The organism is Kitasatospora sp. NPDC002551 (assembly GCF_040296005.1).
Classification (GTDB): domain Bacteria; phylum Actinomycetota; class Actinomycetes; order Streptomycetales; family Streptomycetaceae; genus Kitasatospora.
The window spans coordinates 1-55848 of record NZ_JBEOWI010000044.1; the positions used below are offsets into that span (position 1 = coordinate 1).

Below are 55848 nucleotides of genomic sequence, written 5' to 3' on the forward strand. Positions count from 1 at the left end.
GACCACCCGCCTGACCGCCAGCCCCGACAAAGTCGGGCAATACCTCCGCCCGAAACCGCCTGCGGCGGCCTAAATCAGTATCGAACGCCCTCTCACGGCCACCCTCGCCACCAAGGCCGGCGTCCTCGTCATGCCGGCCGCCGAGCGCGAGGACCTCCTCGCCCGCACCCGCGCCTACCTCGCCGCCCGCCCCGAGACCGCCGAGGGCGAGTTCACCCTCCCGATGCTCACCAGCGTCCTGCGCGTCCTGCGGCGGCCGTGACGGCGGTGGAGTGGGAAGCACCAGTACGGCCATCGGCGGACATCCGGCCAACACGAAGGCTTCACGCCATATCCTCGCCGCGTCCGCCGACCCCTGGAATAGGACGTCTACGAACGGCATGCTTGTCCCCAAGCAATCGCGGCAGCCGCCCGGTTGAAGGAGTGTCATACCTTCCCTTGGGGAGAAACCATGAAGAAGCCTGGCATTCTCGCGGCGATGGCCCTGGCCCTCGCCGCCACCCTGAGCCCCGTCGCCACCGCGCAGGCGACACCGACCCAGAGCGGGCCCGCCGGCGCCGGTGCGTCGAGCACCACCGAAGTCACCGCGAGTGCCGTCGCCAGTGGCACGGCCCGCGCCGCCGCCGAAGGCTGCCCCACCTCGCTCGACTGGGGCGCGCCCACCGTCATCGCCCTGTGCGGCACCATCGTCCGTGGTTGGACGTGGCCGGACGGTCGGCACGAGCACGCGGCCGTCGGTTCCGACCGCCAGGTCTGGCACACCTTCCAGACCAGCCCGAACGGACCGTGGTCCTCCTGGACCACCTTCGGCTCCGCCAGCAACGTCCTCGACGGCGTCGGGTCCGCGGTCGTCGGCGGAGTCCGCGCGGTCTCGGTGACCGGCAGCGACGGCCTCTACTGGTGCAACACCCTCGACGTCAACGGCAGCGGTGTCTGGAGCGACTGGCACCACTGCTGACAGGCCCCCGGGTAGCCGGGCGGGAGCTGGGGCGACTCAGCGGCGCCAGTTGCGCCAGTTCCCGCCCGTGTCGCGCTCCTTGTACCAGCTCCTGCCGTCCGTGCCGCGCACCTTCAGCTGCAGGTAGTTGCCACTGTGGGCGCTGATGACGGCGCGGAGGCGACCACGCCGCCCAGCGAGACCACAGGGCTCGGGGCCCCGGGCGCCGGCGGCCGGGGGCCGCTCCCAGCCTTTCCTTGATCGTTTCCGGGATCCCGGCGGCGCGTCACCGCCTACCGGCCGGTAACGTCCATGCGGCCAGGTCGGCGTGCCCCGCCGGTCCGTCAGGACTGCCCCCGGCGGTGGGCGTCGACCTCGATCTCGATGCGCATCGCGGGGTCCGCGAGGCCGCACACCATCATGGTGGCCGCCGGGCGGACGGCGCCGAAGGCGTGGCGCAGCGCCGGCCAGCAGGGCTCGAAGTCCGCGCGCTCGGGCAGCAGGTAGCGCACCCGGACGACGTCGGCGAAGGTGCAGCCGGCCTCCTCCAGGGCCGCGGCGATGTTGCGCAGGCACTGCTCGGCCTGCTCCACCACGTCGTCGGAGATGGTCATGGTGGTGTAGTCGTAGCCGGTCGTGCCCGAGACGTGGACGTGGTCGCCGACCACCACGGCCCGGGCGTAGCCGATCCGCTCCTCGAAGGTCGAACCGCTGAGGATCGCGCGTCGCTCTGTCATGGCTGCACGCTAGGCGGCCTGCGGCGATACCGTCCAATACGTGGTCGGCCGGCTTCTGATATCCCTAGGGATATGGCCGACCACCGCCCCGACCTGCCCCTTCCGCAGCTGCACGCCTTCACCGTGCTGGCCGAGGAGCTGCACTTCGGCCGCGCCGCCGCCCGGCTCGGCGTCGCCCAGCCGCCGTTCAGCCAGCAGATCGCCCGGCTGGAGGCGAAGGTCGGGTTCGCGCTGTTCACCCGCGGGCCGGGGCGGGTCGCGCTCACCCCGGCGGGCGTCGCGCTGCTGCCGGCCGCGCGGCAGGCGCTCGCCGGTCTCGCCGACGGGCTGGCCGCCGCGCGGGCGGTCGGCGGCGGGCGGGCGGGGCGGCTGCGGATCGGGTTCTCGGCCTCCCTCGCGCTGACCGTGCTGCCGGGGCTGCTCGGGACCTTCCGGTCGCGGTATCCGGGCGTGGAGCTGGAGATCCGGGAGATGACCACCGGCCCGCAGCTCACCGCGCTGCGCGAGCGCGTCATCGACGTCGGTCTGCTGCGCGAGCCCCCGGAGGACGACCCCGGACCGCTCGGCTTCCGCACCGTCCTCACCGAGCCGTTCGTGGCCGTGCTCCCGGCGGCGCACCCGTTGGCCGCCCGGCGGAGCGTCGCCGTGGCCGCGCTGGCGGGCGAGCCGTTCGTCCTGCTCCCCCGGGCCGACGGGCCTCAGCTGTACGACCGGATCACCGGTCTGTGCGGGGCGGCGGGTTTCGAGCCGCGGATCGTGCAGCACGCGGTGGAGTGGCAGACGGTGTGCGCGCTCGTGGGCGCGGGGCTCGGGGTGTCGCTCGCCCCGGCGAGCATCCGGCGCCTGCGGCTGCGGGAGGTCGCCTTCCGCCCCGTCGAACCGCGCACGGCCCGGACCGTCGTCGCCGTCGCCTGGCGGCGGGAGGACCGCAGCCCCCTGGTGGCGCAGCTGCTGGAGCTGGCGGCCGGCCCCTGACGCCGCGCCGCCTCAGCCCTCGTCGGCGGCCGGGTCGGCGGCCGGTCGGGGAACGAGACGGGGGACGAGGCGGACGTAGCCGACCATGCCGAGCACCTCCACCAGCGTCTGCGTCACGACGACGGACGCCGCCACGGCGAGCGTGCCGGGCAGGGCGAGGGCGAGCGGCAGGACGACCAGGGAGTTGCGGGTCGCGCCGGTGAAGACGATCGCCCGGGCGGCGCCGGTGCCGAGCCGGAAGAGGCGGGCGACGGCCCGGCCGGCGAACGCCATCACGGCGAGGAACAGCACGTAGAAGGGGACGACGCCGGCGACGTCGGCGAGGCTGTCGCCGAGCTCGGGCACCTGGGAGGCGACCACGGTCAGCAGGGTGGCCGCCATCAGCGGCACCATCGTGGTGGTGGCGGCGTCGGCCGCCCGTCGCCCGGCCGGACGGCGGGCGCCCCAGGCCTGGAGCAGCCAGGCGAGGGCGAGCGGAACGGCGATCAGGGTGAGGAACGCCCGCAGGAACGGGCCGGGCTCGACGATCTCGGACAGCTCCGGGCCCATGAACAGGTAGAGGAACACCGGGAGCAGCAGCATCTGCGCCACCAGCAGCAGCGGGGTGGCGGCGAGCAGGCGGCGGTTGGAGCCGCCGGCCAGGCCGGAGAAGACGATGACGTAGTCGACGCACGGGCAGAGCAGGACCAGCAGCACCCCGATGCGGACGGCCCGGTCGTCGGGGAGGAAGGGGAACATCGCGGCCACCAGGAGGGGGACGACGGCGAAGTTCACCGTCAGCGCGGCGGCGAGGAAGCGGGTGTCGCGCAGCGAGCGCAGCAGCTCGGCGGCGGGGACCTGGAGGAAGGTGACGAACAGCAGGGCGGCGAGCACGGGGTTGATGGCGTGCTCCAGGCCGGGTCCGGCCCCCGGGGCCAGCCGGCCCAGCAGGCCGCCGAGCGCCATCGCGGCGAGGTAGACCGCCACCTGGTGCCGCTCCATCCGCTCGACCGGGCCACCGCCGTCCTGCGGTCCCTGCTGCGACACCCGACTGCTCCCCACGCTTCGACGCCGGGCCGCCGGCGATGGCGGGCCGGCGTCCATCCTCGCAGGTCAGAGGGGACTACTGGTCGTCCGGGCAGGAGGCCTTGCGGCGCTTGTCGAACTCCTTGGCGGTGAGCAGTTTGTAGTCCCAGTCCCAGCCGCCGGCCGCCCACTTGCCGGCGGGCAGGGTGAGCAGCACGTCGCCGGGGACGGTGACGCTCAGCGCGCGGTTGCGGACCACCTCGACGGTGTAGCGCTTGTCGGCGCTGATGCCGCCGGTGAGCCGGCCGTACGCCATCCAGCCGGGCGGGAGGCCGCCGAGGTCGACGGTCTCCAGGGCGTTCGTGGCGGAGCGGCCCTCGCGCGGGCGGACGTCGACCTTCTCGGAGCCGGGGAAGACCTTCACGCGGATGGTGTGCAGGCGCTCGTCGCGGCAGACGCCGGTGCGGACGACCAGCCGGCCGGCGTCCAGGCGGACGGCGATCAGCTCCTCCTGCTTGGGCTCCGGCCCTCCGCAGCCGACCACCGCCGCCGCGGCCACCGTCACGGCCGCCGCCACCACTGACCCCACCCCGCGTCGCCGCACCCCGTGCCTCCTCCGCACCCGCCCACTCCGACCCGACCCGACCCGACCCGACCGATCCTGCCCCACGGCGGTCGCGCTCCGCGCAGGAGGGACCGGTGGACGGCACGGAGGGATGGCGGAGGGGCGGTCGGAAGGAGGGGCGGGGCGGCGGGACCGGGCCGTACAAGGGGAAGCTGTACGGCCCGGCCCGCCGAGCGCCGGAGGCGGTGCGGGTCAGCTCGCCGACGCGGTGGTGCGGCCGGTGACGGAGCGCAGCAGCACGGCGAGGCCGACCAGGACGATGCCGAACCAGACCGCGCTGGTGACGCCCGTGTGATCGGCGAACAGGCCGCCGACCAGGGCGCCCAGGGCGATGCAGGTGTTGTAGGCCATGGTGTTGAGCGACATCGCCGCCTCGAAGGTCTCGGGCGCGGCGGCCAGCGTCATGGTGATCTGGCTCAGCTGGACGACGCCGAAGGCGATGCCCCACAGCAGCATGGCCGCGATCACACCGACCTCGTCGGATCCGACGGTCAGCAGCAGCACGAGGGCGCCGATCAGGAGCAGGCCGCCCTCGACGAAGCCGCCCCGCAGGCTCCTGGTGACCGCCCGGCCGCCGAGGACGTTGCCGATCGCGCCGCCGAAGCCGAACACGATGAGCACGACGGTGACGAAGCCCACCGAGGCGGAGGCCCTCTCCTCCAGGTAGGGGCGGACGAAGGTGTAGGCGCCGAAGTGGCCGAGGACGAAGAACACCACCATGACCAGCACCACCCGCAGCGAACCGTTCCTGACGGGCAGTCCGAACACCTCGCGGACCGGGACCGCGTTCGCCGACGGCAGCGACGGGACGGTGACGGCGACGGCGAGCAGCGCCAGGGCGCTGAGGCCGGCCCAGATCAGGAAGGTGGTGTGCCAGGAGCCCGCGCTCTCCAGCAGGGTGCCGAGCGGGATGCCGACGACGGTCGCGATCGAGATGCCGGACATCACGACGGCGGCGGCCCGGTTGGCGTGCCGCTCCGGGACGATGCGCATCGCCATGCTGACGCCGATCGCCCAGAAGACCCCACTGGCGAAGCCCATGACCATGCGGGTGACCAGGATCAGCGGGTAGTTCGGGGCGGCCGAGGTGATCAGGTTGCCCAGCGCCAGGACGCCCAGCAGCGCGGTCAGCAGTTTGCGCCGGTCGACCCGGCGGGTCCAGGCCACGATGAACGGCACGCCGAGGCCGGCCGCGACGCCCTGGGCGGTGACCATCAGGCCGACCGTGCCCACGGAGACGTCGAGGCTCTCGCCGAGCGGGGTGAGCAGGCCGATGGGCATCAGCTCGGTGGTGAGGAAGACGAACAGGCTGGCCGTGATGGCGGCCACGCCCGGCCAGCCTCCGGCCCCGGCTGCGCCGTTCCGCGGCGCGGCCGGCGCCCGGGTCTCTTCGTGTGTGGTCATCTCGGCTCTCCGGAGGGGTCGGGCTTCTTGCGGGGCGGGCGCTGGCCGAGCACGACCGCCAGGAGGACGACGCCGATGCCGAGGAGCTGGAGGACGGACGGCGTCTGGTCCTTGACGAGGTACCCCAGCAGCGTCGCGACGACCGGGCTGCCCAGGGCGAGGAAGGAGACCGCCGTGGCCGGCAGGCGTTCGATGCCCCGGAACCAGACCAGGTAGCTCAGGACCGCGCCCAGGCCGGCGAGGTAGGCGAAGCCGAGGACGTTGGAGCCGGTGAGGCCGTCGGGCATGTCCTCCAGCGCCAGCCAGAACGGCAGCAGCACCAGGCCGCCCGCGGTCAGCTGCCACCCGGTGAGGGTGAGCAGGCCGACGCCCTCGGGCCGGCCCCACCGTTTGGTCAGGGTGATGCCGGAGGCCATGCACAGCGCTCCGCCGAGGGCGGCGAGCACGCCGACGGCGTCCGGGGAGGCCGGGCCCCTGAAGACGAGCAGCGCCACGCCTCCCGCGCCCGTCGCGCCGGCCAGGGCGTGCAGGCCCCGGACCCGCTCGCCGAGGAACACGGCGGCCAGGACCACCACGAACACCGGCTGCGCCGACATGATCACCGCGGCGATGCCGCCCGGCAGCCGGTAGGCGGCGACGAAGAGCAGGAAGTTGAACGCGCCGATGTTCAGCACGCCCAGCACCGGCGCCCGCCACCACCAGGTGCCGACGGGCAGCCGCCGGCCGAGGGCGACCAGGAACAGGCCGCCGGGCAGCGCCCGCACGGTGGTGGCCAGCAACGGCCTTTCGGGCGGCAGCAGTTCGGTGGTCACCAGGTAGGTGCTGCCCCAGACCGTCGGTGCGAGGGCGGTCAGGGCGGCCGTGGGTGCGGTCGCTAGTCCCACGCGGTGTCCCTCACCCGCGGGTTCGGGTCGGTGGCGGCCGCGGCCGTCCCGGATCGGGGTGGAGCGGTACACATGACGGTCCTTCCGGCGGCGCGGACCCGCGAAGGCGCACGGGCGCGCCCCGGCGGTCGCGGCCAGGTCAGGGGATTCGAAGGAAGGGGCACCGGCGGATCGATCGCCCGGCGCGGTGGTCCTCAGTCTCCGGCCGCGCGCATCGATGAGTCCAACACATGCTTGTCACCCGATGCATCGCGTATCACGATGGATCGATGGATCTCCAGCAGATGCGGTACGTCATCGCGGTGGCCGAGACGAACAGCTTCACCCGGGCCGCCCAGCGCTGTCTGGTGGTGCAGTCCGCGCTCAGCCATCAGATCGCGCGGCTGGAGAAGGAGTTGGGCGCGAGGCTGTTCGAACGCACCAGCCGCCGGGTGCGGTTGACACCGGCCGGCGCGGCCTTCCTGCCCGCCGCCCGTCAGTGCCTGGACGCGGCGGAGCGGGCGGCCACCGAGGTGGCGGCGGCCGTCGGGGAGGTGCGCGGGAGCCTCAGGGTGGGGGTGATCCCGACCGTCGCCGCGGTGGACGTCCCGGCCGTGCTCCGGGAGTTCCACCGGCGCCATCCCGGGGCCCGGGTCAGCCTCGGTGTGGGGGCGAGCGACGAACTGGCCGAGCAGGTCCGGCAGGGCGAGATCGAGGTGGCCTTCCTCGGCATCCCGGTCACGGCCCGCCCCCGGGGCGTGTCGGCGCGGGAGCTGGCCCGGGAGCGGCTGGTGGCCGTGGTCTCCCCGGACCACCCGCTGGCCGGGGAGAGCCCGGTCGACCTGCGGCGGCTGGCCTCGGAGGTGTTCGTGGACCTCCCGGCGAAGACGGCCGGGCGGGCCCAGTCCGACCTCGCCTTCGCGGCCGCCGGGCTCACCCGCGAGGTCGCCTTCGAGGTGACCAACGCCGACTACCTGGCCCGGCTGGTCGGCGCGGGCCTGGGGGTGGCGCTGCTGCCGCCCTCGTACGTCGCGGGGCTGAGCGGCATGGTGACGATCGAGGTCACGGACGCGCCGTCGCGCGCCGAGTACGTGATCTGGGGCCGGGAGAGCCCGCGCCCGGCGGCCGCCGCGTTCCTGGCGCTGCTGGGTCTCCCCGAGGAGCCGAGAACGGATTGACCAACGGCGCGGCGCTTCAGCGCAGTTGCGCGCGTGATCGTTGTGACCGCCGCCTCCGGCGCCCCCGGACGGCCCGTGCCCGACCGCCCGCTCGGCCGCCGGCCCACGCGCACCCCGCTCGCCGCCTCCGCCCAGCCGCAGAGGCGGGTCCGCCTGGAGCGGCGGATCGCTCAGAAGGCGGCCGCGTCCAGGGCGTCGCCCAGCGAGGCGTAGCAGACGCAGAGCAGCAGCCAGACGCCGAGGCCGGTGGTGACGGCGGCGAGGATCCGGCCCCAGCGGCCGCGCCGCTCCCGGGGGCGGCGCAGCTGCCGCAGGCCGAGCACGACCGTCAGCACGGCGACGGCGCCCAGGGCATGGGCGAGCAACGGGCTCTGTTCGTAGCCGAGTTCGGCGAGCAGGAAGAGACCGATCAGGGAGCCGGTGGTCAGCACCGCGAGGAGCGTGCCGAGGACGGCCTCCCCCGCCAGCTCCAGCAGGAACTCGCCGATCGCGTGCAGGCAGCCGCGCGCGGGCCCGTGCGGCGGGTCGGTCACCGGCGTCGGGTCCCCCGGCTGGTGCGCGGGCCGCTGCCCGGCGAGGCCGTCGCCCCCGGCCGCCGCGTCGTGTCGCTCCACGTCCCTCCACCCCTTGTCGGGCGGAGGCTAGCACGCGGCGCGCGGCGGCCGGGGGCTTCCGTCAGGGCCGGCGGGTGGGGGGTTCGGTCGGCGGGCGGTCGTCCAGGAGGGCCTGGCCGAGGGGGGTGAGGGTGTGGCGCACGCCGGAGCCGGTGCGTTCGGTGGTGAGCAGACCGGCGGCGCGCAGCACGGTGGCGTGGTGGCTGGCGGTGGCGGCGGACGTCCCGGTGCGGCGGGCGAGTTCGGCGGTGCCGGCCGGGTCGGCCGCCGCCCGCAGGGTGCGGGCCCGGGTGGCGCCCAGCAGGGCGACCAGCGCGCCGGCCGGGTCCGCGGCGGACGCGGCCCAGACGGTCCGGTAGGTGGCGAGGTCGCGGGCCAGCGGGTAGTGCAGCACGAGCGGGTGCTCCGGTCCGCGGTTGTCGGTCAGGGCGAGCGGCTCGGGCCAGAAGAAGGTGGGCACCAGCACGATGCCGGTCCCGCGCAGCCGCACGTCCACGTCCAGCGGGCAGGGCACCGTCAGCACCGGTGACTCCCAGCGGATGTCCGGGTGCAGCGAGCCGAGCAGGCCGTCCAGTCCGCTGTCGGCCACGGCCAGCGCCCGCAGGGTCCGCTCGGTGTGCGCGGCCGCCAGCAGCTGCGACCAGTACGGGGCCACCGCGAAGGCGTGGTACTCGCGGAGCCTGCGGTCGACGACGGTGCGCCACTCCCGGGAGCCGCCGTGCAGTTCGCGCACCCAGCGGGGCGTCCCCGGCCGCAGGTACTCCAGGACCCGCAGATCCGCCGCCCACCGCCGGCGCGACAGCGACCAGGTGTGCTCCAGGCTGTCCGGCAGGCTGTCGGTGGCGGCGTGCAGAAAGGCCTCCGGCGCCCCCGCCGCCCCCGCGGCGGTCGCCAGTTCGAACAGCATCCCCTGTTCCGGGCGCAGCCGTTTGCGGGTCCTGCTGCGCCATCCCTCCAGGGCCGCTCCTCCCACGTCGCGGGCCTGTACCAGTGACAGGCTCAGGACCGTCTCGGCGAGCGGGTCGGGTGCCCGCGCGATCCGGACCCTGGTCAGGTCGTCGTGGGTGAAGTGGATACGCAGCAATCCGGTCCCTTCCGTCGGCCTCCCGGCGGGGTGCGGCGATGTCCCGGACTCGCCCCCGCCGATCCCTGCGGCCCCGGGAGGCCGCAGGGCCCACCGTAGGCGGAACGTTCGGGCGCGTCGGGCGCGTTGCCCGGCTCTGACCGCTTCGTGGCACGCCCCGGACATTGCCCCGCCCGAATTCGATGCAGCTCGAATGGTCTTGGGACGAACTCCGTCGGTTCGTGAGACTGACCGTCGGGGGTGCCCCACCGCGGCGCCCCGACCCCCCAGCCGAGGAGTGCACCGATCATGCGAATCACCCGTCGGTCCGCCGTCCGTTCCGGTGTCGTCGCGGGCACCCTGCTCGCCGGCGCGACCCTGCTCGCCGCCCCGGCGCAGGCCGCGCCGGTGCTGCACGGTTACGCCAACATCGTCCAGGGCAAGTGCCTCGACATCCAGGGCGCTTCCACCGCCGAGGGCGCGATGCTCCAGGAGTTCAGCTGCAAGAACGCCTCGAACCAGCGGTTCTGGACGGACGACGCCGCCGTCGGCGGGACGGAGATCCGGGTGCAGAGCTCGTTCCTCTGTATCGAACCGACCACGCCGAACTCCTACAGCAGCGTCATCCAGCGACAGTGCTCCGGCGCCGACACCCAGCGCTGGGAGCTGACCCCGGCCGGCGTCAACGCCGTCACCATGAAGAACAAGGCGTCCGGCCTGTGCCTGCAGGACTGGCTGTCGGGCGACGGCAGCCGGCGCCAGGTGAACATGATGCCGTGCAACGGCAGCGCCTACCAGCAGTGGTCGCTGCGCTGATTCCGGCGCCGCGTTCCCGGCACGGCCGTCAGGCGGCCGTGCCGGGGGCGGTGGTGGAGCCGGCCTGGAGGCCCAGGGTGCGTTCGGCCTTGGTCACGGCGGCGCGGTAGTAGAGGGAGGCGAGTTCGGCGTCGTCCGAGTCCTGCTGGAAGTACCCGTAGCCGAGCGCGACGTCACCGAGGCGTTCGATGCCGAGGTAGCCGACGAGCCGGGTGCCGGCGAGGGTGCCGTCGAGGCGGACGGCCGGGGCGTCCTGGCGGTCACCGAGGGCGACCGGGGTGACGGTGAAGGTCACGCTCTCGCCGGTGTCGCTGCTGAAGTCGATGCTGGGGCATTCGGTGAACGCGGAGTCGACGGTGTCGAGGTCGGCGGCCAGCTCCCCGGACTCCTCCGCGGTGAGGAACTCGGTGATCAGCGGGTAGCCGTCCGGGCCCTCGAACTGGACCTCCTGGTACGGGCTCTGGGCGCGACTGGGCAGTTCCTCGGTCACCGTGCCGTTGAGCAGGGCGCGCAGGGCGTCGCAGCCGGCCAGCGGGGTGGCGCCGGCGCTGGGGCTGGGGCTGGGGCTGGGGCTGGAACCGTCCTCGGGCTCGGGGCTCTCGGTGTCCAGCGGGATCTCGGTGAAGTCGGGGCCGAGTTCGGCCGCGGTCAGCAGGGCCGCCCTGAGCTGCTCGTCGGTGGGTGGCTGGGCGGCGGCGCCGACGGCGCTCAGGGGTACGTCCGCGCTCGCGGGCGGGGCCGCGGTCGCGGGCGGGGCCGGCGAAGCGGCGGCGAGCTGGGCACCGCCGAGGGTGAGCGCCGTGGTGACGGCCACCGCGGTGAGGGCGGAGAGAGGCCTCGGGAGGGACATGCGGGCCCCCGGTCGAGAGGTCGGGCAGGGACAGGCGTCCAGTGTCCCACCGGGGGCTCCGACCCGCCCGCCCGGCGGGCATCACCGCAGTTCAGGAGGGGTTTACCGAGGCCGGGGGCAGCTGGTCGACGGTCTCCGCGAGCCAGCGCACCCAGAAGGTCTCCAGGCCGATCCCGGCCCGCAGCACGGCGTGCTGGAGCGGGTCGCCGTCCGGCTCCGCGCCGGCCGGGAAGTCGCGCCGCTCGATCTCCTCGTAGTGCTCCAACTGCTCACGGTGCCGGGCGAGATGGCGGCGCAGCTCGGCGTCGAGCCCGGCCGTGCCGACCACGGCGGCGGCGCGCAGCCGCAGCAGCAGCGGGTCGCGGATCGGCCGGGGGGCGTCCGCGGCGGCCGTCCACCGCCGCAGTTCGGCGCGGCCGGCGGGCAGCACCTCGTACTCCTTCTTCTGCCCGCGCACCGGCCCGGCCTGCGGGAGCGCCCGGATCAGGCCGGCGGTCTCCAGGCGGCCCAGTTCGCGGTAGATCTGCTGGTGGGTGGCGGACCAGAAGAAGCCGATCGACTTGTCGAACCGCCGGGTCAGCTCCAGCCCGGAGGACGGCTTCTCCAGCAGGGCGGTGAGGATGGCGTGCGGCAGCGACATGCACCGAATCCTAAGGCGGGCCCTGGAGACGTGTGCGATGCGTCGCCGCCGCACGCGTGCGGGGTGCATACGGGTACGTGCGTGCGGGGTGCGTGCGGGTGCGTGCTCAGAGGGTGGCGGCGAGTTCGGTGCCCTGCTTGATGGCGCGCTTGGCGTCGAGTTCGGCCGCCACGTCGGCGCCGCCGATGAGGTGCGGGGTGACGCCGAGCGCGCGCAGGGCGGCATCAAGGTCGCGGCGCGGCTCCTGGCCGGTGCAGAGCACCACGGTGTCGACGGGCAGCAGCTGCGGCTCGCCGTCGAGGGTGAGGTGCAGGCCGGCGTCATCGATCCGCTCGTACGACGCGCCGGCGACCATGGTGACGCCGCGGTGCTTCAGCTCGGTGCGGTGGATCCAGCCGGTGGTCTTGCCGAGCCCGGCGCCGACCTTGCCGGCCTTGCGCTGCAGCAGGTGGACCCGGCGCGGCGGCTCGGGACGCTCCGGGCGGGCGAGGCCGCCGCGCTCGCGGTACTCCTCGTCGATGCCCCAGTGGCGGCGGTGCACGGCCGGGTCCAGGCTCGCCGCGTCGCCCGCGTCGGTGAGGTACTCGGCGACGTCGAAGCCGATGCCGCCCGCGCCGATGACCGCCACCCGCTCGCCGACGGCCGCACCGTCGCGCAGCACGTCGAGGTAGCCGAGCACGCTGGGGTGGTCGACGCCCGGCAGGTCGGCGGGGTCGGGCACGCGCGGGGTGACGCCGGTGGCGAGGACCACCTCGTCGAAGCCCTCGGCGGCGAGTTCGGCCGCCTCCACCCGGGCACCGAGGCGCAGTTCCACGCCGAGGGAGTCGAGGCGGTGGCGGTAGTAGCGCAGGGTCTCGGCGAACTCCTCCTTGCCCGGGATGCGGCGGGCGATGTCGAGCTGGCCGCCGATGGTGTCGGCCGCGTCGAACAGGGTGACCCGGTGGCCGCGTTCGGCGGCGGTGACGGCGCACGCGAGGCCGGCCGGTCCGGCGCCGACGACGCCGATCCGCCTGGCGAGCCGGGTCGGGGCGAGGACCAGCTCGGTCTCGTGGCAGGCGCGCGGGTTGACCAGGCAGGAGGTGATCTTCCCGCTGAAGGTGTGGTCGAGGCAGGCCTGGTTGCAGCCGATGCAGGTGTTGACGGCCTCGGGGCGGCCCTCGGCGGCCTTGGCGACGAAGTCGGGGTCGGCGAGCAGCGGGCGGGCCAGCGAGACGAGGTCGGCGCAGCCGTCGGCGAGCAGTTGCTCGGCCAGCTCCGGGGTGTTGATCCGGTTGCTGGTGACCAGCGGGACGGACACCGAGCCCATCAGCTTCCTGGTCACCCAGGCCCAGGCGCCGCGCGGCACCGAGGTGGCGATGGTGGGGATGCGGGCCTCGTGCCAGCCGATGCCGGTGTTGATGAGGGTGGCACCGGCCTCCTCGACGGCCCGGGCGAGGCGGATCACCTCGTCGAGGGTGGAGCCGCCGGGGACGAGGTCGAGCATGGAGAGCCGGTAGACGAGGATGAAGTCGGGGCCGACCCGCTCGCGGACCCGGCGGACGATCTCGACCGGGAAGCGCATCCGGTTCTCGTAGGAGCCGCCCCAGGCGTCCTCGCGGTGGTTGGTGGCGGCGGCGGTGAACTCGTTGATCAGGTAGCCCTCGGAGCCCATGATCTCGACGCCGTCGTAGCCGGCCCGCCGGGCGAGTTCGGCGCAGCGGGCGAAGTCGTCGATGGTCCGCTCGACCTCGTCGGCGCTCAGGGCGCGGGGCGGGAAGGGGCTGATCGGGGCCTGGACGGCACTGGGGGCGACCAGGCCGGGGTGGTAGGCGTAGCGGCCGAAGTGCAGGATCTGCAGCGCGATCCGGCCGCCGGCGGCGTGCACGGCGTCGGTGACCACGCGGTGCCGGTCGGCCTCCCGCTCCGTGGTGAGCATGGCGCCGCCGTCCCACGGGCGGCCGGCCTCGTTGGGGGCGATGCCGCCGGTGACGATGAGGCCGACGCCGCCGCGGGCGCGTTCGGCGTAGAAGGCGGCCATCCGCTCGAAGCCGTCCGGGGCCTCCTCCAGGCCGACGTGCATGGAGCCCATGATCACGCGGTTGGGGAGGGTGGTGAAGCCGAGGTCGAGCGGGCGCAGCAGGTGCGGGTAGGGCGCCTGCGGGGCTTCGGTGGCGGCGGTCGTCGTCACGGGGTCTCCTGGGACGGGCGGGGGCGGCCCCGGGGGGCTGGTGGTTACCACACGGTAGGGGACGGGGATCCGCTTATGCAACCAGTTGCATAGGTGATCCGCGGAACACGTGCGGAGGCCGCTGCGGACTTTCGCTGACGGATCATCAGTTCACGTCGTATCGTCGACGCTACGACGGACGGGGCCGGTCGGCCCGGCGAGGAGGACGGTCGTGCGGGGTGGATCGGTCGCCGTGGTCGGCGGCAGCGTCGCGGGGTGCGCGTTCGCGCGGGCGGCGGCCCGGGGCGGCGCCGAGCGGGTCACCGTGCTGGAGCGCAGCCCGGGGCACCTGGAGGACCGCGGGGTGGGCCTGTGCGTCGTGCTGGACCGCTACGACGAACTGGTGCGGGCCGGGCACCTCGACGACGGCATCCGCCACCACCCCGTCACCGCCCGGCACTGGGTGGCCCGCGGCGAGGACGGCGACCCGCGCGGGCGGGTGCTGTGGGTGCAGCCGATGGCCATGCACTCCTACCACTGGGGCGTGCTCTGGCAGGGGCTGCGCGAACGCATCCCGGACGGCGTGGAGTTCCGGCCCGGCACGGCCGTCACGGCGGTCGGCGGGGGCGGTGCCGGTGGCGGTGCCGGTGGCGGTGCCGGTGGCGGTAGCGGCTCCGGTTCGGGCGACGTCGGCGCCGGGCCCGCGTGGGTGGAGACGGCGTCCGGCGGGCGCGAGGAGTACGACCTGGTGGTCGGCGCCGACGGCCACCGCTCGGTGGTGCGCGCCGCCGTCTGCCCCGAAGCCCGGTCCGAGTACGCCGGGTACGTCGCCTGGCGCGGCAGCTTCGACGCCCGGCTGCTCGACACCCTCCCGGGCGGCGCGGCCCGCTGGCCCGAGGAGGAGGTGATCACCGTCTGCTACCCCGGCGGCCAGGTCGTCCTCTACCGCATCCCCGGGCTCACCCCCGGCTCCACCCTGGTCAACTGGGTCTTCTACGCCCCCGCGCCCGCCTGGCTGCGGCGCGCCGACGAGGACTCCGACCCGCTCGGCTTCCCGGTCGGCGCGCTCGACACCGCCCGTCACGGCGAACTGGCCGAACTCGCCGAACGCGTCCTGCCGCCGTACTGGGCGGGCGTGGTCGCCCTCACCCCGGTCGAACGGATCCTGCTCCAGCCGATCCACGACCTCGCGACCCCGCGCCGCACCGCCGGGCGCCTGCTGCTGGCCGGCGACGCGGCCACCCTCGTCCGCCCGCACACCACCAGCGGCGCGGCCAAGGCGCTGCAGGACGCCTGCGCCTTCGAGGACGCCTGGCGGGCGGCCGACGACTGGGCCGGACTGCTGCCCGGCTACGACCTCGAACGCGGCGAGGCCGGGCGCGCCCTGGTGGACCTCAGCCGCCGGCTCGGCCGGGCGCAGGTCACCGGGGCACCCGACTGGTCGGCCATCGACGGGCCGGGGATGGCCGCGTGGTGGCGCGGACAGCTGGGCACCTCGGGCGGGTTCGGCGGCCTGGCACTGGACCGGAAGCCGAACCCGCCGTCGGCCGACGGGAACTGACCCGCCGTCACCGCTCGGATCAGACGTTCACGCCGTAGTCGGTGGCGATGCCGCGCAGGCCGGAGGCGTAGCCCTGGCCGATCGCGCGGAACTTCCACTCGGCGCCGTTGCGGTACAGCTCGCCGAAGACCATCGCCGTCTCGGTGGAGGCGTCCTCGGTGAGGTCGTAGCGGGCGATCTCCTGGCCGTTGGCCTGGTTGACGATCCGGATGAAGGCGTTGCGCACCTGCCCGAAACTCTGGAACCGGGCATCCGCGTCGTAGATCGACACCGGGAAGACCACCCTGACCACGTCGGCCGGGACGGCCTCCAGGTCGACCTTGATCTGCTCGTCGTCGCCGTCGCCGCCACCGGTCAGGTTGTCGCCGCTGTGCTCGACCGAACCGTCCGGGCTGCGCAGGTTGTTGAAGAAGACGAAGTGCTGGTCCGAGACGACCTTGCCGTGCGCGGTGCAGAGCAGCGCACTCGCGTCCAGGTCGTAGTCGGCGCCGGTGGTGGTACGGACGTCCCAGCCGAGCCCGACGATGACGGCCGTCAGCCCCGGCGCTTCCTTGGTCAGCGAGACATTGCCGCCCTTGGCCAGCGAAACTCCCACGATTGCCCTCCTCGGTCGCTCTCTCTGCCGAAGAATCTACAGCACTGTAGAGATCACGGGCATCCGTTGCCCGAGGACGACAGCATCCGGGCCACGTGGTCCGGCAGCAGACAGGCCTGGCGGGCCAGCAGCTCGACGAAGGCCGCCGTCAAGGCGTCCGGCCTGGTGCGGGTGTACGCCACCAGCGGCCGCCGTACCGGCGGTTCGGGCCGGCGCACCAGCCCGTCGAACCCGGTCGGCACGATGTTCGCCGGCACCAGCGCCGGCCCCAGTCCGGCCGCCGCGAGCAGCGGCGCCGCCGCCGTCTGCTCGGTGCGCACCGCCGCCCGGGGCCGGAACCCGGCCTCCGCGCAGGCCGCGTCCAGCAGGTCCGCCAGACCGTTGCCCGGGGCGTAGTGCACCCAGTCGCGTCCGGCCAGCGCCGCCAGCGGCACCCGGCCCGCCGCCGCCGGCCCGTCCTCCTCGCCTTCCTCCGGAAGAACCAGGACGAACTCCTCCACCCCCAGCTCCCGGACCGGCCCCTCCCAGTCCGCCGGCGGCGTCCCCACCGCCACGTCCGCCTGCCCGGCCGCCATCGCCGCCCGCAGCTCCTCGGTGTGCGCGAACTCCCGCAGCCGGATCCGCACCGCCGGATGCGCGGCCCGCCAGGCCCGCAGCACCGGCGGCAGGATGCCCAGGCTCACCGAGTACACCGTCGCCAACTCCAGTTCCCCGCCCGCGAGTCCGGCCGCCTGCCGGGCCGCCGCGCGCAGCCGCTCGGCGTCCGCCAGCGCCGCCCGCGCGTGCGGCAGCACCGCCCGCCCCATCGGCGTCAGCCGCACCGCCCGCGGCAGCCGCTCCAGCAGCGGCCCGCCGACCGCCTTCTCCAGCGCCCGCACCTGGTGCGACAGCGCGGGCTGGGTGACGTGCAGCAGCTCGGCGGCGCGGGTGAAGGAGCCGGTGTCGACGACGGTCACCAGGTACTCGAACTGCCGGAGGGTAGCCATGCACACAGTTTATGGCTTTCCCAGAAAACAAGCCTTGGACGCATCACCGCTGCTCGGCGCAGCCTTTCCCCATGACGAACACCAACACCGACACCGAGCTCCCCCTCGCCTCCCGCCGCGTCGTCGTGGTCGGCGCCGGCTCGCACACCGGCCGCGCCCTCGCCCACGCCGCCTCCGCCGCCGGAGCCGAACTGATCCTCGCCGGCCCGGACCCGCGCAAGCTGGAGTGGACGGCCGGCGAACTGTCCGGCCCCGCCAAGGTCGTCCCCGTCGACCTCGCCGACGAGGCCTCCATCGCCGCCCTCGCCGCCGCCACCGGCCGCTTCGACCACCTGGTCTCCACCGCCGCCATGCCCGCCAACGGCCCGCTCGCCGAGCTCGAACTCGCCGACGTCCACCGGGCGTTCGCCGCCAAGGTCTACGGCCCGCTGCTGCTCGCCAAGCACCTCGCCCCGAACGCCGCCACCGACACCCCCGACGGCGCCTCGTTCACCTTCTTCTCCGGCGTCGCCGCCTGGCGCCCGGCCCCCGCCCGCACCGTGATGGCCACCACCAACGGCGCCCTCGCCTTCCTCGTCCAGGCCCTCGCCGTCGAGATCGCCCCGGTCCGCGTCAACGCCGTCTCCCCCGGCATCGTCGACACCGGCGCCTGGGACCGCCTGGGCGCCGACAAGGCCGCCTTCCTCCACTCCACCGCCACCCGCAACCCCGCCCGCCGCACCGGCACCACCGACGACCTGGTCCGCGCCGTCCACTTCGCCATGACCAGCCCCTTCGTCACCGGCACCACCCTCCACATCGACGGCGGCGCCCGCCTGGCCTGAGCGCCGGCCGCGGCTAATCGAGGTACGGCGACTCGAACTCGTCGACTCGGAGGCCGGACTCGCGGACCACCCGGACGGCTTCCTCCGGCGAGTGCGCGGCGCCGAGGTACATGTAGTAGTCGTAGCCGAAGTGCACGAAGAAGCCGCCGTCACCGACGAGCCTGCACCAGACGAACTCCTCGCGCAGAATCGACCTCGCCAGCTCGATCGCCTCGTCGAGCGCCAGCCGGTCCCCCTCGGCGACCCGCTGCCACCACGGGCTCTCGGGGTAGACCTCCAGCCCGTCGACCCGCAGCCCGGTCACCCCCTGCACCGCCGCGAACCGGCGGACGGCCGCGAGATACCGCCCCTCCGTCTCCAGGTACTCCGCTTCGGTGAGCACCTCCCCACCGAAGCTCCCACCGATGTCGGACATCGCCGTCCACGCCGGCACCGTCCCCGCCCGCTCCTCCGCCGAGTACTTCACCACCCGGTACTGGAACACCGGCCCGCCCCCAACCCTCCGCCAACCCGCCAACCCGCCAACCCGCCAACCTACCGACCGGTCCACCACCCCAGGACACACCTCGGCCGCGGAGAGAACCCTCCCCGCGGCCGAGGTCAGCATGCGTCCCGAACGAAATCGCCAATCGGGGTCCAGGCCAGGCGATGCCGCTCGCCGCCCACGCAGGTCATGCAGGGTGAGGGCCGCTCGGCACACACCCGGCGCCCGAGAGCTCCGACCCGCACGGGCACCACCGCCACAGCGGTTTTCGTGCAAGATCATTGCCATTGCCGCACTCTCGGACACCTTGGCGGGTTGGTCGTAGACTGACCGTGTTTCCGCCGGACCGGTCGGGAGGCCCCCATGCGTCAGCGGCACAGCTTCCACCTCGACCGGGGTGGCCGTTCCGTCACGGTGAACGTCCGCTCCGGGTGGATCACCGAGACCGAGGTGCTGGTGGACGGCAAGGAGGTGGCCTTCCACCGGGTGCACGGTCACGGGGTGTACCCGCTCGCGCTCGCCGCGGAACTGCCGGGGCCGCCGGAGGGGCCCGGGCGGCCGGTGGCGGTGCGGCTGGAGCGGACCGGCGTGGCGGAACGGCCGCTCGACTGCACGCTGGAGCTGGGCGGGGCCGTGCACCCGATGGAGGAGCGGACGGAGCGCTGAGCCCTCAGCCCAGCTCCGCCGCGATCCCCTCCACCGCCGCCCGCGCCCGCTCCGCGTCCGCCGGGACGAGGCCGATCCGGGTGCGCCGGTGCAGCACGTCCTCGGCGTCCAGCGCGCCCTCGTGGGTGAGCGCGTACGCGATCTCGGCGCGGCTGACGTCGATCCCCTCCGCGACCGGCGCGCCGTACCCGGCGCCCAGCAACTCCTCCCCCGCCGCCAGCACTTCGCGCGCCGCGCCGCCGTGCCGGGCGAGCAGCGAGGCCGCCACCTCGCCCTCCGGCACCGGGCGGCTGTCGCGGTGGCCGGGTGCGCCGACCAGCGGCAGGCGGGCCGTCCAGCAGGCGCGGGCGGGCAGGCCGCGCAGCCGGACGGCGGTGTCCACCGCGTCCTCGGCCATCCGGCGGTAGGTGGTGAGCTTGCCGCCGACCACGGTGATCACGCCGTCCGGCGACTCCAGGACGGCGTGCTGCCGGGAGAGGTCGGCGGTGGCGCCGTCGCCGGTGTCGATCAGCGGCCGCAGTCCGGCGTAGGCGCCGCGCACGTCGGCCCTGGTCAGGGCGGTCTCCAGGGCGGCGTTCACGGTGTCGAGGAGGAAGTCCAGCTCGGCCTCGGTGGGCTGCGGCTCGTCGGGGATCGGGCCGGGGGCGTCCTCGTCGGTGAGGCCGATCGCCACCCGGCCGAGCTGCTGCGGCAGCGCGAAGACGAAGCGGCTGGTGGAGCCGGGGACGGGCACGGTGAGCGCGGCGGCGGGCCGGCCGAGCGCGGCCGCGTCGACCACCAGGTGGGTGCCCCGGCTGGGGCGCAGCCGGATGGACGGGTCCACCTCGCCCGCCCACACGCCGGTGGCGTTGACGACGGCGCGGGCGCCGAGGAGAAACGATTCGCCGGTCAGGGTGTCGGTGAGCCGGGCGCCGGTCCCGGTCACCTGCTCGGCGCGCACCCGGGTCAGCACGGACACCCCGTACTGCGCCGCCGTGCGGGCCAGTGCCACCACCAGGCGGGCGTCGTCGACGAGTTGGCCGTCATGGGCGACCAGCGCGCCGGACAGCCCGGTGCCGCGCAGGCCCGGCACCAGGGCGCGGGCCCGGGCGGCACCCACCTTGCGCACCCGCGGCAGCAGGCTGCCCGGGGTGCCGGCGCTCAGCCGCAGCGCGTCGCCGGCGAGGAAGCCGGCCCGGACCAGGGCGGTCTGCGCGGGCTTCATCAAGCCGTCCAGCAGCGGCACCAGTTGGGGCAGTGGACGGACCAGGTGCGGGGCGGTGCGGGTCATCAGCACACCGCGCTCGACGGCGCTCTCGCGGGCCACGCCGATCCGCCCGGAGGCGAGGTAGCGCAGGCCGCCGTGGACGAGCTTGGAGCTCCACCGGCTCGTCCCGAAGGCGAGGTCACGGGCCTCGACCAGGGCCACGCAGAGCCCGCGCGCGGCCGCGTCCAGGGCGACGCCCACGCCGGTCACCCCGCCGCCGATCACCAGCAGGTCGACGGCCGGCCCGGCGGCGAGCGCGTCGAGGTCCAGCTCCCGGCGGCGGGCGGTGAGTCGGGTGGTCCCGGCGAAGGGCCCGGCGGTGGTGGTCATCTGCGGTCTCCGTAGCGGCTCGGGGTCGTCGGGTTCACGGCGTGGGACAGCCGTCAGGAGCGCGGGTTCACGGCGCGATACAGCCCGTCAAGGCGCGGGTTCACGGCGCGAGGTAGCCGTCGAGGGCGCGGGCGAGTTCGCGCCGCCAGGCCGGCTCGGGCAGCAGCGAGGCCACCATGCGGTGCGACTGGACGGTGGACTGGGCGATCAGCAGCACCATCGCGGCGAGCTCGACCGGCTCGCCGGCCCGGATCGAGCCGTGCCGCTGCCCCTCGGCGATGCCGGCCTCCAGCGCCTCCAGCAGCCCGCGCTGGCTCTCGCCGAGGCGCTCGACCACGTACTCGAAGAGCGTGTCGGAGTCGGCCGAGCGCAGCAGCGCGCCGAGCACCGGGTGGTCGCGCAGCCGGACGGCCACCTCGACGACGCCCTCGACGAACGCGGCCCGGTCGGCGCCGGCGAGCCGGACGGCGTCCCGGGTGGCCCCGATCTCGCGGGTGAGCAGCGCGCCGATCACCGCCCGCACGTCCGGCCAGCGCCGGTAGACGGTCGGCCGGCTCACCCCGGCACGGCGCGCGATCTCAGCCAACTGGGTTCGGCGCACGCCGAGTTGGACGATCAGCTCGGCGGCGGCGTCGAGGATCGCGTCGTCGGTTCCGCGCGGTTCGGCGGACGGTCCGGGGCCTCCGGGGCCATCGTTACTACTTGACATGATGTGTAAAACTGTAACGCATGACCCCCGAGAAGCAAGCAGCGCCGGCCGGAGCCGCCGCGCTGCCCCTCCCCCCGATGAAGTGGGACGCCTGGGGCGACCCGGCCCTCGCCAAGGAGCTGTCCGCCGACATCAAGGGCCTGCTCGCCGCCGCCCTCGGCGTCACCGGCGACGCCGCCCCCGGCCCGGACGCCTCGGAGGTCGTGCTGCGGCCCTCCGCCCTCACCCCCGAGGACCTCGCGGCGCTCGTCGCCGTCGTCGGCGAGGCCCACGTCGGCACCGCCGACGCCGACCGGCTCCCGCGGGCCGGCGGCAAGTCCACCCCCGACCTGCTGCGCCGCCGCTCGCGCGCGCCGCAGGACGCGCCCGACGCCGTGGTGCTGCCCGGCGGCGAGGAGGAGATCGCCGCGCTGCTCGCCGTCTGCGCCGAGCGCCGGATCGCGGTCGTGCCGTTCGGAGGCGGCACCAGCGTCGTCGGCGGGCTGGAGCCGCGGCGCGACGGGTTCGCCGCCGTCGTCTCCCTCGACCTGCGCCGCCTCGACGGGCTGCTCGACCTCGACGAGACCTCCGGCGAGGCGCTGCTCGGCGCCGGCCTCACCGGCCCGGCCGCGGAGGCGCTGCTCGCCGAGCGCGGCTTCGAACTCGGCCACTACCCGCAGAGCTTCCGCTTCGCCACCATCGGCGGCTTCGCGGCCACCCGTTCCTCCGGGCAGAACTCGGCCGGCCACGGGCGGTTCGACGAGATGGTGCGCGGCCTGCGCGTCGTCACCCCGGCGGGCGTGCTGGACCTCGGCCGCGCCCCCGCCTCCGCCGCCGGCCCGGACCTGCGCGAGCTGTTCCTCGGCTCGGAGGGCACCCTCGGCGTGATCACCGCCGTACGGGTGCGGGTGCACCCCGTGCCGGCCGTCAAGGCGTACGAGGCCTGGTCGTTCGCCGACTTCGTCACCGGCACCGCCGCGCTGCGCGCCGTCGAGCAGCAGGACACCGGACCGACCGTCATCCGGCTCTCCGACGAGGCCGAGACCATGGTCAACCTCGCGATGACCGACAAGATCGGCGGCGAGGCCGCGGTGACCGGCTGCCTGGCCGTCACCGTCTTCGAGGGCACCGCCGAGCAGGTAGCCGCCCGCCACCAGCTCACCCGCGCCGCCCTGCTCGCCGCCGGCGGCACCTCGCTCGGCGAGGCGCCCGCCCGGGCCTGGGAGCACGGCCGGTTCAACGCCCCCTACCTGCGCGACTCGCTGCTCGACGCGGGGGCGCTGTGCGAGACGCTGGAGACCGCCACCAACTGGCAGCAGCTGCCGGCCCTGCGGTTCGCCGTCACCGCCGCGCTGACCGAGGCGCTGCCCGGCGCCCTCGTCCTGTGCCACATCTCGCACGTCTACCCGACCGGCGCCTCCCTCTACTTCACCGTGGTCGCCGCGCTCGGCGAGGAGCCGCTGGAGCGCTGGGGCGCCGCCAAGCGCGCCGCCTGCGACGCCATCGTGCGCTCGGGCGGCACCATCACCCACCACCACGCGGTGGGCACCGACCACCGCCCCTGGATGGCGCAGGAGATCGGCGAGGTCGGGGTACGCATCCTGCGCGCCGTCAAGGCCGAGCTGGACCCGGCCGGCATCCTCAACCCGGGCAAGCTGATCCCATGAGCGGCCGGAGAACCATCGCCCGCGTCGTTCTCCTCACCAACCCCGCGGCGGCCGCCGGCCACTCCGAGCTGGCCGCCCGCCGCGCCACCGCCCGCCTGCGCGCCCACGGCATCACCGTGGACGCGCGGGCGGGGACCTCGGCCGCCGACTCGCTCGCCCTCGCGCGCTCGGCCGTCGCCTCCGACTCCTGCGACGCGCTGGTGGTCGTCGGCGGCGACGGGATGATCAACCTCGCGCTGCAGGCCGTCGCCGCCACCGCCACCCCGCTCGGCGTCGTACCGGCGGGCACCGGCAACGACCACGCCCGCGCGCACGGCCTGCCCCGCGACGACGCCGAGGCCGCCGCCGACGTCATCGCCGCCGGCCACACCCGCACCGTCGACCTCGGCCGGATCACCGGCGCGGACGGCACCACCCGGTGGTTCGGTTCCGTGCTCGCCAGCGGCTTCGACTCCCTGGTCAGCGACCGCACCAACCGGCTGCGCTGGCCGCGCGGCCGGATGCGCTACCACCTCGCGATCGCCGTCGAGTTCGCCAACCTCCGCCCGCTGCCGTTCCGGATCACCCTCGCCGACGGCACCGTGATCGGCCGCGACCTCACCCTCGCCGCGGTCGGCAACACCAGCAGCTACGGCGGCGGCATGCTCATCTGCCCCGGCGCCGACCCCGCCGACGGCCTGCTCGACGTCACCCTCGTCGACGCCATGCCCCGCCGGCGCATCGCCCGTTTCTTCCCCACCCTCCTCAAGGGCACGCACATCACCCACCCCCAGGTCACCACCCACCGCACCCCGTCCCTGCACCTCTCCTCCCCCGCCATCACCGCCTACGCCGACGGCGAGTTCATGGCCCCGCTCCCGCTCACCGTCAGCGCCGTCCCCGCCGCCCTCCACCTGCTCACCCCGGCGCCCTGAGCACGGCCGCCCGGCACGGGGGCGGCGGGGCGCAGCCGTGGTCGCGGATGCGGTGGACCACCGGGGCCGGTGCCGCGAAGCCGGCGCCGCCGCTGTTGACCGCCCCGGCCGCCGGCTGCGGCACTACCCCAGCTCCAGCCGCTCCCAGGCGAACCCGTCGCCCCAGGACGGCTCGCGGCGGGCCCAGGCGGTCATGGCGGCGATCACCGGCCCGGCGTCGCCCAGGAGCACCTGGAAGTGCCGGTCCGCCCCGCCGTCGCGGTGCTCCAGCGTGTAATCCCCGCCCTCCTCGTGCCAGACCTGCACGTAGACGTCCGGCTCGTCGGGTATCCGCTCGACCACCAGGAAGCGGTCCTTGCGCTCCCCGATCCGCCGCACCAGCCCCGCCAGCGCCTCGGCCTCCGGCCGCGGGTGGCTCTCGTCGTTCTCCGTCCGCACCGTGATCTCCAGCATGACGCCAGATCCTGGCACGGGGCACTGACAATCGGCGGCGGTGAACCAGTGGGTCTCGACGTGCCGGGCGAGGGAGTAGGGGTGCCGCGGGTCGGTGAGCATCCGGTGGACGAACTCCGCCGAGGTGCAGTCGAACCGCTGCCAGGGCTCCCACGCGTCGCCGCGGGCGAGGACCGGCCAGGCCTCCGGGTCCGGCCCCTCCAGCAGCCAGCAGAACGCGTGCTCGGCCGAGGACACCGCCCACTGGAGCAGCCGGAGCGCGGGCCCGTCGGCGGGGCCGGTGGCCGGGTCGTCGGCGGCCGGGTCGTCGGCGGGGGGTTCGAGGCGGGCGTACTCCGCTCCCGGCGTGCAGAGTTCGAGGCTGTCGTCGAAGCTGCCCGCGCCGAAGGTCTCGACCAGCAGCTTGTAGTCGCGGGGCAGGCGAAGGCCCAGCTCCCCCTCCACCGCCGCCCAGTCGACCGGCCGCCGGGGCCCGTGCCGGCCGGTGAGCGCGGCGAGGTCCTCGACCCATGACGAGCCGGCGGGTCCTGTCCGGCGCTGCGCGACGGGCGCCGTCACGACGGTGAGGGCCTCCCCGTCGCCCGTGAACCGGCCGACGCCGAGCCACCGCCGCCCCATGCTCCACCCGTACATCTCGACCGCCCGCTCCGCCAGCACCTCGGCCAGCGGCGGCCCGGGCAGCCGCCGCAGCGACGGATCCGTGAACCCGTCCAGGGCCACGGCCCTGGCGGGCCCGAACCGCGCCCTCAGCGCGGTCACCAGCGCCGCCAGATCGGTGGCGGCGAGTCCGGCCACCTGGTACCCCGGCCCGTCTTCCGGCAGCGGCCGGGCCAGGAGGTCGTCGATCACGGCGAGATGAGCGGTGTCGTCCATGGGCATGGAGTAAACCCCGGCGGTCCGACAGCCGGGTACCCGCGCCGGCCGGGGCCACCGGCCGGCGCTGCCGGGCCGTGGGGCACCGGTACGGCGGGGGCCGTCACGGCGTCAGGAACAGCTCGTCCAGGTGGTGGGTGAGGATGGCGAGCGCCGCTTCGCCGGTGCGCTGGCCGCCCAGCACGCTGGAGCCCAGGCCGTTGACCATGGCCAGCAGGCCGGCGGCGGCGACCGCGGGGTCCTTGCCGGGGTCGATCTGGCCGGCCCGCTGCGCCGCGTCCAGCTGCTTGGCGAGGAAGCCCTCCAGCACCTCGGGCTGCCGCGCGCCGTGCTTCTCCAGAACCTCGGGGTCGCCCAGCACCAGGGTGTAGTAGGCGGCGAAGGTCCGGGTGATCCGGCGGCTCTCCGCGTCGGTGGGCAGGATGCAGGACAGGATCGCGGTCACGACGCCGCGCGGCGTGGGCGGGGAGCCCGCCGACTCGGCGATCCACCGCTCCATGCGGGCCTGGAGCTGGGCGGTCAGCCGGGCCAGGGCGTCCAGCAGCAGTCCCTGCTTGGTCTCGAAGTAGTACTGCACCAGCCGCAGCGAGACGCCCGCCTCGGTGGCGACCGCCCGCATGCTGGCCGACTGCAGCCCCTGGGTGTCGGCGATCCGCAGCAGCGCCTCCGCGATCTGCCGCCGGCGTTCCTCGTGCTCGACCCGCGCGTTCATGAACCCACCTCCCTGGTACACCCGTATCATGCCGTGATACACATGTACCATGCGAATCAGCGAGTTCAGGAACGACCGGGCACGGCAGCGTTTCCTCGCTGCCTACGAGCAGACCCTGGCGGAGCTCTGGCCCGGGCCACGAACGGCGATCGACCTGCCGACCTCCTTCGGCGCCACCCGCGTCTACCGCACGGGGCAGCAGGACGGCGCGCCCGTCGTCCTGCTGCCGGGCTCCGGCGGGAACGCGCTGATGTGGCACGGCTACGTCGAACTGCTGGCCCGGCACCGCCCGGTGCTCGCCGTCGACACCGTCGGCGAGCCGGGCGCGAGCGTGCAGAGCGCGCCGATCGCCGACGGCCGGGACGGCGCCGCCTGGCTGGACGAGGTGCTGACCGGGCTGGACGCGACGGACGCCCACCTCGTGGGCTGCTCCTACGGCGGCTGGCTGGCCCTGTGCCACGAGATCCACCACCCCGGCCGGACCGCCTCCCTCACCCTGCTGGACCCGGCGGGCTTCTCCGGGTTCGGCCCGCGCTTCTACGCCTGGCTGATCGCGGGCGCGCTCGCCTCGGCCGCGCCCCGGCCGCTGCGCCCCGGCCTGGCCCGTCTGATCGGCAACAGCGCCATCCTGGAGACCCGACTGATGGGCCTGATGCGCGCGTCGACCGGATTCCGCCGCGCGCTGCCGGTTCCGCCGGTCTTCTCCGACCAGGACCTGGACCGCCTGCGGGTGCCCGCACTGTTCCTGCTCGGGGCGCGCAGCGCCATGCACGACTCGCACGCGGTCGCCGAGCGCCTCGGCCGGCTGGTGCCCGCGGCCCGGGTGGCGGTGGTGCCCGGCGCCGGCCACGCGCTGACGAGCGACCGGCCGGACGTGGTCGCCGACCACCTCCTCGAAGCCATCGGGGCGTAGCGCCGGGCCGGCCGGGGCGGGGCGCCGGGTGACGGGCCGGCCGCCACTCCCCGGCGGGAACGGGTGACGGGCCTCAGACCCCCCGCCGCGCCGACACGGCGCCGGCGTCGATCGCCGCGACCAGCGCGGCGCGGTCGGCGGCGGTCCGGTCGGCGTACAGGACGGCGAAGTCGGCGACGGCCTCGGCGAAGGTGTCCGAGGTGCCGAGGTAGCCGGCGACGGCGAGGCGGTCGCCGGAGCGGGCGTGCGCGCGGGCCAGCGCGCGTCCGCAGAGGTCGGCGTAGCCCCGCAGGTCGGTGGGGGTCATGCCGCCGACGTCGACGGAGCCCTTCATGTCGCGCAGCTGGCGGCCGTAGAAGTGCCGGCCGGCCGGTCCGGTGGTCCAGCCGAGGAAGATGTCGCTGGCGGCCTGCAGGAGGTGCTGCCCGGTGACGACGCGCCGCCCGCCGTGCGCCACCGGGGCCTCGGCGGTGGGGCGGGTGGCGGGCAGGTGCTCCTCCAGGACGGACCGCCCGGCCTCCTTGATCTGGAGGAACAGCGGGTCGCGCTCGTCGCGGCCCTCCAGCAGGAGGATGAAGCAGCGGGTGCCGACGCTGCCGACGCCGACCACCTTGCGGGCGGCGTCGACCAGCTGGAAGCGGTCGAGCAGGACGCGGCGGTCCTCGGCGAGGGTGGCCCGGTAGTCGCCGAAGATCTTGCCGACCCGGCGCAGTTCGTCGCGCGCGACCGGTTCGAGCAGCGGCGGGTCGCTGACGATCCGGCGCCGGCCGTTCTCGTCCTGCTCGGTGAGCTTGCCGAAGGCCTGCAGGCTGGTGCGGCGGCGGGCCTTGTCGAGGGTGGCCTCGACGCGCTTGCGGCGGCTCTTGCGGACCAGCGGGAGGATGTCGTCGGTGTCGATCCGCGCGTACCAGACGTCGAGTTCGCCCATGTCGGCGAGGCGGCGCATGGCGAGGGCGTAACCCTGCGCGGCGGTGAGCGCGGCCCGGCGGACCCGCTCCTCGGTGTGGCCGTTGTCGCGGGCGGCGACGGCGACGCTGGCGGCGAGCCGTTTGACGTCCCACTCGAAGGGGCCGGGGTAGGTCTCGTCGAAGTCGTTGACGTCGAAGAGCAGTGCCCGCTCCGGGGAGGCGTACACACCGAAGTTCAACAGGTGGGCGTCGCCGCAGAGTTGGACGGTGATGCCGGTCTCGGGGACGGCCGCGAGGTCGGCGGCCATGACGGCGGCGGCGCCGCGCAGGAAGGCGAACGGGGATTCGGCCATCCGGCCGTAGCGGATCGGGTTGAGGTCGGTGAGCCGGTCCTCGGCCTGGCGGGCCAGGACGGTCAGCGGGTCGGGGCGGTCGGCGGCGGGGATCCAGCGGCCGTGGGCGGAGCGCGGGATCCGGTCGCGCGCGGCCCGGCCGCGCCGCCGGCGTTCGGTCGGACTGGTCATGCGCGGCTCCTCGGCGTGGCGGGGACGTGGCATACGTGGCGTACGCGGCGCTCCGGGGGCGGGCCGGCAGTGGGCCGCCTGCCCGCGACGCTAGGGCAGCCGGTGCGGCGCGGCATGTCGGGGCGGTACGTCGGGGCGCGGGGCCCGCGGCCCGCGGCGCGGGACCGGGGGCGCGCACAGCGGCGCGGGCGGGCGTCCGGAACGCCCGCCCGCGCTGCGCCGAACGGGTGACAGCGACCCGCGCGGGCGGCCGTCACTCCACAGGTCACTCCACCGGTCACTCCACGACGAAGTCCGCCATCATCGCCATGTCCTCGTGCTCCAGGTTGTGACAGTGCACCATGTACGACCCCGGGTAGTCGGTGAACCGCACCAGCACCTCCACCGCCTCCGCCGGCCGCAGGTCCACCGTGTCCTTCCAGCCCGCGTCGTACGGCCCCGGGTCGCCGCCGTTGCGCGAGAGCACCTGGAAGGCGTTCAGGTGCACGTGGACGGGGTGGTGGACGTCACTGAAGAACCGCCAGATCTCGGTGCTGCCCAGCACCGGGTCGGCGAGCGCGCGACCGGGCTGGTAGGACCGGTTGTTGATGGTCCAGTCGCCGTCGCGGCTGCGGCGGAAGCCGAAGGAGCGGGTGGCGACGGCGGCCTCGGGGTCGAGCCGTTCGAGGGCGCAGAGCCGCTCGGGGACGGCCGCGTCGTCGCTCACCCGGCGCGAGCCGACCTCGAAGAGCATCACCTCCTCGGTCCGGCCGCCGCCGAAGCGGTTCATCAGCCGGACCTCGGTGCCGGGCGCGTAGCGGGAGAAGTCCACCACCAGGTCGAAGCGCTCGGCGGGCGCGATCTCGACCGCGTCGTGCGTGACCGGGGACTCCAGCAGGCCGCCGTCGCCGCCGATCTGGACGAGCGCGTCGCCGCCCGGCGGCTGCGGGTCGAGCTCCAGCCGGTAGAGGCGGGCGTTGGAGGCGTTGAGCAGGCGCAGCCGGTAGCGGGCGCGGTCCACCGCGGCGCGCGGCCAGGGGGCGCCGTTGACCAGGATGACGTCGCCGAGCACGCCGTTCATGTACTCGTCGGTGACGCCCGGGACGGCGAGCGCGGGGTCGGTGGCGGGGTAGGCGAAGGAGCCGTCCTCGGCGAAGGCGCGGTCGGCGAGCATCAGCGGGAGGTCGCGCTCGCCGCGCGGCAGCGGCAGGGCGTCCTCCTCGTCGTCGTGGAGGAGGTGGAAGCCGGTCAGGCCGCGCCAGACGGCGGGGCCGGTGAAGCCCATCCGGTGGTCGTGGTACCAGAGGGTGGCGGCGCGCTGGTGGCCCGGGTAGGTGTAGGCGCGGGTGCCGGTGACGGTCCGCGCGGGGTCCGCGTCGGCCATGGCGGCCATTCCCGGCATACCGGCCATGCCGCTCGTCGCGTGCGCGGCCGCGTGGGCGTCGGAGCTGCGCTCCCCGGACGCGCCGACCGGGAGCAGCAGGTCCACCGGGTAGCCGTCGCTGTCCGCCGGGGTGTGCCCCCCGTGCAGGTGGACCACCGAGGGCACCGGCAGCTCGTTGCGGTGTGTCACCACCGTCCGGCGGCCGGAGCGGACGGACAGGGTCGGCCCGGGGTAGCTGCCCCCGTACGTCCAGGCCTCGGTGCGCAGGCCGGGCAGGATCTCAAGCCGGGCGACCCGCTGGGTGAGCTCGTAGTAGTCCGCGGTGCCGTCGGAGCGGACCGGGGCGAGCACGGCCGGCACCGGGAGCGGCACCTCGAAGGCCTCCGGCAGCGGGACCTCGCTGTTCAGCAGCCGCCCCGGCCGGCCCTCCGCCAGCAGCCGGGCGGCGGCCGGGACGGCGAAGGCCCCGAACGCGCCGGCGCCGAGCACGGCCGCGCCGGCGCCGAGGAACCGGCGGCGGTTCACGAGGCCACCTCCACCGGGCCGGTGCCGGTGCCGGTGCCGGACGGCCGGGGCAGCCGCCCGGTACCGTCCTCCGCCGCCGCCGGCGACGGTGCCGGCACCGGCACCGTCAGCGCCAGCCGCCACGCGCCGACCAGGCAGAACAGATGCGCGCTGACCAGCAGCACACCCAGCGTGACGTGCACCCCGACCGACCGCTCGTAGCCGGTCCCGGTCTGCGCCCCGTCCGCGGCCAGCAGCAGCAGCGCGGCCGCGAGCGGCCACCACGGCCCGCGCTCCCCCGCCGGCCCGCCGCCCCGGCGGACCAGCACGGCCGCCGGCAGCTGGACCAGCAGCACGCCGCCCAGCGCCATCGCGACCACCGCGTGCGCCCGCAGCGCCTCGTAGTGGCCGTTCAGGAAGCCCGCGGCCAGCACCGTCGCGGCCAGCACCAGCGCGGCCGAGGCGGTCGCGGCGCCCCGCAGCAGGAGCCGCGGCAGCCGGACGGCCGGGGGCGCCGGCGGACGGTCCGAGGAACGCGCCGAGGGGAACAGCGACGGGCGGGGCGTACGGGTCACCGGGGGACTGCTCAACGGTCGGCCTTCTCTCTGCCGGGCGCGCCGCAGCGCGGTGGGCACCCCGGGTGGACGGGCATGCCGGACGCGCTCGGCGCGGAGGGTGTGGGCGGGACGGGCGCTGCGGGCACACGGCACCGGGGCGGGCGCGGCCGCGAGCGGCTGATCACCCCTCACTATCCGGGCGCCGCCCGCGCTTTCCCGCCGACGTCCCCGCTGTCCCGCCTGTTCAGCGCGGCTTTGTCACCCGAACGGGCGGTGCGCCACCCCCGCGCGCACCGCCCGTTCACGCCCCCCGAGGACCCCTGGAGGAGCCCCCGGAGACTCCGGCCGCCTCCGCTACTGCTTGCCGCCCATCGCGGCGACCGGCCGCGACCGGAGCAGCGCCCGGGCCGGCAGCGCCGTCGCGAGCAGGCAGAGCGCCACCGCACCGGCCGCCAGCGGCAGCGCCGTCCCGGCCGGGACGTGCGGCGCCGCGCCCGCGATGCCCCGGGTGATCGGCACCAGGGTGAGCCAGGCGATCACCCCGCCGACGCCCAGCCCGGCCGCGGCCACCAGCAGCGCCTCCCAGCGCATCATGTGGCGCACCTGACGCCGGGTGGTGCCGGCCAGCCGCAGCAGCGCCACCTCGCGGCGCCGGTCCAGCACCGTCATCACCAGGGTGTTGGCGGCCGTGACGGCGGCGAACCCGCCCAGCACGCCGGCCATCACCGAGTTCGCCCAGGAGCCCATCTCCTGGGACTTGTCGGCCTGCGCCGCGAAACCCGCCCGGTCGGTCACCGTCAGACCGGGGACGGCCAGGCCGGACAGCGCCCGGGCGACCGCGGCCCGGTCGGCGCCGGGCGCGTCCGCGACCAGCACCTGGCTGTCGTAGGCGGCGGTGACGTGCTCCGCGACCGCCGCCCGGGGCAGCAGCACCTGGCCGAAGCCGAGGCCGCGCTCGTAGGTGGCGACCACCAGCGGCTTCACCTCCGTGCCGTCGCCGAGCCAGAACGGGACGCGCTCGCCGACCTTCGCGCCCAGCGTGGAGGCCAGGTCGGTGGAGAGCGCCACGGTGTCCGCGGCGCGGCCCAGCTCGGCCGGCGAGCCGCTGCGCACCCCGAGGTCGAGCACCTTGGGCAGCCCGGCCGGGTCGCCGGTGACGCCCAGCGCGGTGGCCGAGAGCAGCTGCTCGCCGTCCCGGTAGACGATGCCGGTGCGCAGCACGCCGACGGCCGCGTCCACGCCGGACACCCGGGCCGCCTGCTCGACGACGCCGGTGGTGCCGGGCGCGGCGGCGGGCAGGCCGGGGCCGGTGGAGCCGATCACGTGGTCGGCGGTGATGCCGGTGCGCACCTGCTCGCCGGTCTCGTGCCGGATGGTGCTCTGCATGAACAGCAGGGTGCCGCAGAAGGCGGTGACCATCGCGATCGGCGTGATCGCGGAGGCCAGCCGGCGGGAGTTGGCGCGGGTGTTGTCCGCGGCCAGCGAGCCGGGCGCACCGCCCGCCCGCAGCGGCAGACCGAGCACCCAGGCGGCGAGCCGCGCCACCCACGGGCCGAGCAGGGCGACCGCGACGAGGAAGGACATCACCACGCCGAGCGCGGTGTTGGCGGCGTCGGCACCGTCCAGCTCGGCGGCGACCGCGGCGAGCACCACCCCGCCGGCCGTGAAGACCACGCCCAGCAGGGTGCGGACGACACCGAGCCGGGCCGGTTCGACGGCGGCCGCGCCGAGCGCCTGGACGGCGCGCATCCGCGAGGGGCGGCGAGCGGCGAAGAAACCGGCCGTGAGCGCGGCGAGCGTGCACGCCGCGACCGAGACGATCATCGGCAGCGGTCCGACCGACAGCTCGACGTCCGCCGGGACGACGCCGCGCTCCACCATCCCGTCGAACCACCAGCGGGCCAGGCCCACACCGGGCAGGATGCCGAGCGCGGCGGCGAGCGGCGCGACCAGCATCGCCTCGGTGGCGATGGTGCGGCGGATCTGGCGCGGGGTGGCGCCGACGGCGCGCAGCAGGGCGAACTCGCGGGCGCGCTGGCCGACGGCCAGGGCCACGGTGGAGATCACCACGAACACGGCGGTCATGGTGGCGGTGCCGCCGAAGGAGCCGCCGATCGCGATCAGCATCACCTTGGCCTCGTTGAGCAGGGGCTGCTCGACGGCGCCGCGTCCGCTGCCGCTCAGCACCTCGGCGGCGCCGCCGACGGCCTGCTTCACCTGCGCGGTCAGGGCCTTGCGGTCCACGCCCTCGCGGGGCTGGACGGCGATGGCGTCGATCCGGCCGGGGTGGCCGGAGAGGCGGTCGGCCTGCTGGTCGGCGAACCAGGCGGTGGGACCGGTGGCCTGGGCGGCGGCGAGACCGGAGATCCGGTAGCCGCCGCTGCCGCCGGGGGCGGTCAGCGCCACGGTCGCGCCCGGCGCGAGGTGGGCGGCGCGCGCCGTGTCGGCGTCGAGCACGACCTCGCCCGCGCCGGGGGCGCGGCCCTCGACCAGCTTGTCCTGCGGGCCGGCGATGCCGAGCGCCGCGAAGCCCCGGCCGGTAAGCGGGGCCGACAGGGCCTGGGGCGCGCTCGGCGCGGCGGGCTGTACGGGGAAGGCGGTGTCCGGGCGGGCGGCGGCCACGCCCGGCTGTCCGGCGATCGCGGCCACCAGGCCCGCGTCCACCCGGGCCCGCTCGGAGAGCGGCTGCTCGTGGGTGTCGTCGTCGCCGTTCTTCTTGTACCGGATGGTGACGTTCGGGTCGGCGGCCACCACGACCGGGGCCTCGGCGTACCGGACGGACGGCACCGAGGCGGTGATGCCGGTCTGCAGCAGCGTGCCGCAGGCCATGATCACGGCGGCGCCGAACAGCAGCGCGACGAAGGTGCCGACGAAGGACGCGGGCCTGAACCGCACCGAGGCGCGGGCGAGTCCGTTGCTCATGCCGCCGCCCCCAGCGGGCGCGCCGTCAGGGTGACCATCCGCTCGGCGATCGCCTGCGGGTCCGGGTGGTACAGCTCGTCGGCGAGCGAGCCGTCGGCCAGGAAGACCACCCGGTCGGCGAACGAGGCGGCCACCGGGTCGTGGGTCACCATGACGACGGTGGCGCCCATGGTGTCCACGGCGCGCCGCAGCAGGCCGAGCACCTCGTGCGCGGTGGTGGTGTCCAGCGCGCCGGTCGGCTCGTCCGCGAACAGCACGTCCGGGGCGGTGATCAGCGCACGGGCGATCGCCACCCGCTGCTGCTGACCGCCCGACAGCTCCCCGGGGCGCCTGCGGCCGTGGTCGCCGAGGCCGACCTGGGCGAGCAGTTCCCGGGCGCGGGCCCGGTCCTGGCGCTCCCCGGCGAGGCGCTGCGGGAGCAGCACGTTCTGCAGCACCGTCAGCGAGGGCAGCAGGTTGAAGGACTGGAAGACGAAGCCGATCCGGGTGCGGCGCATCCTGGTGAGCCGGTCCTCGCTCAGCCGGGTGATCTCCTCGCCGCCCAGGAAGACCTCGCCGGCGGTCGGGCGGTCCAGGCCGGCCGCGCACTGCAGGAAGGTGCTCTTGCCGGAGCCGGAGGGTCCCATGACGGCGGTGAAGGTGCCGTGCCCGAGCGCCAGGTCGACGCCGCGCAGGGCGTGCACGGTCTCGCCGCCGCGCCCGTAGCTGCGCCGGACGCCGCGCAGCTCGATCGCGGCGTGGGCGGCGGGGCGCCCGGTCGGCTCGGGCTGGGGGCGGGAACGGCGGGGTGCCATGGTGGGGCCTTCCTTCGTGGATCGTCGCCGGTGATCGACGTGTTCCAGGCTAGGAAGGCGGGGTGCGGCGGACCATGGAGTCCGCTGGCGGACCGGGGGTGGGGTTAACCCCCCTACCCTTCGCCCGGCGCCCGGCCGGTGTCAGATCCGCTCGCCCTCCAGTCGCTCGTAGGCGGCTGCGGACAAGGCCCACTCCTCGCCCCAAACAGCTCCTGGGGCCAGGACGGCGGGAGCGCTCGTCCACGGTTGCCCGGCGGGTGGTTCCAGCTCCTACCGTCGCCGTCGCCGTCGGTTCCGGGCATGGGGGTCGACTCTCCAACACCTGGCCGACGGCCGCCGAGGTCCGGACCGCCGTCCCGCCGCCTTCCCGATCACCCGGCCACTCGACGACCCGACGACCCGCATGTCCGCACGCCCTGCCGAGGGCAGGGCGTCGGCGCGCGGGCCGCCCTGGCCTCGGACGGGCTGTCCCACCCCTGTCCCGCGTTGCTTGTTGCCGTGAGCCGGTGCGGCGGGTGATTCGGTGGATTCTCGGGAAGTTCTGGGTGCGCGCCGGGCTCGGTCATAGCATCTGAGTATCTGTACGGATGCGGAGCGCACACGCTCTGCCTAGCGTCCTGCGGGGAGTGGGGGCTGGGCATTCATCTTCGGGGAGGGGAACCCACGTGGCTGACAACGCCACTGCGAAGGTCGTGGTGAAATCGGCGGATCTGCAGGCGTCCGCAGGTATCGCGAAAGGACTGGGGGAGGGACTGGGCGCGCCGGTCCAGAACGCGGTGACCACCAGCGAGACCGTCGCCGGCCAGCTCACCGGCTGGTCGATCGCCGGTGGCCTGGCACAGCTGGGGAGCGGCTGGTCCAAGCCGCTCGCCGACCTGCGTCAGCGCCTCGCGGACACCGCGGCCAACCTGAACGCCAACGCCGCCGCCCACGAGCACAACGAGCGCGCGATCGCCGGTACGTTGGCTGCCACGCCGCAGGGGGCCAAGTGACCATCTACCAGCTTCTGGTGAAGTTCGATCCCCATGGGCTGCACGATGCGGCGAAGGCCTGGACGGCACTGGGGCATGCGGCGGAGAGCGCCGGTCAGCGGCACCGCGGCCAGGTCAACGGTCCGCTGGCCGGCAACTGGGAGGGCGACGACGCCAAAGCCGCGATCTCGTACATGGTGAAGACGGAACAGCAGCTGAACATCGCCAAGATGGAAGCAAGCACCGCCGCCCTGGTGCTCAACACCGTCGCCGACCGGATGTACCAGGCGCGGACCAACCTCGTCAACGCCGTGAACCGGGCCGTGGACGCCGGCCTGAACGTGTCCGCCGATGGGGTCGTCAGCCTCCCGCCCGAGGGGGAGGGCGAGCACAACGACCCGGACGCGCAGAGGGCACGCCAGCAGCTCGGTCGGGACATGAAGGCCTTCCAGGGCCGGATCGACGCCGCGCTGAAGGACGCCCAGACGGCCAGTGATCAAGGGAATACGGCCCTGGGGCGGCTTAGCTCAGGGGCCCTGGACCCGGCCAAGGTGAACGGCGCGCTCGCCGGGGCGAAGAACGCGGCCGCCACCGCGATGCAGGACCTCGGACTGGTCGATCCCTACGTTCCGGACGGCAAGGACCCGGAGCAGTCCGCGGCGTGGTGGAAGGGACTGACCTCCGAGCAGCAGGACGCCTACCTGGCCCTGCACCCCGACCGGATCGGGAAGCTGGACGGGCTGCCCGCGACCGTTCGGGACGAGGCGAACCGCCTGGTCCTCGACGAGAAGCTGGACGCCTACCGCTCCGGAAAGCCCGGCGACTTCGGTATCGACGAGGGCGAGTACAACGCGCGGATCAGGGCGATGGAGGAGATCAGGAGGAAGCTGGTCGCATCCGACGGGAACCCCGAGAAGCACCAGATGTTTCTCCTGGGTATCGATCCCGACGCGCACAACGGCCGGGCCATCGTCTCGACGGGAAACCCCGACAAGGCGCAGCACACGGCGATCTTCGTGCCGGGCACCGGGACCGTGCTCACCGGTGTGCCGGGGCAGATGGACCACATTCGGCGTCTGCAGAAGGCCGCTGAGCTCGGAGCCGACGGGGACGTGGCCGTCGTGTCGTGGTTGGGGTACGAGACGCCGAACTGGTTGAACGGCAGCGTGGCGCAGACCGACCGGGGGGACGCGGGGGCGCCGCTCCTGCGGAACTTCACCAAGGGCTTGCGGGTGGCCGAGGGTGACAACGGCGTCTGTTCGCATCTGACCTTGATGGGGCACAGCTACGGGACCTATGTCGTGGGCGCGGCCGCTCGGGACGGCGGGGTGAACGCCGACGACATCATCGCGCTGGGCAGCCCCGGCATGGGGGTCGACCGGGCATCGGAGCTCAACATCGACCCGAAGCACGTCTGGGTCGGCACGGCCAAGGACGACTTCATCCAGACGTTCACCGGCACCGTCTTCGGCGAGGGCCCCCAGTACGGGATCTTCGGGGCCCAGCACATCAAGGTCGACACCACCGGACACGGCGGCTACTGGAACATGGGGCCCGGCGGGGCGAGCGAGACCCTCCTCAACCAGGGACGGATCATCGCGGGCCGCCCGCCGACGCTCGCCCCCACCGTCCCGCACTGATCCCACAGCCAGTCCAGTTGACCGCCGACTCAGGAGCACCATGACTGCCAGCGCATCCCGCACCTCCACGCGGATCACCGCCTTCGCGCTCCTGCTGGCGGTGCTCGGCGGGTGCTCGTCCGCCCAAGCCGACAGGAGTGACCCACTACCCGTGAAGTCCAAGGCCGACGCCCAGACCTGGGCCCAGCAGATCACCGAGCACATGGCCCGGACCGCCGGGATCGAGCCCGACCCGGCGACCATCGACGCGCTCTTCACTCCGTGTACGGGGAAGAACGGTGAGACCGCAGACGACGACCGGTACATCCTGATGTACAGCGTGAAGAGTCACGTACCGCGCGCCCAGCACCCGGAAGCGGTCCGGAAGATCCGCGACATGCTGACCGGCGAGGGCCTGACAGAGGAGGGCTATCGCGAAACAGTGGACGGCAAGCCGGACGCCCTCGTCGACGCCTTCCACCCCAGCAGCCGCTACACCGCGACCGCGTCCACCGCGGGCACCGGGGACCTCATGTACCTGAGCGTCATCACGCCCTGCCTGCTTCCCCCGTCCGACGGCCCCACCCCGTCGAAGCTCTAGTCTCCGGCCGGTGTCAGATCCGCTCGCCCTCCAGTCGCTCGTAGGCGGCGCGCAGGTCGGTGACGATCGGGTGGGCCGGGTCGAGCGGGGTGCCGTCGATCGCGGCGAGCGGGCGGACGCCGGCGCCCGCGTTGAGGGCGACGGCGGCGACGAAGCGGCCGAGGGCGTCCACGGTGACGGGCTCGCGGCGCTGCGGGCCGGGGTGGGCGTCGGCGAGCAGGGCGGCGGTGACGCCGGGCAGCGCGGCGGCGTCCGGCCAGACCAGCGCGCGGCCGTCGTACAGGGCGAGGTTCCAGGTGGCGCCCTCGGTGACGCGGCCGGCCTCGTCGAGCAGCAGGGCGTCGTCGTAGCCGTCGAGTTGGGCGAGCCGGCGCCGGTGCAGCAGGCCGAACAGGCCGACGTGCTTCACCTGCGGCAGCTCGCGCCGGTACGCGGTGGTGCGCACCCGCAGCGGCCCGGGTGCGGCGGCCGGCGCCGGGCGGGTGGTGACCAGCAGGTGGGGCACGGCGGGGGCGGAGGGGCGCTCCAGGCCGAGCGCCGGGTCGAACACGGTGACCCGGACGATCACCGGCGCGCCGTCGGCCGGGAGGGCGCGGCGGATCCGGTCGCGGACCTCCGCCCGGTCCAGCTCGGCACCGAACACCGTGCGGCAGTCGCGGACCAGGCGGTCCAGGTGCAGCGCGAGGCCGCGGGTGCGGCCGGCCTCGGCGCGCAGGGTGGTGAAGTGCCCGTAGTTGAGCAGGCCGAGGGCGGCCAGCCGGGCGGGGTCGGCGGGGGCGCCGTCGATCTCGATCTCTGCCATGGCATCGAGTCTCCCAGGGCGGCGCGGCTGCCTTCGTGCGCGGCTGCTCTCGTGCGCGGGCGCTGCGGGGGTGGCCGCAGCGCCGGCCGCGCGGTGGGGCGTCGCGCTACCCGAGGAGCGCCGCCCTCGGCAGCACCCCGGCGGCCCGGCCGTCGACCAGCACCAGCACACCCGGGTGCGCCTGCCCGAGCGCCGCGCGGGCCTCCGCCGCCGACTGCCCGACGCCCACCGCCGGAAGCGCCGGGCCGAGCAGGGCGCCGAGCGAGTCGTCCGGCTTGGCGGTGCCGTCGGCGAGCGCCGCGGCCAGCACGTCCCGGGACACCGAGCCGACCACCTCGATCGCGCTCACCCCGTACGGGCGCGCCGGGCGGGCCAGGACCACCGGGGCGACACCGCCCGGCGCACCGCGCAGCGCCCGCTCCGCCGCGCCCACCGTCGCGTCGGCGTCGACCGTGACCAGCGGCCCGGCGGCGTCGAGCAGCCGACGCAGGCCGCCCTGCCGCTGCGCCGGGACGTCCTCCTCCAGGAAGCCCCACTGGCGCATCCACGCGTCGCTGTGCACCTTGGAGAGGTAGGAGCGGCCGGAGTCCGGCAGCAGCACCACGACCAGGTCCTCCGGTCCCAGCCGGCGGGCGACCCGCAGCGCCGCCGCCACCGCCGTGCCGGACGACGGCCCGGCCAGGATGCCCTCCTCGCGGGCGAGCCGGCGCGCCGTCAGCAGCGACTCGCGGTCCGGGATGCGCTCGAAGGCGTCCGCGACGTCCCGCCGGTAGGACTGCGGCCAGCGGTCCTCGGCGGTGTCCGGGTGAACGAAGTGGCCGATGCTCTCGACGAAGTACGGGCTGCCGTCCCCGCCGCCGTAGACCGAGCTCTCGGGGTCGGCGCCGATGACCGTCACCGCGCCGCCGGAGACCGCCTTCAGGTGGCCGCCGGTCCCGGTGATGGTGCCTCCGGTGCCGACCCCCGCGACGAAGTGGGTCACCCGGCCACCGGTCTGCTCCCAGATCTCCGGGCCGGTGGTCCGCACATGGGCGTCCGGGTTGGCCCGGTTGTCGTACTGGTCGGCGAGCCAGGCGCCGGGGATCTCCTCGGCGAGCCGCCGGACGACGTTGAACAGGTGCGCCGGATCCTCCAGCGGCACGGCGGTCGGCGCGAGCACCACCTCGGCGCCGTACGCGCGCAGGATGTCCGACTTCTCCGGCGCCGCCCGGTCGGCCACCCCCGCGATCACCCGGTACCCGCGCTGCCGGCCGACGATGGCCAGGCCGATGCCGGTGTTGCCCGAGGTCGCCTCCACGATCGTCCCGCCGGGCGCCAGCAGACCGTCCCGTTCGGCGGCCAGCACCATGGAGAGGGCGGCGCGGTCCTTCACGCTGCCGCCGATGCTGAGGAACTCGGCCTTGGCGTAGACCGGCGCGGCGAGACCGGCGCCGAGCCGGGCGAGGCGGAACAGCGGCGTGCCGCCGATCGCGTCGAGTACGGATTCGTGCACTGCGGGCATGACGGGCTCCTCAACTCGGTGTCCTGGTGTCCCGCACGGGGTGTCGGTCCGTGCGTCCGGCGGAGCCTGCCCAGGGCGGGGCGCCGGTAGGCCGTTGTCCTGTGCCTCGTCCGGTGGCGGGTTGCGGACGGCGGGTAGTGGATGGCGGCTTGCGGCTTGCGGACGGCGCGGCCTCAGGGCGTCGACGCGCCGTCCGACGGCCGGGGCGTGACGGAGTACGGCCGGGGCTCCTCCGCCGGCCGGGGCACACCTGGAACGGACGGGGCCCGGTAGGGCGTGACGACCGTCCGCCCGGCGGCGCGGGCCGCCTGCTCCAGGTCCCCGAGCCGCAGGGCGAGGCCCTCCGGCTCCCCGGCGTCCGCCCAGCGCCAGGCCTCCGCCCACCACTGCGGGCCGCGTACCAGCGGGCGGCCGGCGAGCGCGAGGTGCAGGGCGAGCGTCGAGCGGGCGTAGCCGTGCACCCAGCCGTCGGCCTGCCGGTAGGCGGTGGTCTCGTCCAGGCGCAGCCAGCGGCCCGCACTGCCGGCGGCCAGCAACGGCGTCCAGACGGCCCGGGCGGGATCGGGGGACGGCCGGTCGGCGACCAGCAGCACCAGGCGGCCGTCCTCCTCCCGGACGCGGTAGGGCGGGAGTTGGGGCATCCGGGTGAGGCCGAGGGCGTGCTTCCAGGAGACCACCCACAGGCCGCGGCGCAGGTGGTAGCGGACGGCGTGCTGCCAGGTCCAGTCCGCCTCCAGCCGGTAGCCGGGCAGGCCCTCGGCGGTGGCGGCCCGGTAGACCCGGTCGAGGGCGTCCGCCGCGAGGCCGCGGCCGCGTGCCGAGGGGTGGAGGTAGAGCGAGGAGACGGCCAACTGACCCGGTCCCCTGGTCCAGTTGTCGACGGCGAGGGTGCCGGCCGGTGCGGCGCGGGCGGCGTCCAGGAGCCAGTACCGGCGGCGGTGCCGCTCGCCGCCCGGCCAGGCGCGGCCGCTCTCGCCGAGCCGTTCGCGCAGCCGGCGCTCCTCGGCCGGGCCGATCGCCTCCGGGTCGACGCACTCCCCCAACTCCCCTTCGGCGCAGGCCGCGAGCTCCCAGCGGGCGAAGCAACGCTCCTCGCCCGCACCCACCGCCCGCATCCCGGGGGCGGCCGCCAGCCGCTCCCGCGCCCGCTCGACCGCCGCATCCCAGGACCTCACCACGCGGTCCACGATAGCGAGCAACCGGCACTGATGGTAATTCAATGGACACCGAACGTGAGATCGGATACGAATTCCCTTGTTCGGAACGCCCACTGACGAGGAGGAGGCCACCTCCGTGCACACCGACCGCATCCACTCCGCCGTGATCCGGACGCGCGGACCGCCCCGGGCGCCCGCCCGGTGGGTAGGGGAAACCCGACCAGAGGACTCGACCTGACCGTCATGACCTCGCCGACCTGCGCCGCTGCAATGAAGTGGTGCTCATTCACCGCATCCGTCCCCCGCTTCCCTCGGTTCCCGGCCCCGTCTCCCGGCCCGGCCGTCCGCCCCGCTCCGCCCGTGTCCGGCCCGACCGCGTCCAAGCCGACCGCGTCCGCCGCGCCCCCCGTCCACCGGGTTCCTCCGGTCCGCCCCGCCCACCCGGCGGGCGGAGGGCGCTGTGGTGCGGCGGGTGGCTGGTCGCGGCCGGGTGGGCGGGGGCGTTCCCGCTCGCCTCCGGGCTGGGACCGCACCGGAGTTGGGGGCTGCTCGCGGCCGCGGGGTACCTGGCGGCGGCGGTCGCCGTGCTCGCGCTGCCCGCACGCCGGGCGCGCGCGGGGTCGGTGGCGGTCGCGCTGGCCGGTGCGGTGCTCGCGCCGCTGCTCGTCCTGGCCGTGGCCGGGCAGGGGCAGAGCGAGGTCGCCGTGATCGAACGGTCGGGCGAGCTGCTGCTCCGGCACGGGACGCCGTACCTGGCCGAGCCGCGGACGGTCGCCGAGTACACCCCCTACCTGCCCGGGATGGCACTGTTCGGGCTGCCGCGCGCCCTGTTCGGCGCGGACGGGTGGCCGGCCCGGCTGCTCGGCGACGCCCGTCTCTGGTGCGCCGCCGTGTTCCTCGGCTGCCTGGCCGCCGCCGTCCGCCCGCCCGGGCGCGGCGCCGGTCCGTCAGCGCCCGTACACGCGGCGCCCGTTCCCGCGAGACCCCTTGCCGGGGCGCCCGTTCCCGGGGCGCCCGTTCTCGGAATGGCCGCGCTCGTCGCCTCGCCGCTGGTCGCGCTGCCGCTCTGCGTCAGCGGGGTCGATCTGCCGCTGACCGGCCTCTGCGTGCTCGCGCTCGCCCTGGCCAGCCGGGCCCGCCCGTACGCCGCCGGGTCCGCCCTCGCGCTGGCGTGCGCGCTCAAGTGGACGGCCTGGCCCGCCGTTGCGGTGGTCGTCGCCCTGCTCGCCGCCACCGCCGGACGCCGCGCGGCCCTGCGGGCGGCGGCCGGCACCGTCGCCGGCACGTCCGTCCTGGTCCTGCCCGCCGCGCTGCGCGCACCCGGGCCGCTGGTGGAGCAGGTGTTCGCCTTCCCCACCGGCCGCGGCGCCCTGCCCACCCCGGCGAGCAGCCCGCTGCCCGGCCGGCTGCTCGCCGACCTCGGCCCCGGCGGCTGGTTCACGGCGCTCGCCCTGCTGCTCCTCGCCGGACTCGCCGTCGGGGTGTCGCTCGTACGGCGCCCGCCCCGGGACGCCGCCACCGCCGCCGACCGGCTCGCGCTCGGCCTCGCCCTGGCGTTCCTGCTCGCCCCCGCCGCCCGCTTCGGCTACCTCGCCCTGCCCGCCGTCCTGGCCGTCCTCCCCCGGCTGCGGCATCCGCGGCCCGCCCCGCGCCCGGCCCCGCACCCCGTCCCGTCCGCCGTCCCGCCCTCCACCCCGCCCTCCACCCCGTCCGCCGTCCCGTCCTCCACCCCGTCCGTCGCCCCTCGCCCCCGTACACCCCAGGTGGTCCCCGTCCCATGACCGGCACACTCATCGTCACCAACGACTTCCCGCCCCGGCAGGGCGGCATCGAGACCTTCGTCCACGCCATGGCCACCCGACTGCCCGCCGACGAGGTCGTCGTCTACACCTCGGCCGAACCAGAGGCCACCCGCCACGACGCAGCCCTCCCCTTCCCCGTGATCCGCGACCGGTCCCGGATGCTGCTGCCCACTCCCCGGGTGACCCGCCGGGCCGCCGAGATCGCCCGGGCGCACGGCTGCGACCGGGTCTGGTTCGGCGCCGCCGCCCCGCTCGCCGCGATGACCCCCGGGCTGCGGCGACAGGCCCCCGGCATCCGGAGGACCGTCGCCACCACCCACGGCCACGAGATCTGGTGGGCCCGCACCCCCGTCGCCCGGCGCCTGCTGCGGCGGATCGGCGACAGCGTCGACGTCGTCACCTACCTCGGCGCCCACACCCGCGACCGGATCGCCCCCGCGCTCGGCCCCTCGGCCCGCCTCGAACGGCTGGTCCCCGGCGTCGACACCGAACTGTTCCGCCCCCGGCCCCGGGGGGCCGACCCGCGGGCACCGGTGATCCTCTGCGTGGCGCGGCTCGTCCCGCGCAAGGGCCAGGACACCCTGATACGGGCGCTCCCACTGATCCGGCGCGCCGTGCCGGGCGCGGTCCTCGTGCTGGTCGGCCAGGGGCCCGACGAACGGCGTCTGCGCGACCTCGCCCGCCGGTTCACCGCACCCGGCGCGGTCGTCTTCGCCGGCGGCCGCGCGCACGCCGACACCCCGGCCGCCTACGCCTCGGCCGACGTCTTCGCGATGCCCTGCCGCACCCGCCGGGCCGGACTGGAGGCGGAGGGCCTCGGCATCGTCTTCCTGGAGGCGGCCGCCGCCGGCCTGCCCGTCGTCGCGGGCCGCTCCGGCGGCGCCCCGGACGCCGTCCTCGACGGTGTCAACGGCGCGGTCGTCGACGGCCGCGACCCGTCCGCCGTCGCCACCGCGATCACCCGCGTCCTCCGCGCCCCCGCCGCCGACCGCACCCGGATGGCCACCGCCGGCCGCGACTGGGTCCGCACCGAGTGGTCCTGGGACACCACCGCCCACCGCCTGACCGCCCTCCTCACGGAGAGCCGCACCCCAGCGCGCCCATGACACCGGCCACCATCCGCCCGCGCCCCCGGCCGGCCGAAACGGACGGTGACCCGAGCCGGAGACTCGGCGGCGAATCTCCGACTCGGGTCACCGGCGCTCCCGCAGCGCTTCTCCGGCCCCGGCCCTCGTGGTCAGTCCCGGCCGGGACCGTCCTGCTCCGCAGGCTCCTCGGCCGAGCTCCCGGGGGCGAGGCCCGAGTCCGGGCCCGGGTCCGGATCCGGGCCCTGCTTGGGCGGACGGCCACGGCGGGGGATCCGGGCGGCGCCGCCGGGCATCCGGCCCGCGTCGGCGAGGGCCCGGCGGAGCAGGAACTCGATCTGCGCGTTGGTGCTGCGCAGGTCGTCGGCGGCCCAACGGGCGAGCGCGTCGTGAACTGAAGGGTCCAGCCGCAACAGGAGCTTCTTCCGTTCCGTCGCCAAGGCCTCGCCTTACTGGTAGAGGGAGCCCGTGTTCACGACGGGCTGGGTGCCGCGGTCCCCGCAGAGCACCACCAGGAGGTTGCTCACCATGGCGGCCTTCCGCTCCTCGTCCAGGTCCACGACATCACGCTCGGCGAGCCGGTCCAGCGCCTCCTCGACCATGCCGACGGCGCCCTCGACGATCAGTCGGCGTGCCGCGACCACGGCCCCGGCCTGCTGGCGCTGGAGCATCACCTGCGCGACCTCCGGAGCATACGCGAGCCTGGTGATCCGGGATTCCACGACCCGCACACCGGCCGAGGCGACCCGGGCGGCGATCTCCGCGGACAGCTTGCGGGCGACCTCCTCCGCGCCGTCGCGCAGCGACAACTGGCCCTCCTGGTGGGCGTCGTACGGGTAGCTGGTGGCGATGTGCCGCACGGCCGTCTCGGTCTGGATGGCGACGAAGTCGGCGTAGTCGTCCACCTCGAACACCGCCATCGCGGTGTCCTCGACCTGCCAGACGACCACGGCGGCCATCTCGATCGGGTTGCCGTCCGCGTCGTTGACCTTGGTGGTCTCGGTCTCGTGGTTGCGGATCCGGGTGGAGATCCGCTGCCGGGTGGTGAACGGGTTCAGCCAGGTCAGGCCGGCGTCGCGGACGGTGCCCCGGTAGCGCCCGAGCAACTGGACGACCCTGGCCTCACCGGGCGAGACCACCGTCAGGCCGAAGGTCATCAGCAGCGAGCCGAGCGCCAGCAGCGGTCCGGCGACCACCAGGGCGATCCCCAGTCCCTTGCCCCCGCCGGACAGTTGGACGCCACCCGCGACGGCGGCGCCGACTCCGGCGACCAGGCCGAGCAGGCTCGCGCCGAGCACCGGCAGGCCGGCCCGCCCGGCGATCGTCCGTTCGGTGACCTCGGGGGCCGGGAGGTCCAGAACGGGGCCGTCCTCGACGGGGAAACGCTGCGTGGTCATGGGGGCGACTCCTTCGGCGAGCATCGGCATCCGATGGCAAAGTGATATCACTTTTTCGCGCCGCCGCGCCATTCCTCACCACCGCGCCATTCCCCCTCGCCACGCCGTTCCCCGCCGCCGCTCGACGGGTGGCCACGGTCAGCGGTTGGCAGCGGTCAACAGGGCCTCGGCAAGGGCGGCGGGCCGGGAGAACATCGGCCAGTGACCGGTGTCCAGGGTGGTGTGGTGCCAGCCGGCGTCACGGAGGAGGGCGGCGACGGCGGGCGGGGGCTCGGGACTGTCGAGAAGACAGGTGAGGTACGTCGCCGGGAGGGCGGCGAGGGAGCCGGCCAGCGCGGCGGGTTGGGTGAGGGTCTCGCCGGGGTGCGGGGTGGAGCCGGCGACGATCCGGGCGGTCTGCTCGTCGGTGAGGCCCTGGCCCGCGTAGTCGGCGGCGGTGAGCGGCGGCCAGAAGCCGTCATTGGCGCCGATCGCCTCGGCGACGGCGCCGCCCCACGGGCCGGCGCCGACGAAGGCCTGCCCGTCGACCGGGATGCCGGCATCGACCAGGACCAGGTGGGCGAGCCGGTCGCCGATCCGCTCCGCGGCCTGCCCGACCGGGATCCCCGAGTAGCTGTGCCCGACCAGGACCACCTCGCGCAGGTCGCGCTCCGCCACGAGGTCCACGACGTCCTGGACGTGGGTCTGCTGTCCGGCGGGTTCACCGCGCCGCTCGGCGAGTCCGGCGAGGGTCAGCGGGTGGACGCCGTGCCCGGCGGCGCGCAGGTCGGGGACCACGTCGTCCCACGCCCACGCGCCGAGCCAGGCACCCGCCACGAGTACGAATTCCGTCATGGCGGCACCGTAGCTCCCGGCCCCGACAGCCGAGCTCCCCGGCGCCCCCGGCTACTCGCCGCGCAGCTCGGCGAGGTGGGCCAGCACGGCGAGGACCCGGCGGTTGCCCTCGACCGGGTCGAGGTCGAGCTTCATGAAGATGTTCCCGCAGTGCTTCACGACGGACGCCTCGGTGATGTTCAGCCGGGCGCCGACCGTCTGGTTGTTGAGGCCCTCGGCCATCAGCCCCAGCACCTCGCGCTCACGCGGGGTGAGCCGGGCGATCGGGCGGTCGGCGGACTGCTGCCGGAGCAGCACCCGGACCACCTCCGGGTCGATCACGGTCTCCCCGGCCGCCACCCGGCGCAGCGCGTCCAGGAACTCCGACACCTCGCCGACCCGGTCCTTCAGCAGGTAGCCCAGCCCGGCCCGCTGCGCGCCGGCCGCGCCGAGCAGCCGGGTGGCGTACGGGGTGGCCACGTACTGGGAGAGCACGAGGACGGGCAGGCCGGGGTGGCGCTCGCGCAGGTGGAGCGCGGCGCGCAGTCCCTCGTCCTGGAAGCCGGGCGGCATCCGGACGTCGGTCACCACGGCGTCCGGCCGGTCCGCGTCCACTGCGGCGGCGAGGGCGTCCGCGTCGCCGACGGCGGCGACCACTCGGTGGCCACCCCTGGTGAGCAGTTCGACCAGGCCGGCCCGGAGCAGGACGGCGTCCTCGGCGATGACTAGCCGGAGCACGGCACCTCCAGCCGGAGCCTGGTCGGCCCGCCGGTCGGACTCGTCACCATCAGTCGTCCTCTCAGGATCGCCACCCGGTCGGCCAGTCCCTGGAGTCCGGCCCCGGCGGCCGGGTCGGCCCCGCCGTGACCGTCGTCGGTCACCTGGAGCACCAGCCGGCCGTCCGCGACCCGCCCGTGGACGGTGACGGCGGTGGCGCCGCTGTGCTTGGCGGCGTTGGTGAGCGCCTCGGTGACGGTGAAGTAGGCGGTGGACTCGACCGGGCCGGGCAGCCGGCCGGGCAGGTCGAGGTCCACCTCGACGGGGACGGGGTGGCGCAGCGCGACCTCGGCGACGGCGGCGGCCAGTCCGTGGTCGGTGAGCACCTGGGGGTGGATGCCGCGCACCAGGCCGCGCAGCTGCTCCAGCGCCTGCCGGGCCTCGCCCCGCGCCCGGTCGACCAGGTCGAGCACCGGGTCGCCGTCGGCGCCGGCACCCGAGGCGGCGGCGCGTTCGCGCAGGTCGTGGGCGGCGAGGCCGAGGGTCATGGCGAGGGCGACGAGCTGCTGCTGGGCGCCGTCGTGCAGGTCGCGTTCGATACGGCGGCGCTCGGCCTCGAAGGCGTCCACCAGCCGGGCCCGGGAGCGGGTCAGTTCGATGACCTGGCGGCCGGGGTCCTCCTCGCGGGGGCCGAGCAGCAGCCGGGCCAACCGGACGTGGGCGGCGGTGAGCAGCGCCCCGGCGTAGCCGCCGAGGAGCAGCCCGGCCAGGCCGACGGCGCTGGCGGGCAGCGCGTACAGCGGCCCGCGGACGGCGTGGCCGGGGACCAGCATGACGGTCTCGGGGGCCAGCGCCCAGACCACGACGGGGCTGACGAGCAGCGCCGCGGAGAACAGCAGCAGAGCGGTGAGGCCGAGTCCGGCGGCGGTGAGCGGCGGGCCGACGAGCAGGGTGTGGGCGAGTTCGCGCCAGGTCGCGCGCTCGCGCAGCCTGGTCCGCAGCCGGGCGCGGCGGCCGGCCCCGGGCAGCGCGCGGTGCGGGTCGGGCACCGGCAACGGTTCGACGAGCCGCAGTCTGCGGCGTTCCAGTGCGCCGGCCGGCAGACCGGAGAGGGCGACGGCCAGGAGCAGCAGCAGGCCGATGCCGACCACCGAGAGCGCGAGGCCGAGCGCGGTGAGGGCGGCCAGCAGGACGGCCGCCACCAGGCCGAGCAGGGCGCCGCTGGAGAGGTAGGCCCAGCAGCGCAGCGCGTCGCGGGTGAACGGGAAGCGGAGCGGGTGGGCGCGCAGCGCGGCCAGGACGGCGACGGCGGACGGCCCGTTCGCGTCCGCACCCGTGTTCGTGCCGTCGTCCGCCGCCCGCCCCGTGCCCACCGGTTCACCCTAACCGACCGGCTGACGCTCCCTCCGGCGCCGCCGACCGGTCGGCCGCCCGGTCCGCCGCCGCGGTGGGCGGCTGCCGGGTGAGCGCGACGGCGGCGATCACGGCGAGGCCGCCGACCAGGGTGTTCCAGCCGACCGGTTCGGCGAGCAGCAGCGCGCCGAGCGCCGTCGACCAGAGCGGGGTGACATAGGTGACGGCGGCGGCGACGGCCGTCCCGGCGGTGCGGACCAGGTCGAGGCTGAGGACGTAGGCGACGCCGGTCCCGAGCGCGCCGAGCACGAGCAGGGCGGCGGCGGCCCCGGCGCCCGGCCAGTGCGGGGCGCCGGCGGCGAGCGGGGCGGCGAGCGCGAGTTCGGCGGCGCCGCAGGTGATCTGGGCGGCGGACAGGGCGGCGGCCGAGTGCGGCCGGGTGGAGAGGTGGCGGCGCAGGTAGGCGAACCCGGCGCCGTAGGAGCAGGTCGCGGCCAGACAGGCGAGGCCGCCGGCCACCGCGCCGGAGCCAGGGCCGGAGCCGGATGCGGGCCCGGATCCGTGCCAGACGCCGAGCACCGTGAGCACCCCGGCGAAGCCGAGGGCGAGCCCCGCGAGCCGGCGCAGCCCCGGGCGCGGTTCCCCGGGCACCGCGGCCAGCGCGAAGAGCAGGGTGAACAGCGGGGTGGCCGCGTTCATCACCCCGGCGAGCACCGAACTGACCCGCGTCTCGCCGTAGGAGAACAGCACGAACGGCACCGCGTTCAGCAGCAGCGCGACCACGGCGCAGTGGCCCCAGGTGGCGAGGTCGCGCGGCGCCGCCTCGCGACGGGCGGCGAGGATCGCCCAGAGCGCGGCCGCGCCGAGCAGGCAGCGCCAGGCAGCCACCCACACCGGGGGCACCCCCGCGTCGACCGCCACCTTGATCAGGGCGAAGCTCGCGCCCCAGATCGCCGACAGGGCCACGAACCCCGGCCACCAGCGCCGTCCCATCCCGGTTACCTCCCTCTCCGCCCATCGCCGATGGACAGAGGGTGGCGGGTCGGCGGATCATGAGTCCAACAAGTGATGGTGCCGGATGGATGAGGAAGTCTCATGGCGGAGGTCCCATGGCCCCGGAGGTGAACCTCGCCCAGCTCAGGGCGCTGGTCGCGGTGGCGGACGCCGGAGGCTTCGGGGCGGCGGCGGTCGAGCTCGGCGTGAGCCAGTCGGCGGTCTCGCACGCGGTGGCGGCACTGGAACGGGTGCTCGGCGCGCCCGTCCTGCACCGGGGCGCACCGGTGCGTCCCACCCCGCTGGGCGAGCGGATCCTGCCGCACGCCCGGACGGCGGTCGCCTCCGCCACCGCCGTGCGGACCATCGCCGCCCACCACTCGGGCGGGCTGACCGGGACGGTCCGGCTGGCCGCGCCGACCACCGTCTGCCAGGGCCTGCTGCCCGGGCTCCTGCGCGACTGGAAGGCCGAGCACCCCCGACTCACCGTGCGCGTGTTCGAGGGCGAGGACGACGAGCTGGGCGTCTGGCTGGAGGCCGGCACGGTGGACGCGGCCGTCCTGGTGGACGCGGACCCGGCGCGGCCGGGGGCCGTCCCGCTCGGCACGGACTCGATGCACGCGCTGCTCCGGCGCGACCACCCGCTCGCGGGCGAGGAGACCGTGGACGTGGCCGACCTGGAGGACGACGACTTCCTGCTCTCCGAGGGCGGCTGCGAACGGCACATCCGGGACGCCTACCGGCGGGCGGGCGTCCGCTTCGCCCCGCGCCACCGCATCCGGGACCTCAACACGCTGATCGGCATGGTGCACGCGGGGGTGGGCGTCTCGGTGATGCCGGCCCTGGCGCAGCCGATGCTGCCGGCGGACTGCGTCCTCGTGCCGATCCGGCCGGCCGCGCACCGGAGGCTGACCCTCACCGGCCCGGCGGGGCGGCCGTGGTCACCGGCGGTGACCGGCCTGCTGGCGGCGGTGCGCGCCAAGCGGTGAGCGGCAAGCGGCAAGCGGCAAGCGGCGAGCGGCGAGCGATGAGCAGCGGGCGGTGAGCGATGAGCGGCCGGCCGCCGGGTGGCGTGCTGCCTGCGGCCGACGCCCATCAGCACCCCGACCTGCCCGAACGGCGCGCGGGGCACTCCCGTAGATTCGGTCCCGGCTGACGGAACGTCCGATCGAGGGGAGCCCGCGTGGAGCGGCGGCGGAGCCGGGTGGGGGTCGGCGCGATCCCGCCCGCGTGGGCGGTCCGCCGGTTACCATCGCCCCTATGCCCGCGCCATCGCCGCATCACCCCGAGCCACCCGAGCACCCGCTCGGCGCGGCTCGACGGGGGTCGCTGAGCTGTGATAGGCGCAAGAGTGAGCCGGCCCAGCCCAGCCCAGCCCAGCCCAGCCCAGCCCAGCCCAGCCCAGCCCAGCCCAGCCCAGCCCAGCCCGTGGTCCTCGGCCCTCGGCGCGGTGGACCCGGTGACGGCGCCCGACGCCCCGCGCGGCGTGCTGTTCGCCGTCCGCTCGGCGGCGGCGCTGCACCGGCTGCTGGACCTGCTGCCCGTCTTCGACGGCGACGCCCGGGTCCGGTGCCGCTTCACCCTCGTCCCCGGCTCCGCCTTCGACGCCGACGCGCTGGCCGCCGTCGCCTCCTCCGGCGCGCGCTGCCTGTCCTGGCCGGAGGCGCTGGCCGGCCGCCACGACCTGATCCTCACCGCCAGCCCCAAGGGTGAGCTGGCCGCGCTGCGCGGCCCCAAGGTCCTGCTGCCGCACGGCGCCGGCTTCAACAAGGCGCTGCCCGGCGAGGGCTCCCCGCACCTCCCGTCCGGCCTGGACCCAGCGTTCCTGCTCGCCGCCGACCGGCACCCGGTCGCCGACCTGCACGCCCTCGCCCACCCCGACCAGGTGGCCCGGCTCACCGAGCAGTGCCCGCCCGCCGGGGCGGCGGCCGTGGTGGCGGGCGATCCGACGCTCGACCGGATCCTCGCCTCGCGGGACCGGCGCGAGACGTTCCGCGCGGCACTCGGCACCGGGCCGCGCCGGCTGGTCGTGCTCTCCTCCACCTGGGGACCGGAGTCGCTGCTCGCCCGGCACCCGGGGCTGCCGGCCCGGCTCGCCGGCCGACTCCCCCACGACGCCTACCAGTTGGCACTGGTCGTGCACCCCAACGAGTACAGCCGGACGGGCTCCTTCGACCTGGCCCGGCGGCTGCGGCCGGCCCTGGACGCCGGGCTGGTGCTGGCCGGGCCGTACGAGCAGTGGGCGGCGCTGCTGGTGGCCGGCGACACGGTGGTCACCGACCACGGCTCCACCGCGCTCTACGCGGCGGCGCTCGACCGTCCCGTGGTGGCGGTCTGCGACGGCGGCGCCGAACTGGTCCCGGGCAGCCCGATGGCCCGCCTGCTCGCCGCCGCACCCCGGCTGGACCCGTCCGGCGAGGACGCGGCGGCCGTGCTCGCCGCGCAGCCTGCCGCCGAGGGCACCCGCCGTTTCGCCGAGGCGGCGTTCGCCCTCCCCGGGGAGGCCCTGACGACGCTCGGCCCGGAGCTGTACAAGCTGCTCGGCCTGGTCCCGCCGCCGTGGCCGGCGCACCCGCGTCCGCTGACCGCCGCGCCCGCCGCACCCCGCACCCCGGCCGCCTTCGCCGTCCGGGCCCGGTCCGAGCGGACCGCCGACGGCGTCGCCGTCGACATCGACCGGCTCCCCCCGTGGACGGACCTGCCCTACCACCACCTGGCCGCCGAGTACGGCCGCGCCGGGATCCGCGAGGCCCAGAGCGCGGCGCTGCTCTACCGCCGGGCGGACGGCGCGCCGCCGCCGGACACCGCCCACCACCGCGAGTACCGGACGGCCGCCGACTGGACGGCCGAGGCGCTCGCCGACCACCCGGGCTGCCGCACCGCCGCCGTCGTCCTCTCGCCCACCCGCTGCCTGGTCCGGCGCGCGGACGGCGAACCGTTCACCGTCCGCATCACCCCGCACCGCGCCGACGGCCGGGTCCGCTGCACCGATCCCGCCGCCGCCCTCTCCGCCGTCCACACCTTCCTCGGCACCCACCACCCGCCGGCCACCCCCCTGACCTGCCGAACCGGCGGCACCCCCTACCGCCTCCACCTCACCCCGGCGACGGAAGCCGACCTCCAGCACCTGCTCTGAGCCCGCCGCCGGAACACAGCGGGCCGGTCGGCGCCCCTCGGTGGGTCGGCCGGCGCTCCGGCCTCCCAGCCGAGCGTCAACGGCACCCGCAACTCGCCACCCGGCCAACGCTGCTCAACCGCCGAAGCCAGAACCGCCCCACCCAGCCGCGCGGCCTCCGCCGAACACCCGGCCGCCCGGCTCCTGTCAGGCGATCGGGGCGCCCCCGTCCGGACCCCGCAGGGCCTCGGCCTCCGCCCGGTAGCGGGCAGCCGCCTCCACGTCCCCGCTCTCCTCACCGAGTGCCGACAGCACCTCCAGCACCCGCAGCTCGTCACCGGGCGAGCGCCGTTCACGTGCGGAGGACAGGGCCGCCTCGTACAGGCGCGCCGCTTCCGCCCAGCGGCCGGAGGCGCGCAGGGCGCTGCCGAGTTCGAAGCCGGTGCGGGCGGTCATGCGTTCCCGGCCGAGTGCTCCCGCTTCCGCGTAGGCCTCGCTCAACAGGTCGACGGCTCGCGGCAGTTCGCCCATGGCTACGGCGGCCCGGCCGAGCAGGTAGGTCTGCAGCATCGCACCGTAGGCGTTGCCGATGGCGCGGTGCTCCTCGCGGGCGGCCTCGAAGTCCGGGACGGCGGCCGCCCAATCGCCGCGCACGGAGGCGAGCTTGCCGCGGAACTCGACGGCGGAGGCGCGGAGCTTGCGCTCCTCGGGCGTTCCGCCGAGCAGCCGGGCACCATTGACGGCCAGCCGCAGTTCCTCGGCGGCCTCCTCGTAGCGGTGCTGTTCCCAGAGCGGGCGGGCGAGTTGGCAGCGCATCCGGACGGTGGCGGCGAGCCGTTCGGAGCGGACGGCGGCGGCGACACCGCGGCCGAAGGCGTCGATGGCGTCGGCGTAGTGCCGGTGGTCGAGGAAGTGCGTCCAGAGGGCTTCGCAGAGCGCCACCGCCTCCTCGTCGAGCCCGTCCTCGACGGCGATCCGGACGCAGCCGTAGAGGGCGAGCCGTTCGTCCTCCAGCCAGCGCAGGGCGCCGGCGGCGTCGGGGAAGGGCAGGTCCGGCACACCGGCGGGCGCGGGCGCCTCGGCGGCGGGGGCGGAGACGGTCAGCCGGGGACCGGCGGCGACCAGGTCGGCCCGGCCGGCCTGCCGCCGGTACCAGCGCACCAATCGCCGCCGCGCGGAAGCGGCGTCCGCAGCACCCGAAGCATCCGCGGCGTCCTCCTCCGCGCCCGCCCGCCGCAGGGCGTGGCCGCGCAGCAGGGCGTGCATGCCGAGGCCGTCCGGGCGCCGTTCCAGCAGCCCGGCGGCGTCGAGTTCGTCGAGCGCGTCGGCGGCTGCGTCCGCATCGGTGCCGAGCAGCACGGCGGCCGCGTGGTCGCCCACCACGGGGGCGGGGTGGTGCGGCAACAGCCGGTAGAGCCGGGCCGCGACGGGGCCGAGGCTCCCGTACGCCGCGTCCCAGACGGCCTCCACCACGGGCAGTCCCTCCCGGTCCAGTTCGGTGGTCAGCTCCTCGACCAGCCGCCGCAGTTCGCGGCGCCGGTGGCGGCGGATCCAGTGGCCGGCGACATAGAGCGCGGCGGGCAGGCCGGCGCAGCGGCGGGCGAGTTCGGCGGCCGCCTCGGGGTCGGCGGCGAAGCGGGGGTCGGCGACGATCCGGCGCAGCAGGTTGACGGCGTCCTCGGGGCCGAGCGGGCCGAGCGGCAGTTCGACGAGGCGCACGCCGTCGAGGTCGTACAGCGGGCCGTGGCTGGCCACGATGACGATGGCCTCGGCGGAGGCGGGCAGCAGCGGGCGCAGTTCGGCGCCGCTGCGGGCGTTGTCGACCACGACGACCAGCCGCCGGCCCTGGGTGGCGGTCCAGTACTGGCGGGCACGGCCGCGGAGTTCCGGCTCCGGGTGGGCCTGCGGGTCGAGGGCGCGCAGCAGGTCGCCGAGGGCGTCGGCGGTCTCCACGGCGCCGTCGCGCCGCAGGTCGTCGAGGTCGGCGTGGAGCACGCCGTCCGGGCAGTGGTCGAGCAGCGCGCGGGCGAGTTCGAAGCCCAGCGCGGTCTTGCCGATCCCGCCCATCCCGCTGAGCGCGACGACCAGCGGCCCGCCGCCGTCGCCCGGGCCCTCGGCGACGGCGGCCAGCACCCTGGCGCGCTCGTCGGCGCGGTCCTCGAAGTACGCGAGCGCCGGCGGCAGCTGGCAGGGCACGGCGGCCGCCCGCACGGCCGCCTCGTGCACGTGCAGTTCCCCGACGGACCCGGCCTGCACGATGGCTCCGGCCCGCACCTGCCCGTCCACCCTGTTCCACGTCTCATCGGCCACGCGCCAACTCTAGGGGCTGCCACGCGCTCCCCGCCGGATCACCCGCGGAGCGGCAGTCGCGGCAGTCGCGGCGGTTGACGCCTTCTCATCACACCGAACGCGAGGACCTGCAGCGGCACGAAGCGGCGCGGCCCGTCGGCGGTGACCACGCTGACGACGTGCTCCCGGTCGGCGCGGTGGAGCCGGTCGGCGGCGTTCGGGAAGAACGGCCGGCCCCGGTGCGAGGCCCAGCCGATGCGGTCGGAGTGCAGCTGGGTGAAGACGACCGGTGACATCCTGCGGGGCAATGCCGCGCCCTGCGACCGCGGCGGGCACGCCGCCGCCGACGCGCCTGACTCCGCCGCGTCCCCGCCGTGTTCCCCCAGGGGGCAACACGGCAGGGCCGCGCGCCCCGTCAGTCCGCGAGGCGCTCGCGCAGCTCGGCGAGGATCGCCGCCGCCTCCTCCAGCCCGTGCGCCCGGCACCGGTCGACGGCGGCGGTGAGCCGTTCCCGGGCCGGCCCGCGGCGGTCGAGGTCGGTGCCCTCGATCAGCGCGGCCAGCCGGACGGCCTCGGCGCGCGGCGTCTCGGCCTGCTCGCCGCCCGCCTCGTAGGCGGTGATCGCCCGCTCCGCCTCGGCCAGCGCCTCCTCGAAGCGGCCGGCCACCGCGAGGACCCGGGCCCGCTCGTAGTGCACGGACGCGCGCGGGTACCACGTCTCGGCCTGCGGCTCCTCGCGCTCCAGGCGCTCGCGCACGGCGTCCGCCTCGGCCAGCCGGGCGAGCGCCGGCTCCATGCCCTCCGGGCCGTCCTTCTGCGCGGTGAGCCGGGCGAACTGGCGCAGCATCGCGGAGACCGGACCGGGCTGCGGCCACTGCTCGTGCGCGGCGAGCGCCCGGGTGCGGGCGGCGTGCGCGGCCTCCCAGCGGTCGGCGTGGAGCAGCGCGACGGCCGCCTCCGAGGCGACCATGGTGCGCAGGTGGAGGTCCTCGGTCCAGCCCTCCAGCATGGTGGCCAGCCGCAGGTACTCCTCGGCGGCGTCGCGGTCCTCGTCCAGCGTGAACAGGCCGCGGGCGAGGTCGAGCCGGGTCTGGGCGACCAGCCGCTCGTCCAGGCCGGCGGCGTCCGCGTCGGCCAGCACCGACTCCAGGACGGCCACCGCGTCGGCGGTGCGGTCGGCGTCGGTCAGCAGGTCGGCGAGCTGCAGCCTGGTCCGGGCGGCCTCCTCGGCGGCCTCCGGGCCCTTGCGGTCGAACCGGGAGGCGGCCTCGGAGAGCGAGCGGATCGCGGCGCCGG

At 75.6% G+C, this 55848-nt stretch carries 51 protein-coding genes and 1 pseudogene (1 of these 52 only partly in view); 18 read left to right on the top strand and 34 right to left on the bottom strand.

Annotation, left to right across the window (positions count from 1 at the left end; translation table 11 throughout):
* Window positions 1-130: 130 nt before the first annotated feature.
* Together ABT093_RS29690 and ABT093_RS29695 are read left to right on the top strand one after the other, a co-directional pair.
* On the top strand, window positions 131-262 hold the full coding sequence (locus ABT093_RS29690; protein ID WP_350569688.1) for a hypothetical protein: 132 nt from the start codon (window positions 131-133) through the stop codon (window positions 260-262).
* A 189-nt stretch (window positions 263-451) separates the two neighbouring features.
* Window positions 452-958 (top strand): hypothetical protein, encoded by a 507-nt coding sequence (locus ABT093_RS29695; protein ID WP_350569690.1) that lies wholly within the window; start codon window positions 452-454, stop codon window positions 956-958.
* 323 nt (window positions 959-1281) lie between these two features.
* Here ABT093_RS29695 and ABT093_RS29700 read toward each other — a convergent pair whose 3' ends face one another.
* Complete coding sequence (locus ABT093_RS29700; RefSeq protein ID WP_350569691.1) at window positions 1282-1674, bottom strand: RidA family protein; 393 nt, start codon at window positions 1672-1674, stop codon at window positions 1282-1284.
* A 72-nt stretch (window positions 1675-1746) separates the two neighbouring features.
* Here ABT093_RS29700 and ABT093_RS29705 point away from each other — a divergent pair, with 72 nt between their 5' ends.
* Window positions 1747-2649, top strand: a complete 903-nt coding sequence (locus ABT093_RS29705) for a LysR family transcriptional regulator (protein ID WP_350569693.1) — start codon at window positions 1747-1749, stop codon at window positions 2647-2649.
* A 12-nt stretch (window positions 2650-2661) separates the two neighbouring features.
* Here the strand turns inward: ABT093_RS29705 and ABT093_RS29710 are convergent, their stop codons facing one another.
* The 4 genes from ABT093_RS29710 to ABT093_RS29725 form a co-directional block, all read right to left on the bottom strand.
* Window positions 2662-3630, bottom strand: coding sequence for an arsenic resistance protein (locus ABT093_RS29710; RefSeq protein ID WP_350569789.1), 969 nt, complete (start codon window positions 3628-3630; stop codon window positions 2662-2664).
* A gap of 121 nt (window positions 3631-3751) precedes the next feature.
* Window positions 3752-4219 (bottom strand): hypothetical protein, encoded by a 468-nt coding sequence (locus tag ABT093_RS29715; RefSeq protein ID WP_350569695.1) that lies wholly within the window; start codon window positions 4217-4219, stop codon window positions 3752-3754.
* Between the two features lie 252 nt (window positions 4220-4471).
* Window positions 4472-5683, bottom strand: a complete 1212-nt coding sequence (locus tag ABT093_RS29720) for an MFS transporter (RefSeq protein WP_350569697.1) — start codon at window positions 5681-5683, stop codon at window positions 4472-4474.
* Window positions 5680-6567, bottom strand: coding sequence for an EamA family transporter (locus ABT093_RS29725; RefSeq protein ID WP_350569699.1), 888 nt, complete (start codon window positions 6565-6567; stop codon window positions 5680-5682). The genes ABT093_RS29720 and ABT093_RS29725 overlap by 4 nt, the downstream gene beginning before the upstream one ends.
* 269 nt (window positions 6568-6836) lie before the next feature.
* On the opposite strand from ABT093_RS29725, the gene ABT093_RS29730 reads away from it, so the two are divergent.
* Window positions 6837-7724, top strand: a complete 888-nt coding sequence (locus ABT093_RS29730; protein WP_350569701.1) for a LysR family transcriptional regulator — start codon at window positions 6837-6839, stop codon at window positions 7722-7724.
* 170 nt (window positions 7725-7894) lie between these two features.
* Here the strand turns inward: ABT093_RS29730 and ABT093_RS29735 are convergent, their stop codons facing one another.
* Both ABT093_RS29735 and ABT093_RS29740 read right to left on the bottom strand, forming a co-directional pair.
* Complete coding sequence (locus ABT093_RS29735; RefSeq protein ID WP_350569703.1) at window positions 7895-8338, bottom strand: hypothetical protein; 444 nt, start codon at window positions 8336-8338, stop codon at window positions 7895-7897.
* Between the two features lie 61 nt (window positions 8339-8399).
* Window positions 8400-9422 carry an ArsR/SmtB family transcription factor gene (locus tag ABT093_RS29740; RefSeq protein WP_350569705.1) on the bottom strand — a complete coding sequence of 341 codons (1023 nt, stop codon included), beginning with the start codon at window positions 9420-9422 and terminating at the stop codon, window positions 8400-8402.
* A gap of 288 nt (window positions 9423-9710) precedes the next feature.
* Here ABT093_RS29740 and ABT093_RS29745 point away from each other — a divergent pair, with 288 nt between their 5' ends.
* A complete protein-coding gene (locus ABT093_RS29745) occupies window positions 9711-10217 on the top strand; it encodes an RICIN domain-containing protein (RefSeq protein ID WP_350569707.1) in 507 nt (168 codons plus the stop codon).
* A 28-nt stretch (window positions 10218-10245) separates the two neighbouring features.
* Here the strand turns inward: ABT093_RS29745 and ABT093_RS29750 are convergent, their stop codons facing one another.
* The 3 genes from ABT093_RS29750 to ABT093_RS29760 form a co-directional block, all read right to left on the bottom strand.
* A complete protein-coding gene (locus tag ABT093_RS29750; protein ID WP_350569708.1) occupies window positions 10246-11067 on the bottom strand; it encodes a hypothetical protein in 822 nt (273 codons plus the stop codon).
* A 91-nt stretch (window positions 11068-11158) separates the two neighbouring features.
* Entirely contained in the window at window positions 11159-11707 is a 549-nt protein-coding gene (locus ABT093_RS29755) for a PadR family transcriptional regulator (RefSeq protein WP_350569710.1), read from the bottom strand.
* Between the two features lie 106 nt (window positions 11708-11813).
* The gene (locus ABT093_RS29760; protein ID WP_350569712.1) at window positions 11814-13874 is read right to left on the bottom strand and encodes an oxidoreductase; all 2061 of its coding nucleotides are present in this window, start codon (window positions 13872-13874) and stop codon (window positions 11814-11816) included.
* Between the two features lie 211 nt (window positions 13875-14085).
* Here ABT093_RS29760 and ABT093_RS29765 point away from each other — a divergent pair, with 211 nt between their 5' ends.
* Entirely contained in the window at window positions 14086-15414 is a 1329-nt protein-coding gene (locus tag ABT093_RS29765; protein WP_350569714.1) for an FAD binding domain-containing protein, read from the top strand.
* 19 nt (window positions 15415-15433) lie between these two features.
* Here ABT093_RS29765 and ABT093_RS29770 read toward each other — a convergent pair whose 3' ends face one another.
* Together ABT093_RS29770 and ABT093_RS29775 are read right to left on the bottom strand one after the other, a co-directional pair.
* Window positions 15434-16009, bottom strand: coding sequence for a TerD family protein (locus ABT093_RS29770; RefSeq protein ID WP_350569716.1), 576 nt, complete (start codon window positions 16007-16009; stop codon window positions 15434-15436).
* Window positions 16010-16062: 53 nt separating this feature from the next.
* On the bottom strand, window positions 16063-16995 hold the full coding sequence (locus ABT093_RS29775) for a LysR family transcriptional regulator (RefSeq protein WP_350569718.1): 933 nt from the start codon (window positions 16993-16995) through the stop codon (window positions 16063-16065).
* Between the two features lie 71 nt (window positions 16996-17066).
* On the opposite strand from ABT093_RS29775, the gene ABT093_RS29780 reads away from it, so the two are divergent.
* Window positions 17067-17819: an SDR family oxidoreductase gene (locus tag ABT093_RS29780; RefSeq protein ID WP_350569720.1), complete on the top strand. Its 753-nt coding sequence runs from the start codon at window positions 17067-17069 to the stop codon at window positions 17817-17819.
* Between the two features lie 13 nt (window positions 17820-17832).
* Here the strand turns inward: ABT093_RS29780 and ABT093_RS29785 are convergent, their stop codons facing one another.
* Window positions 17833-18303 (bottom strand): hypothetical protein, encoded by a 471-nt coding sequence (locus tag ABT093_RS29785; RefSeq protein WP_350569722.1) that lies wholly within the window; start codon window positions 18301-18303, stop codon window positions 17833-17835.
* A 363-nt stretch (window positions 18304-18666) separates the two neighbouring features.
* On the opposite strand from ABT093_RS29785, the gene ABT093_RS29790 reads away from it, so the two are divergent.
* On the top strand, window positions 18667-18969 hold the full coding sequence (locus tag ABT093_RS29790) for a hypothetical protein (RefSeq protein ID WP_350569724.1): 303 nt from the start codon (window positions 18667-18669) through the stop codon (window positions 18967-18969).
* Window positions 18970-18973: 4 nt separating this feature from the next.
* Here ABT093_RS29790 and ABT093_RS29795 read toward each other — a convergent pair whose 3' ends face one another.
* Together ABT093_RS29795 and ABT093_RS29800 are read right to left on the bottom strand one after the other, a co-directional pair.
* A complete protein-coding gene (locus tag ABT093_RS29795) occupies window positions 18974-20545 on the bottom strand; it encodes a glycerol-3-phosphate dehydrogenase/oxidase (RefSeq protein WP_350569726.1) in 1572 nt (523 codons plus the stop codon).
* Between the two features lie 100 nt (window positions 20546-20645).
* Window positions 20646-21254 (bottom strand): TetR/AcrR family transcriptional regulator, encoded by a 609-nt coding sequence (locus tag ABT093_RS29800; protein WP_350569727.1) that lies wholly within the window; start codon window positions 21252-21254, stop codon window positions 20646-20648.
* 20 nt (window positions 21255-21274) lie between these two features.
* On the opposite strand from ABT093_RS29800, the gene ABT093_RS29805 reads away from it, so the two are divergent.
* Together ABT093_RS29805 and ABT093_RS29810 are read left to right on the top strand one after the other, a co-directional pair.
* Window positions 21275-22900 carry an FAD-binding oxidoreductase gene (locus tag ABT093_RS29805; protein ID WP_502884344.1) on the top strand — a complete coding sequence of 542 codons (1626 nt, stop codon included), beginning with the start codon at window positions 21275-21277 and terminating at the stop codon, window positions 22898-22900.
* A complete protein-coding gene (locus ABT093_RS29810; RefSeq protein WP_350569729.1) occupies window positions 22897-23814 on the top strand; it encodes a diacylglycerol kinase in 918 nt (305 codons plus the stop codon). The genes ABT093_RS29805 and ABT093_RS29810 overlap by 4 nt, the downstream gene beginning before the upstream one ends.
* 126 nt (window positions 23815-23940) lie before the next feature.
* Here the strand turns inward: ABT093_RS29810 and ABT093_RS29815 are convergent.
* Both ABT093_RS29815 and ABT093_RS29820 read right to left on the bottom strand, forming a co-directional pair.
* Window positions 23941-24267: pseudogene (locus ABT093_RS29815) on the bottom strand (DUF6891 domain-containing protein); the annotation flags it as partial.
* A 976-nt stretch (window positions 24268-25243) separates the two neighbouring features.
* Complete coding sequence (locus ABT093_RS29820; protein ID WP_350569731.1) at window positions 25244-25852, bottom strand: TetR/AcrR family transcriptional regulator; 609 nt, start codon at window positions 25850-25852, stop codon at window positions 25244-25246.
* 49 nt (window positions 25853-25901) lie between these two features.
* Between ABT093_RS29820 and ABT093_RS29825 the strand changes: the two genes are divergently transcribed.
* Window positions 25902-26765 (top strand): alpha/beta fold hydrolase, encoded by an 864-nt coding sequence (locus ABT093_RS29825; RefSeq protein ID WP_350569732.1) that lies wholly within the window; start codon window positions 25902-25904, stop codon window positions 26763-26765.
* 73 nt (window positions 26766-26838) lie between these two features.
* On the opposite strand, the gene ABT093_RS29830 is transcribed toward ABT093_RS29825, so the two are convergent.
* The 5 genes from ABT093_RS29830 to ABT093_RS29850 all read right to left on the bottom strand — a co-directional run bounded on the left by ABT093_RS29830 (window position 26839) and on the right by ABT093_RS29850 (window position 34337).
* Entirely contained in the window at window positions 26839-28197 is a 1359-nt protein-coding gene (locus ABT093_RS29830; protein ID WP_350569734.1) for a DUF2252 domain-containing protein, read from the bottom strand.
* 277 nt (window positions 28198-28474) lie between these two features.
* Window positions 28475-30085, bottom strand: coding sequence for a multicopper oxidase family protein (locus ABT093_RS29835; protein ID WP_350569735.1), 1611 nt, complete (start codon window positions 30083-30085; stop codon window positions 28475-28477).
* The gene (locus ABT093_RS29840; RefSeq protein WP_350569737.1) at window positions 30082-30639 is read right to left on the bottom strand and encodes a hypothetical protein; all 558 of its coding nucleotides are present in this window, start codon (window positions 30637-30639) and stop codon (window positions 30082-30084) included. The genes ABT093_RS29835 and ABT093_RS29840 overlap by 4 nt, the downstream gene beginning before the upstream one ends.
* Before the next feature lie 336 nt (window positions 30640-30975).
* A complete protein-coding gene (locus tag ABT093_RS29845; RefSeq protein WP_350569738.1) occupies window positions 30976-33543 on the bottom strand; it encodes an FtsX-like permease family protein in 2568 nt (855 codons plus the stop codon).
* On the bottom strand, window positions 33540-34337 hold the full coding sequence (locus ABT093_RS29850; RefSeq protein WP_350569740.1) for an ABC transporter ATP-binding protein: 798 nt from the start codon (window positions 34335-34337) through the stop codon (window positions 33540-33542). The genes ABT093_RS29845 and ABT093_RS29850 overlap by 4 nt, the downstream gene beginning before the upstream one ends.
* Window positions 34338-35002: 665 nt before the next feature.
* Between ABT093_RS29850 and ABT093_RS29855 the strand changes: the two genes are divergently transcribed.
* From ABT093_RS29855 to ABT093_RS29865, 3 genes are read left to right on the top strand one after another with little or no spacing between them, the layout of a single operon-like run.
* Window positions 35003-35329 carry a hypothetical protein gene (locus ABT093_RS29855; RefSeq protein ID WP_350569742.1) on the top strand — a complete coding sequence of 109 codons (327 nt, stop codon included), beginning with the start codon at window positions 35003-35005 and terminating at the stop codon, window positions 35327-35329.
* Entirely contained in the window at window positions 35326-36948 is a 1623-nt protein-coding gene (locus ABT093_RS29860) for an alpha/beta hydrolase (RefSeq protein ID WP_350569744.1), read from the top strand. The genes ABT093_RS29855 and ABT093_RS29860 overlap by 4 nt, the downstream gene beginning before the upstream one ends.
* A gap of 40 nt (window positions 36949-36988) precedes the next feature.
* Window positions 36989-37528 carry a hypothetical protein gene (locus tag ABT093_RS29865; RefSeq protein ID WP_350569746.1) on the top strand — a complete coding sequence of 180 codons (540 nt, stop codon included), beginning with the start codon at window positions 36989-36991 and terminating at the stop codon, window positions 37526-37528.
* Window positions 37529-37541: 13 nt separating this feature from the next.
* Here the strand turns inward: ABT093_RS29865 and ABT093_RS29870 are convergent, their stop codons facing one another.
* From ABT093_RS29870 to ABT093_RS29880, 3 genes are all read right to left on the bottom strand, one after another.
* Complete coding sequence (locus ABT093_RS29870; protein ID WP_350569748.1) at window positions 37542-38330, bottom strand: aminotransferase class IV; 789 nt, start codon at window positions 38328-38330, stop codon at window positions 37542-37544.
* Between the two features lie 106 nt (window positions 38331-38436).
* A complete protein-coding gene (locus ABT093_RS29875; RefSeq protein ID WP_350569750.1) occupies window positions 38437-39831 on the bottom strand; it encodes a pyridoxal-phosphate dependent enzyme in 1395 nt (464 codons plus the stop codon).
* 173 nt (window positions 39832-40004) lie between these two features.
* The gene (locus tag ABT093_RS29880) at window positions 40005-41009 is read right to left on the bottom strand and encodes a GNAT family N-acetyltransferase (protein ID WP_350569752.1); all 1005 of its coding nucleotides are present in this window, start codon (window positions 41007-41009) and stop codon (window positions 40005-40007) included.
* Between the two features lie 563 nt (window positions 41010-41572).
* Here ABT093_RS29880 and ABT093_RS29885 point away from each other — a divergent pair.
* Together ABT093_RS29885 and ABT093_RS29890 are read left to right on the top strand one after the other, a co-directional pair.
* Window positions 41573-42769 carry a glycosyltransferase 87 family protein gene (locus ABT093_RS29885; RefSeq protein WP_350569754.1) on the top strand — a complete coding sequence of 399 codons (1197 nt, stop codon included), beginning with the start codon at window positions 41573-41575 and terminating at the stop codon, window positions 42767-42769.
* Window positions 42766-43896 carry a glycosyltransferase family 4 protein gene (locus tag ABT093_RS29890; protein ID WP_350569756.1) on the top strand — a complete coding sequence of 377 codons (1131 nt, stop codon included), beginning with the start codon at window positions 42766-42768 and terminating at the stop codon, window positions 43894-43896. The genes ABT093_RS29885 and ABT093_RS29890 overlap by 4 nt, the downstream gene beginning before the upstream one ends.
* 131 nt (window positions 43897-44027) lie before the next feature.
* On the opposite strand, the gene ABT093_RS29895 is transcribed toward ABT093_RS29890, so the two are convergent.
* The 6 genes from ABT093_RS29895 to ABT093_RS29920 all read right to left on the bottom strand — a co-directional run bounded on the left by ABT093_RS29895 (window position 44028) and on the right by ABT093_RS29920 (window position 49148).
* Window positions 44028-44315, bottom strand: coding sequence for a type II toxin-antitoxin system antitoxin (locus tag ABT093_RS29895; RefSeq protein WP_350569758.1), 288 nt, complete (start codon window positions 44313-44315; stop codon window positions 44028-44030).
* Between the two features lie 9 nt (window positions 44316-44324).
* Complete coding sequence (locus tag ABT093_RS29900; RefSeq protein ID WP_350569759.1) at window positions 44325-45272, bottom strand: SPFH domain-containing protein; 948 nt, start codon at window positions 45270-45272, stop codon at window positions 44325-44327.
* A gap of 138 nt (window positions 45273-45410) precedes the next feature.
* Window positions 45411-46106, bottom strand: coding sequence for an alpha/beta fold hydrolase (locus tag ABT093_RS29905; RefSeq protein ID WP_350569761.1), 696 nt, complete (start codon window positions 46104-46106; stop codon window positions 45411-45413).
* A gap of 51 nt (window positions 46107-46157) precedes the next feature.
* On the bottom strand, window positions 46158-46823 hold the full coding sequence (locus ABT093_RS29910; protein WP_350569763.1) for a response regulator: 666 nt from the start codon (window positions 46821-46823) through the stop codon (window positions 46158-46160).
* On the bottom strand, window positions 46811-48091 hold the full coding sequence (locus tag ABT093_RS29915; RefSeq protein WP_350569792.1) for a sensor histidine kinase: 1281 nt from the start codon (window positions 48089-48091) through the stop codon (window positions 46811-46813). The genes ABT093_RS29910 and ABT093_RS29915 overlap by 13 nt, the downstream gene beginning before the upstream one ends.
* Window positions 48092-48179: 88 nt before the next feature.
* Complete coding sequence (locus ABT093_RS29920; RefSeq protein ID WP_350569765.1) at window positions 48180-49148, bottom strand: DMT family transporter; 969 nt, start codon at window positions 49146-49148, stop codon at window positions 48180-48182.
* Between the two features lie 116 nt (window positions 49149-49264).
* Here ABT093_RS29920 and ABT093_RS29925 point away from each other — a divergent pair, with 116 nt between their 5' ends.
* Both ABT093_RS29925 and ABT093_RS29930 read left to right on the top strand, forming a co-directional pair.
* Entirely contained in the window at window positions 49265-50137 is an 873-nt protein-coding gene (locus ABT093_RS29925) for a LysR family transcriptional regulator (RefSeq protein ID WP_350569767.1), read from the top strand.
* A 470-nt stretch (window positions 50138-50607) separates the two neighbouring features.
* Window positions 50608-52284, top strand: a complete 1677-nt coding sequence (locus tag ABT093_RS29930) for a translation initiation factor 2 (protein ID WP_350569769.1) — start codon at window positions 50608-50610, stop codon at window positions 52282-52284.
* Between the two features lie 186 nt (window positions 52285-52470).
* Here the strand turns inward: ABT093_RS29930 and ABT093_RS29935 are convergent, their stop codons facing one another.
* From ABT093_RS29935 to ABT093_RS29945, 3 genes are all read right to left on the bottom strand, one after another.
* Window positions 52471-54573 (bottom strand): NB-ARC domain-containing protein, encoded by a 2103-nt coding sequence (locus ABT093_RS29935; protein ID WP_350569770.1) that lies wholly within the window; start codon window positions 54571-54573, stop codon window positions 52471-52473.
* Between the two features lie 38 nt (window positions 54574-54611).
* The gene (locus ABT093_RS29940; protein WP_350569772.1) at window positions 54612-54848 is read right to left on the bottom strand and encodes an MBL fold metallo-hydrolase; all 237 of its coding nucleotides are present in this window, start codon (window positions 54846-54848) and stop codon (window positions 54612-54614) included.
* A 119-nt stretch (window positions 54849-54967) separates the two neighbouring features.
* Window positions 54968-55848, bottom strand: the 3' portion of a protein-coding gene (locus tag ABT093_RS29945) for a tetratricopeptide repeat protein (RefSeq protein ID WP_350569774.1). 2167 nt of this gene lie beyond the right edge of the window; only the last 881 of its 3048 coding nucleotides appear in the window; its start codon lies beyond the right edge, outside the window — the gene reads right to left on this strand; it ends in the stop codon at window positions 54968-54970.

What these genes read in the sequence shown, in the direction of transcription:
- ABT093_RS29695 (WP_350569690.1), top strand. Translation starts at nt 452, where the DNA reads ATGAAGAAGCCTGGCATTCTCGCGGCGATGGCCCTGGCCCTCGCCGCC.
- ABT093_RS29720 (WP_350569697.1), bottom strand. Translation starts at nt 5,683, where the DNA reads ATGACCACACACGAAGAGACCCGGGCGCCGGCCGCGCCGCGGAACGGC.
- ABT093_RS29775 (WP_350569718.1), bottom strand. Translation starts at nt 16,995, where the DNA reads ATGGCTACCCTCCGGCAGTTCGAGTACCTGGTGACCGTCGTCGACACC.
- ABT093_RS29905 (WP_350569761.1), bottom strand. Translation starts at nt 46,106, where the DNA reads ATGACGGAATTCGTACTCGTGGCGGGTGCCTGGCTCGGCGCGTGGGCG.
- ABT093_RS29850 (WP_350569740.1), bottom strand. Translation starts at nt 34,337, where the DNA reads ATGGCACCCCGCCGTTCCCGCCCCCAGCCCGAGCCGACCGGGCGCCCC.
- ABT093_RS29710 (WP_350569789.1), bottom strand. Translation starts at nt 3,630, where the DNA reads ATGGAGCGGCACCAGGTGGCGGTCTACCTCGCCGCGATGGCGCTCGGC.
- ABT093_RS29705 (WP_350569693.1), top strand. Translation starts at nt 1,747, where the DNA reads ATGGCCGACCACCGCCCCGACCTGCCCCTTCCGCAGCTGCACGCCTTC.
- ABT093_RS29825 (WP_350569732.1), top strand. Translation starts at nt 25,902, where the DNA reads ATGCGAATCAGCGAGTTCAGGAACGACCGGGCACGGCAGCGTTTCCTC.
- ABT093_RS29700 (WP_350569691.1), bottom strand. Translation starts at nt 1,674, where the DNA reads ATGACAGAGCGACGCGCGATCCTCAGCGGTTCGACCTTCGAGGAGCGG.
- ABT093_RS29870 (WP_350569748.1), bottom strand. Translation starts at nt 38,330, where the DNA reads ATGGCAGAGATCGAGATCGACGGCGCCCCCGCCGACCCCGCCCGGCTG.
- ABT093_RS29890 (WP_350569756.1), top strand. Translation starts at nt 42,766, where the DNA reads ATGACCGGCACACTCATCGTCACCAACGACTTCCCGCCCCGGCAGGGC.
- ABT093_RS29845 (WP_350569738.1), bottom strand. Translation starts at nt 33,543, where the DNA reads ATGAGCAACGGACTCGCCCGCGCCTCGGTGCGGTTCAGGCCCGCGTCC.
- ABT093_RS29830 (WP_350569734.1), bottom strand. Translation starts at nt 28,197, where the DNA reads ATGACCAGTCCGACCGAACGCCGGCGGCGCGGCCGGGCCGCGCGCGAC.
- ABT093_RS29790 (WP_350569724.1), top strand. Translation starts at nt 18,667, where the DNA reads ATGCGTCAGCGGCACAGCTTCCACCTCGACCGGGGTGGCCGTTCCGTC.
- ABT093_RS29920 (WP_350569765.1), bottom strand. Translation starts at nt 49,148, where the DNA reads ATGGGACGGCGCTGGTGGCCGGGGTTCGTGGCCCTGTCGGCGATCTGG.
- ABT093_RS29820 (WP_350569731.1), bottom strand. Translation starts at nt 25,852, where the DNA reads ATGAACGCGCGGGTCGAGCACGAGGAACGCCGGCGGCAGATCGCGGAG.
- ABT093_RS29800 (WP_350569727.1), bottom strand. Translation starts at nt 21,254, where the DNA reads ATGTCAAGTAGTAACGATGGCCCCGGAGGCCCCGGACCGTCCGCCGAA.
- ABT093_RS29795 (WP_350569726.1), bottom strand. Translation starts at nt 20,545, where the DNA reads ATGACCACCACCGCCGGGCCCTTCGCCGGGACCACCCGACTCACCGCC.
- ABT093_RS29865 (WP_350569746.1), top strand. Translation starts at nt 36,989, where the DNA reads ATGACTGCCAGCGCATCCCGCACCTCCACGCGGATCACCGCCTTCGCG.
- ABT093_RS29900 (WP_350569759.1), bottom strand. Translation starts at nt 45,272, where the DNA reads ATGACCACGCAGCGTTTCCCCGTCGAGGACGGCCCCGTTCTGGACCTC.
- ABT093_RS29745 (WP_350569707.1), top strand. Translation starts at nt 9,711, where the DNA reads ATGCGAATCACCCGTCGGTCCGCCGTCCGTTCCGGTGTCGTCGCGGGC.
- ABT093_RS29875 (WP_350569750.1), bottom strand. Translation starts at nt 39,831, where the DNA reads ATGCCCGCAGTGCACGAATCCGTACTCGACGCGATCGGCGGCACGCCG.
- ABT093_RS29750 (WP_350569708.1), bottom strand. Translation starts at nt 11,067, where the DNA reads ATGTCCCTCCCGAGGCCTCTCTCCGCCCTCACCGCGGTGGCCGTCACC.
- ABT093_RS29940 (WP_350569772.1), bottom strand. Translation starts at nt 54,848, where the DNA reads ATGTCACCGGTCGTCTTCACCCAGCTGCACTCCGACCGCATCGGCTGG.
- ABT093_RS29810 (WP_350569729.1), top strand. Translation starts at nt 22,897, where the DNA reads ATGAGCGGCCGGAGAACCATCGCCCGCGTCGTTCTCCTCACCAACCCC.
- ABT093_RS29690 (WP_350569688.1), top strand. Translation starts at nt 131, where the DNA reads ATGCCGGCCGCCGAGCGCGAGGACCTCCTCGCCCGCACCCGCGCCTAC.
- ABT093_RS29925 (WP_350569767.1), top strand. Translation starts at nt 49,265, where the DNA reads ATGGCCCCGGAGGTGAACCTCGCCCAGCTCAGGGCGCTGGTCGCGGTG.
- ABT093_RS29805 (WP_502884344.1), top strand. Translation starts at nt 21,275, where the DNA reads ATGACCCCCGAGAAGCAAGCAGCGCCGGCCGGAGCCGCCGCGCTGCCC.
- ABT093_RS29755 (WP_350569710.1), bottom strand. Translation starts at nt 11,707, where the DNA reads ATGTCGCTGCCGCACGCCATCCTCACCGCCCTGCTGGAGAAGCCGTCC.
- ABT093_RS29730 (WP_350569701.1), top strand. Translation starts at nt 6,837, where the DNA reads ATGGATCTCCAGCAGATGCGGTACGTCATCGCGGTGGCCGAGACGAAC.
- ABT093_RS29780 (WP_350569720.1), top strand. Translation starts at nt 17,067, where the DNA reads ATGACGAACACCAACACCGACACCGAGCTCCCCCTCGCCTCCCGCCGC.